This is a genomic window from Pseudomonas brassicacearum, from assembly GCF_000585995.1.
GTDB classification, from domain to species: domain Bacteria; phylum Pseudomonadota; class Gammaproteobacteria; order Pseudomonadales; family Pseudomonadaceae; genus Aquipseudomonas; species Aquipseudomonas brassicacearum_A.
Genome location: NZ_CP007410.1, coordinates 1,938,511 through 1,994,677 on the forward strand (window position 1 = coordinate 1,938,511; position 56,167 = coordinate 1,994,677).

Sequence of the window (56,167 nt, forward strand, 5' to 3'; positions counted from 1 at the left end):
CGAGGATGTTCAGGCCCGTGAACACGATATAAGCACCGACCGCCGCGTGTTTCGGGTCCAGGGCCGGGAACTGCACGTTCAGGTAGGCACCGATGGCCAGGGCGATGGCGGGCGGTGCGAAGACGAATTCGATCAGCGTCGCCAGCCCGGCGATCAACCCGCCTTTCTCGCCAAAGGCCCGTCGACTATAGGCAAACGGCCCGCCGGCATGGGGAATGGCGGTGGTCAGCTCGGTGAAGCTGAAGATGAAGCAGGTGTACATGGCCGCGACCATGAACGACGTCACCAGGAAGCCCAGTGTCCCGGCCACCCCCCAGCCGTAGCTCCAGCCAAAGTACTCGCCGGAAATCACCAGCCCGACGGCAATGCCCCATAGATGCAGGGTGCCCAGGGTGGGCTTGAGTTGTGTGTTCATCGGTGGCTCCCCTCGATCTTTAGCAAAAGCGCTGGCGAGGGGCAGTGCAGTGGGCGTGCCAGGGTGGCGAGGGCGGTCGTAATGGGTGAAATCGTGTCGTATCGGGGATGTTCCTTGCTCGTTGGGCTCCTGTTGTGCGCCAGTTGAGGGCATCAGAGTCTGTGATGCCGTCTTCGCGAGCAAGCCCGCTCCCACAGTAGGTCTGTGGTGATCCACTGATTTCACGTACACAACCAATCCATGTGGGAGCGGGCTTGCTCGCGAAGACGGCAGTCCAGGCACCGGAATAACAATGCCTTACCCCATTTTTTACACATTCTTTATCCCCCAAGCCCCCTCTCGATCTCGTTCCTTTACACCCTCCCTACCGACAATCACTCCACACACGGCACGACGCCGTACCACGGAGAAATCCCATGAGCGTTCTGGACGGGGTGTCGCTGCTGTTGGCAGTGGCGCTGTTCATTTATCTATTGGTTGCGCTGTTGCGCGCGGATCGGAACTAGGAGCGGTTATGCACGGTTATGACTACGGGCTGATCCTCGCCTTTTTCGCCCTGGTGCTGATTCCGGCACCGTTTCTGGGGCGTTTTTACTACCGGGTGATGGAAGGCCAGCGCACGTGGCTGTCCCCCATCCTCGGCCCGGTGGAGCGCGGTTGCTATCGCCTGGCCGGTGTCGATCCCGGCGCTGAGCAGAGCTGGCAGAAATACACCCTGGCCTTGCTCGCCTTCAACCTGGCGGGTTTTGTGTTGCTGTTCGCGATCCTCCTGCTGCAGGGACATCTACCCCTCAATACCGAGCAACTGCCCGACATGGAGTGGACCCAGGCCTTCAACACGGCCGTGAGTTTCATGACCAACACCAACTGGCAGTCCTACAGCGGTGAAGCCTCCCTGAGCTACCTGAGCCAGATGATCGGCCTGACGGTGCAGAACTTCGTCAGCGCCGCCACCGGCCTGGCCGTGCTGGTGGCGCTGTGTCGCGGGATCGGCCGTAAGTCCGCCGCGACGCTGGGTAATTTCTGGGTCGACATGACCCGCGCCACCCTCTACGGCCTGTTGCCGCTGTGCCTGTTGCTGGCGTTGTTCCTGGTGTGGCAGGGCGTGCCGCAGACCTTCGCGCACTATGTGCACGGGGTGACGATGCAGGGCGCCGACCAGGTGATTCCCCTGGGCCCGGCCGCCAGCCAGATCGCCATCAAGCAATTGGGTACCAACGGCGGTGGTTTCTTCGGCGTCAACTCGGCGCACCCGTTCGAGAATCCAACGGCCTGGAGCAATCTGTTTGAACTCGCTTCGATCATCCTGATTCCCGCCGCGCTGGTGTTCACCTTCGGCCATTACGTCAAGGACCTGCGCCAGAGCCGGGCGATCATCGCCTGCATGCTCGTGCTGTTTCTGATCGGTGGCGCCACGTCGTTGTGGGCCGAGTACCAGCCCAACCCAGCCCTGAATAACGTCGCGGTGGAACAGACCGCGCCGCTGGAAGGCAAGGAAACACGCTTTGGCACCACTGCCACGGTGCTGTGGTCGGTGACCACCACGGCAGCCTCCAACGGCTCGGTCAACGGCATGCACGACAGCCTCAATCCACTCAGCGGCATGGTTTCCCTGGTGAACATGATGGTTGGCGAAGTGATCTTCGGCGGCGTCGGGGCCGGGCTCTACGGAATGTTGTTGAACGTGCTGATCGCGGTGTTCCTGGCCGGATTGATGATCGGCCGCACTCCGGAATACCTGGGCAAGAAACTGGGCGCGAGGGAAGTGCAACTGCTGGTGGTGACCTTGCTGGTGATGCCCGTGAGCGTATTGGTACTGGGCGCCGTCGCCGCGAGCCTGCCCGGGCCGGTCGCAGCGGTCAGTAACCCCGGTGCCCACGGTTTCAGTCAGTTGCTCTACGCCTACACCTCGGCGGGGGCGAACAACGGCTCGGCCTTCGCCGGTTTCGGTGCCAACACACCGTTCCACAACCTGATGCTGGGCCTGGGCATGTTGATCGGTCGTTTCGGCTACATCCTGCCGGTGCTGGCGTTGGCCGGCAGCCTGGCGCTGAAGAAAACTGCGCCGATTGGCCAGAACAGTTTCCCCACCCACGGCCCGCTGTTCGTGACCTTGTTGACCGTGACCATCCTGCTGGTGGGCGGCCTGACCTTCCTGCCGACCCTGGCCCTGGGTCCGATCGCCGAACACCTGAGCCTGGGTTTCTGAGGGATATGAAGATGAATATGCCGATGAGCAAAACCGTCGTCGCCAAGGCGCCGGAACAACCGAAAACCGCCATCGCGGCCCTGTGGCGACCTGCGCTGGTGCAAGCCTTCGTCAAGCTCGACCCGCGCCAACTGCATCGCGCCCCGGTGATGCTGGTGGTGGAGCTGACCGCGATCCTCACCACCGTGCTGTGCTTCATTCCCGACAACGCCGTGCCGACGTTCGTCGCCGCGCAAATCGCCTTGTGGCTGTGGTTCACCGTGCTGTTCGCCAACTTCGCCGAGGCGTTGGCCGAAGGTCGTGGCAAGGCCCGGGCCGACAGTCTCAAGGCCGGCAGCGAAGGCCTGAACGCACGGCGCCAGACCGCCAACGGTTTTGAAGTGATAGCCGCCACCCGTTTGCGCAAAGGCGACGTGGTGCGCGTTGAGGCGGGGGACATGATTCCCGGTGACGGCGAAGTGATTGAAGGCATTGCCGCCGTCAACGAGGCGGCGATCACTGGCGAATCGGCACCGGTCATCCGCGAGTCCGGCGGGGATCGCTCGGCCGTCACCGGCAATACGCGGCTGGTCTCCGACTGGTTGCTGGTACGCATCACCAGCAACCCCGGCGAGTCCACCCTGGACCGCATGATCGCCCTGGTCGAAGGCGCCAAGCGCCAGAAAACCCCGAATGAAGTGGCGCTGGATATCCTGCTGATCGGCCTGACGCTGATCTTTCTGCTGGTGGTGGTGACGCTGCAACCGTTCGCCCATTTCGCCAATGGCAACCTGCCGCTGGTGTTTCTGGTGGCGCTGTTGGTCACGTTGATTCCCACCACCATCGGCGGGCTGCTGTCGGCCATCGGCATCGCCGGGATGGATCGGCTGGTGCGCCTGAATGTGATCGCCAAGTCCGGCCGCGCGGTGGAGGCGGCGGGGGATGTGCATGTGCTGATGCTGGACAAGACCGGCACCATCACCTTTGGTAATCGTCGCTGTGCAGCGGTCCATGCCGCCCCTGGCGTGAGTACTCAAGCGCTGGCCGAGGGCGCGCTGTTCGCTTCGTTGGCCGATGACACGGCGGAGGGCAAGTCCATCGTCGAGTACCTGCGCGCTTTGCATTCGCAGCCCGAGCCGGGTCTCGAATCGCTGACCGCCGTGCCATTCAGCGCCGAAACCCGTTTGTCCGGGGTGGATTATCAAGGGCGCGTTTACCGCAAGGGCGCCGTGGATTCGCTGTTGAGTTTTATTGGTCTGGCAAAAACCGAGTTGCCGTCCGCTCTGGCCCGGGAGGTCGACAAGATTGCCCAGAGCGGCGGCACGCCCTTGCTGGTGTGTGCCGATGGCAAACTGCTGGGGGCCATTCATCTGAAGGACGTGGTCAAGCCCGGTATCCGCGAGCGTTTCGCCGAGCTGCGCAAGCTGGGTATTCGCACCGTGATGGTCACTGGCGACAACCCGCTGACCGCCGCCGCGATTGCCGCCGAGGCGGGGGTCGATGACGTGCTGGCCGAGGCCACGCCGGAGAAAAAACTCGCGCGCATCCGTCATGAGCAGAATGACGGGCGGCTGGTGGCGATGTGCGGCGACGGCGCCAACGACGCCCCGGCCCTGGCCCAGGCCGACGTCGGCATGGCGATGAACGACGGCACCCAAGCCGCGCGGGAGGCGGCCAACATGGTCGACCTCGACAGCGACCCGACCAAGTTGCTGGACGTGGTGCAGATCGGCAAGGAATTGCTGGTGACCCGTGGGGCGCTGACGACGTTTTCCATCGCCAATGACATCGCCAAGTACTTTGCAATCCTGCCGGCGCTGTTCGCCTCGATTTATCCACAGCTCGGCGTGTTGAACGTCATGCACCTGAGCAGCCCGCAGAGCGCGATTCTCTCGGCCATCGTGTTCAACGCCTTGATCATCGTCGTGCTGATCCCCTTGGCCCTGCGTGGCGTGCGGGTGCAGGCGGCGAGCGCGGCGGCACTGCTGCGGCGCAATCTGTTGATCTATGGCTTGGGTGGGATCGTGGTGCCGTTCGTGGGGATCAAGGCGATTGATATGTTGCTGACGGCGTTGAGTCTGGTTTGAGCCAGCAATGGGCCTGACCACTGACATTGTGGCGAGGGGATTATTGTGGCGAGGGGATTTATCCCCGCTGGGCTGCGCAGCAGCCCCCAAGCCTGATACCTCAGTGTGTCAGGCAGAACGATGGCGACTGTTTTTGGGGCTGCTGCGCAGCCCAGCGGGGATAAATCCCCTCGCCACAAATGTGTTTTCAAATCGAGGGTTTTGAAATGTTCACTCTGATCCGCCCGGCCCTGAGCCTGTTGCTTCTGATGACCCTGGTCACCGGTGTCGCTTACCCACTGCTGGTCACGGGAATAGCGCAAGTCGCCTTTCCCGCCCAGGCCAACGGCAGCCTGATCGTCGATGCCGCGGGAAAGGTCCGTGGCTCGACGCTGATCGCCCAGGACTTCACCGGCGATGCCTGGTTCCATCCACGGCCCTCGGCCGGTGCCTTTGCCACGGTCGCCAGTGGTGCCAGCAACTTTTCCCCGAGCAACCCGGCCCTGGCTACTCGAGTGATCGACGATGCCCACAGACTGCAAGTGCCCGGTCAGGGACCGGTGCCGCTGGCCTTGCTGACCACCTCCGGCAGCGGGCTGGATCCGCACTTGTCACCGGCCGCGATTGCCTATCAACTGGCGCGTGTCGCCACGGCGCGCAACCTGCCGGTCTCGACGTTGCAGCAACTGCTGGACGCCCACATCGAGCAGCCCTTGGTGGGGCCGCCGGTGGTGAATGTGCTGGCGTTGAACCTGGCGCTGGAAAAACTGTAAGAACCTGTGGGAGCGAGCTTGCTCGCGATGACGGTACGTCAGCCAACATTGATGGTGACTGATTCACCTTCATCGCGAGCAAGCTCGCTCCCACAGGGTATTTGATCAACACCTGAAAAAGAGCCCCCTCGACATGAGCGACTCCGGCCGCGCCGATGCACTGTTAGCCAATCTGCCCCGCAACGACCGTGGCCGGCTCAAGGTTTTCCTTGGCGCGGCCCCGGGTGTCGGCAAGACCTACGCCATGCTGCAAGCGGCCCACACCCAGTTGCGTCAAGGCGTGAAAGTCGTTGCCGGTGTGGTGGAAACTCACGGTCGTGCCGAAACCGAAGCGTTGCTCGGTGGCCTGGCGCAGCAACCGTTGGTGCGCTCGGAGTATCGCGGCGTGATGCTCGAAGAAATGGACCTCGATGGCCTGCTCGCCGCCCGGCCGAGCCTGGTGTTGGTGGACGAACTGGCCCACAGCAACGCACCCGGCAGCCGTCACGCCAAACGCTGGCAAGACATCCAGGAGTTGCTCGCTGCCGGCATCGATGTCTACACCACCGTCAACGTCCAGCATCTGGAAAGCCTCAACGACCAAGTGCGTGGCATCACTGGCGTGCAGGTCCGAGAGACGTTGCCGGACTGGGTCCTGCAGGAGGCCGATGAGCTACTGCTGATCGATCTGCCACCGCGCGAACTGCTGGAGCGCCTGCGTGATGGCAAGGTCTATGTGCCGGAGCAGGCCCGGGCGGCGATCGATGCGTTTTTCACCCAGACCAACCTGACCGCGCTGCGTGAACTGGCCATGCAGACGGCTGCCGCGCAGGTCGACAACGACCTGACCCAGGGTTATCGACAACTGGGCCAGGCGGCTCCGGCGGTGCGAGGGCGATTGTTGGTGGGAGTGGACGGCGACGTCCAGGCTGAACGTCTGGTGCGCCATGCCAGCCGTGTCGCCCAGCGCCGACATCTGCCGTGGAGCCTGGTGCATGTGGATAACGGCAGTGCCCGGGACGAGTCATCGCGCCAGCGCCTGCAAAATGCCCAGCTCCTGGCTGAACGCCTCGGCGGGGAAGTGGTGCTGCTGCGGGCCGGCGAAGTCGCCAGAACCTTGATCCAGCACGCCACCGAACGACGCGCCACGCTGGTGTTGGTGGGCCAGTCCCGGCCGCGTTTGCGTCGGCGGCTGTTCGGCGGTGGTTTGGCCTCACGCTTGCTGCGCGATGCCCGCGGCCTGGAAATCAACGTACTGGACAGCGACGAGCAGCCGCGGCCCGCCCACGTGCGTTCGAGCACTGTTCAGACCGGTTTCGACTACGCGTTGGCGCTGCTGGCGACCGTGGCGGCCAGCGCCTTGGCCTGGGGGATTTCTGGGTTGTTGGCGCTGCCCAATATTTCCCTGGTGTTTCTGATGGCGGTGTTGCTGGTGGCGGTCCGCAGCAGCCTTGGCCCGGCGCTGGCCTGCGCGGCCATGTCATTCCTGGCCTATGACTTTCTGTTCATCCCACCGAATTTTTCCCTCACCATCCAGCGTGAAGAAGATGTGCTGACGCTGGTGTTTTTCCTGCTGATGGCGGCCCTGACCGGCAACCTGGCCGCCCGTCAGCGTCGACAGTTGCAAGCCTTGCGCGACACTCAGCAGGAAACCGGCGAATTGCTCGACCTGTCGCGCAAGCTCACCGCCGCCACCGACCGCCAGGCGGTGGTCAGCGCCGCCGCGCAGCACCTCAACGGTTTGCATGACTTGCAACTGTGCCTGCTCAATCGTGACGGCCAAGGCGATTGGAAGATCGAGACCGGTGAGCCGTTGACCTTCACCGAGGCCGAGCGCGCGGCGGCCGACTGGGCTTGGCAGCACGATCAACCGGCGGGCGCTGGCACCGGGACGCTGCCGTCCGGGCGTTGGTGGTGGTGGCCGCTGTCGGCGGAGGGTGGGCCGCTGGCGTTGCTGGGCGTGTGCCCGAAAGAAGGCAAGCCGCTGAGCGGCCAGCGTCGCCGTTTGCTGGCGGCCCTCAGTCAGCCGCTGGCCCAAGCGCTGGCGCGGGCGCAACTGGCCCAGGACCTGGAAGCGGCGCGCCTGCACGGCGAAACGGAGCAACTGCGCAGTGCCTTGCTGGCCTCGGTGTCCCATGATTTGCGCACGCCGCTGACGTCCATGCGCGGCAGCATCGACAGCCTGCTGGCGTTGGGGGAGGCGATTCCGCTGGCGGATCGGCGTGAACTGCTCGAAGGCACCCGCGATGAAGCCGAACGGTTGGATCGCTACATCCAGAACCTGCTGGACATGACTCGCCTCGGCCACGGCGCCCTGAAGCTGGCGCGCGACTGGGTGGCGCCGGCGGATATCGTCTGCAGCGCGCTGAACCGTCTGCGGGCAGTGCTGGCGCCCCTGGCGGTGGGCATCGAGGTGCCTGCCGACTTGCCTTTGCTGTATGTTCACGCGGCGCTGATCGAACAAGCCCTGATAAACGTGCTGGAGAACGCCGCACGCTTTTCACCGGTCAACGGACGGCTGCTGTTGAGTGCGGGTATGACGGGCAACGAAGTGTTTTTTGCCGTCGCCGATGAAGGTCCCGGGATCCCTCAGCAGGAGCGGGAGAAAATCTTCGACATGTTCTACACCGCCGCGCGCGGTGATCGCGGCGGGCAGGGCACGGGGTTGGGGTTGGCGATCTGCCAGGGCATGGTGGGTGCCCATGGTGGGCGCATCAGCGTGGCCGATGGCCTCGACGGGCACGGCACCTGTATCACCCTGCACTTGCCGTTGCAGGCGCAACCGGACATGGACGATGAAGCCTGAGCGGCGCTGCGTTACTCTCTTGTCAATTGATTGCATTGAATGAACCCCATGAGCCAGACCGCGACCCTTTTGGTCATCGATGACGAACCGCAGATCCGCAAATTCCTGCGCATCAGCCTGACCTCCCAGGGCTACAAGGTGCTGGAAGCCGGTACCGGTACGGAAGGCCTGGCCCTGGCAGCGCTGAACAAGCCCGACCTACTGGTGCTTGACCTGGGCCTGCCGGACATGGACGGCCAGCAGGTGTTGCGCGAGTTTCGTCAATGGTCGACGGTGCCGGTGCTGGTGCTTTCGGTGCGGGCCAGCGAAGCGCAGAAAGTCGAGGCGCTGGACAACGGCGCCAACGATTACGTGACCAAGCCGTTCGGCATCCAGGAATTTCTCGCCCGCATCCGCGCCCTGTTGCGCCAGGCCCCAGCGGGCGAAGCCCAGGAAGCGGCGCTGAGGTTCGGTCCGCTGACGGTGGACCTGGCCTACCGTCGAGTGCTGCTCGACGGCGCCGAAGTGGCCCTGACCCGCAAGGAGTACGCCGTGCTGGCGCAACTGGCGCGACACCCGGGGCGAGTCATCACCCAGCAGCAACTGCTCAAGGACATCTGGGGCCCGACCCACACCGAGGACACGCATTACCTGCGGATCGTGGTCGGCCATCTGCGCCAGAAACTGGCCGACGACCCGACCCGGCCCCGGTTCATTGCGACCGAGGCGGGGGTGGGGTATCGGTTGTTGGAGGAGGGCAGCGCCTAACTACCAAGTTTCAAGCCAGACACCGTTGTGGCGAGGGAGCTTGCTCCCGCTGGGCTGCGAAGCAGCCCCAAAAAAACTCCAGACATGATTTTTGCCTGACACAACGGGTGTTCAGGTTTTGGGGGCGCTTCGCAGCCCAGCGGGAGCAAGCTCCCTCGCCACAGAGCAGTCACATTCAATTCTTCTCACTCTCATACCGATCCAACGTATCCCGAGCAATCTCACGCCCCAACGCGATCAACTCCGGCGCCTTGTAGAACTCAAAGAACCGACACACCCGTTTCGGCACGTTGATCAGTACATCCGGCGGATAACCGGCGATTTTGTATTGGGCCAGCGACGTTTGCATCACCTCGAAGCTCTGGTTGATCAAGTCCAGTAACGAGGCCGGGCCGACGTTATCGATGATGAACGAGCCCGTGGCGGATTTCGGTGCGCCTTCGGCCTCTGGCGCGGCCGCCGGTTGCTGGCCTTCGGGCTCGGCCGATTCGAGCCACGGGTTGATTTCACCGGCCTCGGCCTTCAACGCTTCCTGTTCCAGCAGCAACAGCTGCTCGGCCTGCTTGCGGCGAAACGGTAGGCGCGAACCGAGTGAATTGACGAGGGTGTCGAAGCGACGCCTGAATGCGGCCGGGCGCTGGATCACCGGCAGTCTGTACTGTTTCTGATTCGTGGCATTGAGGTTGACCGCGATGATCAGATCGCAATGGCTCGACACCACCGGCACGATCGGCAGCGGATTGAGCAGGCCGCCATCCACCAGCATGCGGTTGCCTTGCATCACCGGCGTGAACAGGCTGGGAATCGCCGCCGAGGCGCGCATTGCCTGGTGCAGGCAACCTTCCTGGAACCAGATTTCCTGCTGATTGGTCAGGTCGGTGGCCACTGCGGTATAGGGGATGCGCAAGTCTTCAATATTGATGTCGCCGACGATCTTGTGGATTTGCCCGAAGACTTTCTCTCCGCGAATCGCCCCGAGGCGAAAACTGACGTCCACCAGTCGCAGGACATCCAGGTAATCGAGGCTTTCGATCCAGTTGCGGTAGTCCTTGAGCTTGCCCGCGGCATAGATCCCGCCCACGACCGCGCCCATGGAGCAACCGGCGATGCAGGCAATGTCGTAGCCGCGTCGTTCGATTTCTTCGATCACCCCGATATGGGCATAGCCCCGGGCGCCGCCCGAACCCAATACCAATGCGACACGTTTTGTCATGACCCGGCCTCTTGTCGAACAGACTTCAACAATGCACTGATCGACGTCTGGGCTCAATCGTTGTGGCGCAGGCGTCGTTTTTTGACACGCCATGACGGCATTTGCGTATGCTCGCTCACACTTGAATTTCCGCGGTCAAGCCAAGGCACTTTTCGCCTTTGCCACCGTCTTAACACCACGACTGTTTGACCTGACTTGAGGTGTAATCGATGAAAGCCCGGATCTGCCTGCCCCTGGTGGCGTCCTTGATGGTGTTGGCCCTGGCCGGTTGTGCAGGCAAAACCGCTTACCGCGACAATTGCGCCAGCCAACTCGACAGTGCCTGGCGTGAACTCGACCTGGCCAAGGCCGAAGGTTTTGCCGGCACCGTCAGCTACTCCAAGGCTTTGTCGCTGCTGACCGGCGCCAAGACCCAGCAACAATTCGAAGCGTTCGAAGGCTGCTCCAAGAAAGCCGAGAAGGCGCGTTTCTACATCCGCGAGTCCCGCGCAGGGCGATAAAAAAAGCAGCCGCAAGCTTCAAGCTACAAGCTGCAAGAGGGCGGTACCTACTGCTTCCACTTGCAGCTTGACGCTTGCCGCTCAAGGCTGCGTACGGAGTACGCCCCATGATCGATCGGTTGGTGGCCCGGATACTGGGCCTGGAAGTTCGCCTGCTGGCCTGCCAGGCTCGCCTGAATGCCCATACCGACAGCGAAGCACTGCATGATCTGCGCACCACGGTTCGCCGTTTGCGCAGCCTGCTTCGCCCGTTGCGTGGATTGCCCGGCGTCGAACAGCTGGAAACAGCCGCTTCGGCGGTCGGCACCCTGACCACACCTCTGCGCGACCGGGAAGTGTTGGCGGCTTACCTGGAGCAGCACGGCAAGGTCGAAGCGGCCAAGCGGCGCCAGGTGCAAATGGTTGCCGCGTATCCCGCCGTGGCCGGCAGCCCGGAGCTGGCGCAGTTGTTGATGATCGTCGATGCGTTTCCGCGCTTCGTTCGCGCCGCCCAGCGCCAGGGCCTGCTCAAAGGGTTGCGTAGACGCATCGAAAAACGCCTGGACAAGCAGTGGAAAAAACTCGGTGAAGCCTTGCGCGATCCGGCCCATGACCGCCATCGCTTGCGTCTGCTGATCAAGCGCGTGCGCTACGCCATCGAAGCCTACCCTGAACTCGACCGCCTGCCTGAAGCGACCATGCCACGGCTCAAATCCGCCCAAGGCACACTGGGCGACTGGCACGATTGCTGGCAATGGCTGGCCAGGGCCGAGGAGGAACCCGATCTGCAATCTTGCGTACCGACCTGGCAGGATACGATGGCAAAGGCCGAGGCCAAGTCCGATAAGGTGCTCGACAAGTTGGTGGCGAGTTGCTTCAAAAAATCCTGAGTCCTGCACATATCCCTGTGGGAGCGGGCTTGCTCGCGAATACGGTAGATCAGTCCATACAGTTGTGACTGACCCACCGTATTCGCGAGCAAGCCCGCTCCCACAATCGATGAAGGGTGGATTTAAAGGCTGCGGCCTATCTGTCAGCCTCTTTGGCCGGAATAAGCGCTGTGCCGCCGGCCCGGGCTGGTTAAGATCCCTTCATCTTTCTCCCCTGTTTTCGAGGTTGTCATGCGCTTTTCCGATTTGATCGATGCCGTGCGCCGTCAGCCAGGCGCCGTGACCATCGCGCCTGAATGGGGTCAAGGGCGCGCCTCTTTTGGCGGCCTGGTGGCGGCGCTGCAATACGAAGCGATGCGTGCGCAGGTGCCGGCGGATCGTCCGGTGCGCTCGCTGGCGATTACCTTTGTCGGCCCGGTCGAGGCCGACGTGCCCGTCAGTTTCGAAGTCGACGTATTGCGTGAAGGCAAGGCGGTCAGCCAGGTATTGGGGCGGGCCGTGCAGAACGGCCAGGTGGTGACCGTGGTGCAGGGCAGCTTCGGCGCATCGCGGTCCTCCGTAGTGGCGGTGCAGGCCGACCCCGCCCCGGAATTCAAAAGCGTGGAACAATGCCAGGAACTGCCCTACATCAAAGGTGGCACGCCGGAATTCATGCGTCACCTGGCGATGTGCTGGAGCGTCGGTGGCTTGCCGTTCTCGGGCAATAAATCCCGGAGCATGGGGGGCTGGGTACGTTTGCGTGGGGACGTGAAAGAGGAAGCGTTGAACGAAGGCCACATCCTGGCCCTGGTGGACGCCTGGCCGCCAGCGTTGTTGCCGCACCTCACGCAAATGGCGCCGGGCAGTACGCTCACCTGGACCATTGAGTTCGTCCAGCCGCTGCTGGAACTCACGACACTGGATTGGTGCAAATACCTGGCCGAGATCGACCACGCCCAGGACGGCTACGGCCACGTCGCCGCAAAATTCTGGAGTGCCGATGGCCGCTTGATCGCCATAAGCCGTCAGACGGTGACCATCTTCGGCTAAGGCTTTGCGTGACCGTGGCGCTGCAACCCGAGTGCCGCGACCACGCCGATGATGCCGATGGCGACGTCGGCCGGATTCAAGCTGAACACGCCTGACACCATTAACAGAAACGCAATGATGAACAGTGGCACCGCCATCAGGTGCAATACCTGATTGGTCGGGTGACGGTGGAGGGCAGGATCGGCGCGCCATTGCCAGGCCGGAAGATTGGGGTGACGTTTGCCCATGATGCGGATCCTTGAGTTCATGACACTGAATGACCCAAGAATAGGCTTGCCCGGGCGGGGCGGCGAATCGCGGTTGGCTATGGGCGCGATAGGTGGCCATAGCCTTTTCCCCTGTGCAGCGATGAGTTGCTTTTGTGGCGAGGGAGCTTGCTCCCGCTGGGCCGCGAAGCGGCCCCAAACGGTAACCCCGGTGTATCAGATTGATTGGGGGGCTTTTCTGGGGGGCGCTGCGCGCCCCAGCGGGAGCAAGCTCCCTCGCCACAGGACTTGAGCGGGTCGGTATTCTAAAGCTTGAGTTGCCCGATCGCCTTGCTCAGCTCGCCCGCCAACGTCGCCAATTCATGGCTGGTAGTGGCTGAGTCCACCGTCTGGCGTACGGTGTTTTCGGTCACGTCGCGAATACTCACCACTGCCCGATTCATCTCTTCGGCGACCTGGCTCTGCTGTTCGGCCGCGACCGCAATCTGGGTGTTGCTCTCACGCATCTGCGCCACCGCACCGGTGATCTGCTCCAGGGCCTCGCCGGCCTCGCGGGCCTGTTGCACGCAGTCGTCGGCCTTGTTCGAACTCTCCTGCATGAAATCCACCGCGTCCCGGGTTCCGGCTTGCAGGGCCGCGATCATGGTGGTGATTTCATCCGTGGAACTCTGTACTCGCTTGGCCAGGTTGCGTACCTCGTCAGCCACCACGGCAAAACCGCGGCCCATTTCCCCGGCCCGTGCTGCTTCGATGGCTGCGTTGAGGGCCAGCAGGTTGGTTTGCTCGGCAATGCTGTGGATCACGCTGACCACGCCATTGATTTTCTGGCTGTCTTCGGCCAAGCGCCCGATCATTTCGGCGGTCTGTTGTACGCCCGAGGACAGCCCGGTGATCGACTGTTGCACGCGGCTGACCACTTCGCGGCCGTTGCCGGCCAGGGTGTCGGCGGTTTTCGACAGGTCGCGGGTGGCGCCGGCATGCTGGGCGATGTGATAAACCGTGGCGGACATTTCGTTGATCGCCGTGGCCGCCTGATCAGTCTCGCTCTGCTGGCCGAGCATGCCGCGGCGAACATCGTTCATGCTCGATGCCAGGCGCGCCGCACCACTGTCCAGTTGCCGGGCAGTGGTGGCGACCGTGTCGACCACGCGCTGATAACCAGCCTGCATGGCGTTGAACGCGGCGGCCATCTGACCTACTTCGTCCCTGCAGGCCAGGGGCACGCGGGCGGACAAGTCACCGGTTTTTTCCACGTGCAGCATCACGTCCTTCAGGGTGTTCAGCTGGCTGAGCAGAAAACGGATCAACAGCTGCGAGGCCCCCAGCATTGCCAACATCAGCACGAACACCGCCATAGCGTATTGGCTGAAGCGCTCGCCAAACACTTGGCCCAGGCTCGCGCCATGGGCGAGTACCGCGAGCCGTTGGTCGTCGCCTCGCCGGATCACTTCAGCACCCAGCAGTGGATCGTCGCCGAGCAGCGGCTTGGCATTGAGCTCGACCCAGCCATCGGCGTGCGCCAGTGAGGGCAATGCTTGATTATTGAAAGCGGGGATCTGTTCGCGATGGAATCCCAGCAGATGATCGGCCTTGGGCAACGGTTGCCCGGCAGGCCACGCCTCGAGCAAGCGCGCCTGGGCCTGGGCGTTCGCCTGAGCAGCGTGGTTGCGTGCTTGTTGTTCGAGCTGCACGGCGAAGAGCACCAGCAACAAGGTGGTGACAAAGGCGACCGCATTGACCGCCCAGAATTTGTACTTCAGCGAGATATTGCTAAGCCAGGCACCCATGGAAGGTTTTCTCTGATAGCGGAAACAGCATTGGCAAGGTGCCAGTATTGTGCTGCTACTTCGGTGTCGGGGGGTTGATGTAGGTCAACAGACGACACGGCCCCATTGTGGGAGCGGGCTTGCTCGCGAATGCGGTGGGTCAGTCACCTCTGTATTTGCTGACAAACTGCATTCGCGAGCAAGCCCGCTCCCACAGGGGATATGGGTTTATTCGGAAAGACTGGGCAACCCAAAAAACGCCCGGGCGCACGCCGTGCTATGGGCCGCAAGATCTTCCTGGGTTTCGCCCCGGTGCAAGGCCACCTCGCGCAAAACCTCCGGCAAATAAGCCGGTTCGTTGCGACCATTCTTGGGCTTGGGCCGCAGCGTGCGGGGCAGCAGGTACGGCGCGTCGCTTTCGAGCATCAGCCGCCCGCGGGGAATTTCGCGCACCAAGGGATGCAGGTGTGTGCCCCGGCGTTCATCGCAGATCCAGCCGGTGATGCCGATGTGCAAGTCCAGGTCGAGGTAGCTGAACAGCGCTTTTTTTTCGCCGGTAAAACAGTGCACCACCGCGGCAGGCAGTTGGTCGCGAAAGTCCCGGAGGATTTCCAGCAGGCGTTGATCGGCGTCCCGTTCATGGAGGAAGACCGGCAGTTGCAGTTCCACCGCCAGGGCGAGGTGTTCTTCCAGGACTTTTTCCTGTTGCGGCCTTGGAGAGAAGTCCCGGTTGAAATCCAGCCCGCATTCACCCACCGCGCAAACGCGGCTTTGCCTGAGTAAATCCTTGAGGTGCCGGGCGCTATCGGCGGTCCAGTCGCTGGCGCTGTGGGGGTGGATACCGGCTGTGGAAAATAGCCGCTCCGCGCCGTCATCGAGGCGTTCGCACAGCGCCAAAGCCTGCTCGCTGCTCTCGATGCTGGTGCCGGTCAAGACCAGTTGGCAGACTCCGGCTTCATAGGCGCGCTCAAGCACCGCCTGGTGTTTGTCGGCGAAACTGGAGTTGGTCAGGTTGACGCCGATATCGATGAGTTGCATGGTGCTACCTCGGCCCAAAGGCCGGAAAGCATACCAGAGCTGTAGATTTATAAGAAAAGCCAAGAACTACAACGAGTTGAGGCTGTCTGTTGAGGCCGCGAGACAAGTCGGGTTGGTATAAATGCCATCACTGTGCCAGTCTTTCGCACTTTTCAGCGCCTCAGGCGCTCTGTTTCTGTCGATCCCAGCCTCGATTTTCAAGGCGGCGGTCCGCAGTGTCCTTCCGGAGAGTGGATGGCACGTCTTCAGGTGTTGCTACTGCTGTGTTGTTCGCTGTTGTTGCCGATGCCGGCCGAAGCGCGGCTGCCTGGGCCTGTGCAAGCGGTGGCGCCGGGCACGGTGCGCGATTTGGCACAAATCCGTAGTAGCCGGGTATTGAAGGTGCTGGTCAACCAGAGCCGCAACAGTTCCGGTGAAGTCCAGGGACAGCCCATTGGCGTCGAATACCATCGATTGCGCGCCTTCGAGCAGTACCTCAACGGCCACGCCCGGGACGGGCAGGAAATCACCCTCAAGATCATTCCCAAGGCCAAGGACCAGTTGCTTGGCGCCTTGCAGCGCGGGGAGGGCGACCTCGTGGCCCCCGGCGAATTACTCGATCTCCAGGCTGCTCATGCGATCAGCGCCAGTAATCCAATCCGTACCGACGTGCCGTTGCTGCTGGTGGGCATCAAGGGCGAGAAGCGCTACACACGTGTGGAACAGCTCTCCGGAAAGACCCTGGCCCTGCCCAACGGTAGTGCGGCAGGGGATGCGGTGAGCCAGATCAACCAGAAGCTCGCGTTGCTCAAGTTGCCACCGGTGAAGATCGAATGGGTCGACCCCAGTCTGGCGGTGGAAGATGTGCTGGAAATGGTCCAGGGCGGGATTTTCCACCTGACAATCGTCGAGCAGCCCATCGCCGAGCGCTGGGGCAAGATCCTCCCCAAGTTGCGCTTCGATCGTCAGGTGTTGATTGGTGAACCGAGTGACGAGTATTGGTTCGTGCGTCGCGACGCCGCCATGCTGCGGGCGAGCATCGACCAGTTCCTGGCGATCTACAAGGTACCGTCCAACCAGGATGCCGCGTTCCTGCGCATCTATCGCCGCTTGTACCAGGTGCACTATCCGCTGGCCCGGGCCGATCGCCAGCGCCTGGAGAAACTGCGCCCCGTGTTGCAAAAGCATGCTGAGGCCCAGGGCATGGACTGGCTCAACCTCGCGGCCCTGGCATTCAAGGAATCAGCTTTGCAACCCAACGCCCGCAGCGGCAGCGGCCCGACCGGTCTGATGCAGATTACCCCGGCGGCGGCGCAGCGAGTCGGGGTCAATAACATTCAGAACCTGGATGCCAACGTCCAGGCCGGTGCCAAGTACTTGGCCCTGATCCGCCGCAAGTTCTTTGCCAGCCCAAAGCTCAACGAGCGCGAGCGCATGGCCTTCGTTTTGGCTGCCTACAACATGGGGCCTGAGCGGGTGCAGGGGATGCGTGCCGAGGCTCGGCGCCGGGGGCTGAACCCCAATCAATGGTTTTTCCAGGTCGAGCGCATCGCCATGGAGCAGGTGGGAATGGGCGCCGTCAGCTATGTTAATAGCGTGAACAAATACTATTTGGCGTTTGATCGGGAACGGGAGTCGCTGGAGCCTGAGGAGCAGAAAGTCGCCCAGCGTAAATAATCGATTAAACTGATTGGTATGCCGAAATATTTGCGCTTTTAGAACAAGTTTTTTTGATTAATATGGCGACCAACAACCTCACATCTAGGGATGCCCCATGAGCTCATTGATCAATAAAGTCCTGTTTACCCGCGCCGGCTACGGTCTGACCGTCCTGCGCATCGCTGTCGGTATCATTTTCGCCGCTCACGGCTCGCAGAAACTCTTTGGCCTGTTCGGCGGCTACGGCCTGACCGGAACGGCGCAGTGGATGGAAAGCATCGGCCTGACTCCGGGTTACGTGATGGCGACACTGGCGGGCGGTACCGAGTTTTTCGCCGGGCTGGCGTTGATCATCGGTTTGCTGGCGCGTCCGGCGGCGTTGGGCCTGGCCTTCTTGTCGCTGGTGGCGATTTTCTCCGTGCACATCGGCAACGGTCTGTTCATGGCCAACAACGGTTATGAGTTTGCCCTGGCCTTGCTGGCTGGCAGTATTGCGGTGCTGATCGAAGGTGCCGGCAAGTTGTCAGTCGATCGTGCCATTGCTGATTGATTGCTTGGTTTGAGCCGCAAGACCCCGTTTGTATTCACTGCTGTTCACTAAGAAAAACGGTGCTTCTTCTTGAGAGGGGAGCGCCGTTTTTTTTGGGGCTCGTCTTTAGGGAGGGTATAGTTTGTGTGTATATCCGTTGCTGCGGTAACGGCTGCTTAGGGTTCCGCCCTTACGGCGGGTCACTTTCGAAAAGCGCGAAAGTAACCAAAGCGCTTTTGCCCCACCACTCGGTGCCTCGCCTAGGCTCGGCATGCCCTCACTCCGGCATTGCTCCGTGGGCCCGCCGCGAAGGACCATCCATGGTCCAGCGCGGCTACCTCGGCATCCATGCCGAGGTGCCCACTGCGCAATACCTGCGTTCGGCCATCGTGGTTAATGGGGCGCCGAGATCAACGTCCGCCGCGAGGCGGCCTGAGAGCCGACCTGGCTCTTTCGGTCGTACTCCGATCCAACTGTGGGAGCGAGCCTGCTCGCGAAGGCGGCCTGACAGCCGGCCTGTTTCTTGCGGCTGTACTCCGATCCCCTTGTGGGAGCGAGCCTGCTTGCGAAGGCGGCCTGACAGCCGACCTGTTTCTTGCGGCTGTACTCCGATCCTCTTGTGCGAGCTTGCTCGGGATGGCGATGGCTCAGTCAATGAAGATGTTGAATGCTCCGGCCTCTTCGCGAGCAAGCTCGCTCCCACAGGAGAAACGCGGTCCTACCCCAAACCAGGTCGGCTCTCAGGCCGCCTCGCTTTTGATTTTGATCTGGGGCGCCCCATTGACCACGATGGCCGAACGCAGGCATTGCGCAGTGGGCAACCCGGCATGGATGCCGGGTTAGCCGCGCTGGACCATGGATGGTCCTTCGCGGCGGCCCACGGAGCAATGCCGGAGAGAGGGCATGCCGAGCCTAGGCGAGGCACCGAGTGGTGGGGCAAGAGCGTTTTGCTTACTTTTGCGCTTCTCAAAAGTGAGCCGCCGTCAGGGCGGAACCCTAAGCAGCCGTTACCGAAGCAACGGATATACACACTAACTATAAAATCCCAACTCAGAAAGACAAGCCCAAAAAAACGCCCCCTCAGGAAAGGAACACCGTTTCTTAAGTGAACAGCATTGCCGTCATGTACGGGTCTTTTTAATGCGCGCCGATTCTTGACACTGCCCAGTCAGCTTCTCTAGGATGCCGCTCATGCGCCGATTTAAACAGCTACTTGCGGGGCGCCAGGTGACTCATCCAGTTGCCGACAGAAGCCGGAAAGCCAGGCTTCGAAATACCGCTAAAGCGCTGGTTCGGTGTTGCCTCTCACCTGCCATGCAGACTTTTGAGGCAGAGACACGACACGATGAACGCATCCAGCCCCCTTGTACGTCTTGCGCCGATCACGGCGAACCTTCTGCAGCGCAATCCAAAAATTCTCCTGGGTGGTACCCACCAGCCAACGCTGTTGCGTTATCTCGATGGCTGGCCGCGCCGCAGCCACGGGCCTGCGGCTTTCCTGATCCAGTTCGTTGAAGACGGTGAGTCGCTGGCGCGCTTTGCCAACGACAGTTTCGACCTGGCTGTTATCCAGTCCCCGAGTGCGGCAGACGCGCCTGAAATGATCCGGCAACTGACCCGGGTCGCGCGGCAGGGATTGATCACCCGTCGTTGAGATGCTCAGGTTGGCTGCCAGCTACGGGTAAACAATGTCCACGATGTAGACCCGTTTTTCTCCTGTCGGCGTCTGGACGCTGACTTCGGCGTCCAGGGCCTTGCCGATCAGTGCCCGTGCCAACGGTGAATCGATACTGATCAGGTTCTGTTTCAAATCCAGCTCATCCGGGCCGACGATGCGATAGCGCGCTTCTTTGCCATCCTCATCTTCGACTGTGACCCAGGCGCCGAAATAGACCTTGTTGGGATCGCTGGGTTTTTCGCTGACGACTTTGAGCGCTTCAAGGCGCTTGGTGAGGAAGCGCACGCGACTGTCGATTTCCCGCAGCATTTTCTTGCCATAGGTGTATTCGGCATTTTCCGAACGATCACCCTGGGCTGCCGCTTCGCTGACCGACTGGGTCACTTGAGGACGGCGCACATGCCACAGTTCATGGAACTCGGCGCGCATCCGCGCTTCACCCTCGGGGGTGATCAGCGCGGTGCCGGCGGTGCGGGGTGGACGATAACGGCTCATGGCTACTTCTTATCAGGGTGAAGCCGGAAGTCTATCAACCCTCGCGCAATACTGTCAGCGGACTGGCATTGAGCGCCCGACGGGTGCCAAACACGCCGGCTGTGCCGATCAACAAGGCGCCCACCAGCGGCAACACCAGCAGCCATGGATGCGGGTGCCAGGGCAGGTCGAAGGCATAACGGTAGAGCACCAGGCTCACCAGTTCCGAACCGAGGGCCGCGAGCAGGCCGCTGACCGCACCCAGCAAACCGAACTCAATGCGCCTGGCCTTGACCAGCAGTGGCCGCTCGGCGCCCAGCGCTCGCAGCAACGCGCCCTGGCGAATCCGTTCGTCGAGGGTGGCCTGCAGGCCAGAGAACAGCACGGCCATCCCGGCCGCGAGTACAAACAGCAGCACATACTCCACGGCCAGGGTCACCTGGGCCAGGATGCTGCGCAGTTGTTCAAGCAGGGCTTCGACCTGCAGGATCGTCACCGCCGGGAAGGAGCGAGACAGGTCGACAATCTGTTGGTCGTGGCCGGCTGCCAGATAAAAGCTGGTGAGATAGGTGGCTGGCAAGTCCTTCAGCGTCCCAGGCTGGAAGATCATGAAGAAGTTGGGCTGGAAGTTGTCCCAGTTGATCTCCCGCAGGCTGGTGACCTTGGCTTCACGGTTGACGCCGCCCACGCTGAAAATCAGGCGGTCGCCCAACTTGATCTTGAGGTTGTCGGCGACTTTGCCTTCTACCGACACCCCGGGAACATCGTCTGGTGGCTGCTGCGACCACCAGGTCCCGGCGGTGACGATGTTGCCCGCTGGCAGATCGGCGGCCCAGGTCAGGCTCAGGTCACGTTGCAGCGCTCGGTCGCCAGCCGAGTCCTTGGTGACAAACTCCGTGGCCGGTTCGCCGTTGATGCTGATCAGTCGCCCCGGCACCACCGGGTAGAGCGGTGCCGATTGCGCCGACAACGCCAACAGCTTGTCGGTAAAGGCCTGCTTGTCGTTGGGCAGGATGTTCAAGGCGAAATAATTCGGGGCGTTTTTCGGCAACTGGTTTTGCCAGGTGTCCAGCAATTCGCCGCGCAACAGCGCAATCAAGGCCATGGACAACAGGATCAGGCCGAATGCCAGTGCCTGGCCGGCCGCCGCCAGGGGGTGGCGCAGTAACTGGCCGAGGCCCAGTCGCCAGGGCAAGGAGGCGCGGGCCAACAGGCGGCGCAGGCTCTGAAGCAGCAACAACAGCAGGCCACCGAGCACCAGCGCGGCAACGACGCCGCCACCCAGCAGGGCGAAGGTCAGGACCAGGTCCAGGCTCAGGCGCCACATGATCAGGCCAAGGGCTCCCAGTGCGGCACCGTAGACCACCCAGGTGCTGGAGGGGATCGGCAGCATGTCCCGGCGCAGCACGCGCAACGGCGGTACCCGGCCCAGCGCGGCCAGCGGCGGCAGGGCGAACCCCGCCAACGCCACCAGTCCGGTACCGATCCCGGCAATCGCCGGCAGCAGGCCTCCCGGCGGTACGGTGGTGGGCAGCAGGTCATGCAGCAGCGCGAACAGCCCCAGTTGGGCGATCCAGCCAAGCAGGGCGCCGCTGATGCTGGCCAGCAGGCCCAGCACCGTCAATTGCAGGCTGAACAGCACCATGGTTTCCCGGCGTGACAGGCCCAGGCAGCGCAGCAGGGCGCTGGCATCGAAACGCCGGGTAGCAAAGCGATTGGCCGAGAGCGCGACGGCGACCCCGGACAGCAACACCGCCACCAGGCTGGCCATGTTCAGGTAGCGCTCGGCCTTGCCCAGGGCGCCCCCGATCTGCCGGTTGCCGTCGCGGGCATCCTGCAGGCGCTGGTTGGCTTCGAGGCCAGGCTTGATCAGGTCGCGGTAGGTTTGCAGGGCTGACGCCGGGCCGCGCCACAGGTCGCGATAGCTGACGCGACTGCCTGGCTGTACCACGCCCGTGGCATCCAGGTCCTTGAGGTTGATCAGGACCCGGGGCGTGAGGCTGTAGAAGTTGCCGGCGCGATCCGGCTCGTAGGTCAAGACACGACTCAGGCGCAGGGTCTTGTTGCCTACGTCGATGCTGTCGCCGATTTTCAGGTCCAGTGCTGTCAGCAGCCGGGCTTCGACCCAGGCCTCGCCAGGGTTCGGTCGTCCGCCGGTTTCTTCCGGCGCAAACGGGGCAGGGGCGCTTTTCAGCTCGCCGCGTAATGGATAGATGTCATCGGCTGCCTTGACGCTGGACAGCTGGATGCCATTGTCGGTGGCGACGACGCTGGAGAACTCCACCACCCGGGCATGTTCCAGGCCCAGCTCGGTGCCACTGCGGATTTGTTCGGGGCGGGCGGGCGAGCTGCCTTCGAGCAGCAGGTCGGCGCCGAGGAATTCGGTGGCGCGCATCATCATCGCGCCGTTGAGACGGGCGCCGAAGTAGCCGATGGCGGTACTCGCCGCTACCGCCACCAGGAGGGCGAAGAACAACACGCGCAACTCGCCGGCGCGGGCATCACGCAGTAACTGACGGACAGCGAGACTGAACAGGCGCAACAGCGGCAAACGTGCCATCAAGGCTCCAGTGGCGCGACCATCTGGCCGGCTTCAAGTCGGATCAGGCGCCGGCAGCGATGGGCCAGGCGTTCATCATGGGTGACCAGCACCAGGGTCGTGCCGCTTTCCTTGTTCAGCTCGAACAGAAGATCGCTGATGCGCTCGCCCGTGTGGCTGTCGAGGTTACCGGTGGGTTCGTCGGCAAACAGCACATCGGGCTCGGCGGCAAACGCCCGGGCAATTGCCACGCGTTGCTGCTCGCCGCCGGAGAGCTGGCGAGGCGAGTGGGTCAGGCGCTGGCCGAGGCCGACCCGCTGCAGCAATTCCGTGGCGCGTTCGCGGGCATCCTTGCGGCCGTCCAGCTCCAGCGGCAGCATGACGTTTTCCAGGGCGTTGAGGCTGTCGAGCAATTGGAACGATTGGAAAACAAAACCGACGTGCTCGGCGCGAATCCGCGCTCGCTGGTCTTCATCCAGCAAGCTGAGGGCTTGGCCGGCGAGCGTCACTTCGCCGCTGCTGGGCAGGTCGAGGCCCGCCAGCAAACCCAGGAGGGTGGATTTGCCGGAGCCGGACGCGCCGACGATGGCCAGGCTGTCGCCCTTGTTCAGTTCCAGGCTGAGTTCGTGCAGGATGGTCAGTTCACCTTCCGCGCTGGGAACCACTTTGCTAAGGTCCTTCGCGGTGAGAATGCTTGAGCCCATGGAGAATCCGATGCGTGTGTGGTTTTTGAGTGCCGGCCTGGCCTTGATGTGCATGGCCCAGAACGCAGCGGCGGGTACAGTCCTGATCGTTGGCGATAGTATCAGCGCGGCTTTCGGCCTGGATACCCGGCAAGGTTGGGTAGCGTTGCTCGAACAACGGCTCAAGGCCGAGGGTTTCGACGATAAAGTGATCAATGCTTCCATCAGCGGCGACACCAGCTCAGGAGGCCAGGCGCGCCTGCCGGCGCTGCTTGCAGCCCATAAACCGGACCTGGTAATCCTTGAGCTGGGTGGCAACGATGGCTTGCGCGGGCAGCCGCCAACGCAATTGCAACAAAACCTTGCAGTGATGATCGACAGCTCCCGCGCCAGCGGTGCCAAGGTGTTGTTGCTGGGCATGCAACTGCCGCCCAATTACGGGCGCCGCTACACCGATGCCTTCGCCCGGGTCTACAGCACCCTGGCCGAGGAGAAAAAAGTGCCGCTGGTGCCGTTTTTCCTCAAGGACATCGGGGGTGTTCCCGGGATGATGCAAGGTGACGGACTGCACCCGTCCGTCGCGGCCCAGGGCAAGTTGCTGGAAAATGTCTGGCCGACGCTAAAACCGCTGCTTTGACGCTTTTCTACAGGCGGGCTTTCGGCTAATGTGGCGCCCCCGATTTGGAGCCCCCGATGCCACGTCCCGCCTGGTCCCTGTTCGCCTACCAACTGATCGAGCCTGACGAGCAGCTGGACCTGTTCGCCTGCCAGGAAGTGCGGGTACACCTGGTGACTCGGCAGCTGGAGCTCGGCGGCTCGGCCGACCGCACCCTTTGCGGCAGCCTGCTGCCGGCCCAGCCGCGCTGGTCGGGGGTTGATCGCAAGATATTCCAGGATCATCGCCTGTGTTCACTCTGCCGGGCGATCCTGGAGTCCCAGAAGCGCGGCACTTCGCCGATCTGGCCTGAGCTGCGGTTCGAGTTGTAATCCTCGGGTTCCCGGCTGCCCTTGTGGAGCTTGCTCGCGATGACGGCGGCACATTCAACATCGGTGCCGGCCGACCCACTGCTATCGCGAGCAAGCTCGCTCCCACAAGGGGCTTGTAAAGTCCTCTAAGCTGCTGCACATCGGACGCTTGATTGCCGCTCTCCCCGGAATAACAGGAGGCGGTGTACAATCGCCGCTCTCAAACCCCTCTGTTCGATCTGCGAAGGATTTCTGGATGTTGCCGCGCTTGCCTGCCGTCACCCGCTGCTTGTCTCTTGCCGCCCTGTGTATGGCTGGCCCCGTTGCGGCACTGGAGCTGCCCCTGCCACCGCCGGGTGAAGACATCATTGGCCAGGTGCAGGTCATCAAGGCCAAGTACGAAGACACCTTCGCCGACCTGGGCACCACCTACGACCTGGGCTATACCGAGATGGTCGCCGCCAACCCGGGGGTCGATCCCTGGTTGCCGGGCGCTGGCACCGAGATCGTGCTGCCGACCCGTTTCATCCTGCCCCCGGGTCCGCGCGAGGGCATCGTGATCAACCTCGCTGAGTACCGTCTCTACTACTTTCCCAAAGGCCGCAACGTGGTCTACACCTTCCCTCTGGGCATTGGGCGGGAAGGCTGGGGATCGCCGATCGCCCACACCAGCATCATCGCCAAGACGCCGAACCCGACCTGGACTCCGCCGGCTTCGATCAAGGCCGAGCATGCCGCCGACGGTGACCCGCTGCCGAATGTGGTGCCGGCCGGTCCCGACAATCCGCTGGGCCCGTTCAAGTTCACCTTGGGTACCCCGGGCTACCTGATCCATGGTTCGAACAAAAAATTCGGCATCGGCATGCGCACCAGCCATGGTTGCTTCCGGATGTTCAATAACAACGTCCTGGAAATGGCCGGCATGGTGCCGGTGGGCACGTCGGTACGGATCATCAACGACCCGTACAAGCTGGGCCTGAGCGGCGGCAAGGTGTATCTGGAGGCCCATACACCGCTGGACGACAAGGGCAACCCGTCGGTGGTGGACAAGCACACTGCGGTGATCAACGCGATGCTCAAGCGTGAAGACATCACCAGCAACCAGCGCATGGACTGGAACGTGGTGCGCGACGTGGTGGCTGCCGAAGACGGGCTGCCGGTCGAGATCGCTGTTCCGAGCACGTCGGCACCGATGGTCTCGAGCGCGCCGATCGACCTGCAGCAGTAAAGGTTTAATTAGAACCCGCCGATGTTAAGCGACGTCGGCGGGTTTTTTATCGCCTGGAAAAATAGCGGGCAAAAAAAAGCCGACCCAAAAATGGATCGGCTCGATAACAATCCCGAAGGACTATTACTTGCGGCTAGCTTTGTCCAGCATGCGCAGAGCACGCTCGTTAGCTTCGTCAGCAGTCTGTTGTGCTTTTTGAGCAGCAGCCAGAGCTTCATCAGCTTTACGGTAAGCTTCGTCTGCACGAGCCTGGGAGCGAGCTGCTGCGTCTTCGGTAGCAGTCAGACGTGCTTCGGTTTCTTTCGATGCGCTGCTGCAACCGGTAGCCAGAACTGCGGCCAGGGCCAGAGCAGAGAATTTCAGAACGTTGTTCATCGTGTTCCCCTTCAAGGACTTTCTATTAGTGACTGTCTCCTCAGACTGAGGAGTTAGCCGGCGTACATACTACCCATTACTTGTAGTAAGTAAACTGACGTAGCGCAAGAAGCAAAAAAATTGTAGGCGGTGATTCTTTTTCGAGCAACTTTTCTGAGCATTGTTTAAAAAATATACAGCGTCGAGCCCAAGGCTGGAGCCCGCCGGAGAAGAAAAGTTCCGCTCGCAGGAGAACACTTCCAGCCCGCGCTAACGTCGTTGTTTATTGATTCACCTACACTTTTGTACAAATTTTGCTCAACGCCTCCGGCATCTTTATTGGTTATTGCGGTGACTTTAATAACGCGCGCTCGTCTCAAGACTCAACAACTGGCGATGTTCAGCTATTGCGCCTTGGCCGACTAGCGCGCGACGGTGGCGCTCAATCGATAAACCCGACAGGCTTTTCCCCTTCAATGACGGGCGTGCCTTGAGCATTTGCGTCATTGGTGCCTACTATTCACGACGTGCTCGGGTTTGAGCGGTTGGGTTTTGGCGCTCGGTGACCGGACAGGCACGGGGTGGCGTAGATGTTCCTTCGCCGGAAAAACATCGGTAAGGTAGGGGTCAGCATTCAGACCCGCGAGGAGTAGTGATGAGCGAGGCGTTGTCCATCCACCATGACCAGGCTGGTCATCAGTTCGAGACCAATGTGGACGGTCATCGTGCCTATCTGACCTATATGGACCTGGGTAAACAGACCCTGGATATCTATCGCACCTTCGTGCCCAACGCCTTGCGCGGCCGGGGCATTGCGGCGGCGTTGACCGAAAGGGCGCTGCAGTACGCCGAAGAAATGGGCTACACGGTGATCCCATCCTGCTCCTATGTGGAGCGTTACATGGAGCGTCACCAGCGGCACGCGGCGAAGCTCTGAGACAACGGATTCCCCAATAAAAAACGCCGGACTGAAAAGCCCGGCGTTTTTTTATGCGTTGCATTTTATGTGTTGAAGCAGGCCGATCAGCTGCGCTGGCGCTTTGGCAGCACATCCTTGAGTTTGGCGTGCATGCTGCGCAGGGTGTTCTCGGTTGCGCTCCAGTCGATGCAGGCATCGGTGATGGAAACGCCATACTGCAAGTCGGCGAGGTCTTTGGGGATTGCCTGGCAGCCCCAATTCAGGTGACTTTCGACCATCAGGCCGATAATCGACTGGTTGCCTTCCAGGATCTGGTTGGCCACGTTCTCCATGACCAATGGTTGCAACGCCGGATCCTTGTTGGAGTTGGCGTGGCTGCAGTCGACCATGATGTTCGGCTTGATCTTCGCTTTGTTCAGCGCCTGTTCACACAGCGCGACGCTCACCGAGTCATAGTTTGGCTTGCCGTTGCCACCGCGCAGCACCACGTGACCGTAGGCGTTGCCCTTGGTGGTGACGATCGACACGCCACCTTCCTGGTTGATACCCAGGAAGCGGTGAGGGCTGGAAACCGACTGCAGGGCATTGATCGCCACGGTGAGGCCGCCGTCGGTGCCGTTCTTGAAACCGACGGCCGAGGACAAACCGGAAGCCATCTCGCGGTGGGTCTGGGATTCGGTGGTGCGCGCGCCGATGGCCGACCAGCTGATCAGGTCCTGCAAGTATTGCGGGGAGATCGGGTCCAGGGCTTCGGTGGCGGTGGGCAGGCCCATTTCGGCCAGGTCCAGCAGCAGTTGACGGCCGATGTGCAAGCCATCCTGGATCTTGAAGGAGTCGTCCAGGTACGGATCGTTGATCAGGCCTTTCCAGCCGACGGTGGTCCGGGGCTTCTCGAAATACACCCGCATCACCAGGTACAAGGTATCGGAGACTTCCGCCGCCAGCACCTTCAGGCGCTCGGCATATTCGTGGGCGGCCTTGATGTCATGGATCGAGCAGGGCCCGATGACCACGAACAGGCGATGGTCGGTGCCGTCGAGAATGTTGCGGATGACTTCCCGGCCCTTGGTCACGGTGCGCAGGGCAGCGTCGCTCAGGGGGATATCGCGCTTGAGCTGGTCAGGCGTGATGAGGGTCTCGTTGGAGGCGACGTTAAGGTCATTGATCGGTAAATCAGCCATCGTGTTACTCGTCAGGTCACGGGTGCCGGCCGCCAGCGATCCCCGCGCGGCGGTGCACAGCGAATGTTAAGCGCGTCGGGGAGCCGAACCTTATCGCGTTACGAGGCTGCTCGACAATGGGTTGGGACCGGTTTAATGCCCTACTAGGCTGGGGAAAAGCCTGGAAGATAGGCCCGCAACAGATTCGTGACCCGGATGTAATGAAGATTGCACGCCGTACCGCTCACGCTGATAGTGTGCAGGGGCCGTTTACCAGAGGAGTTGTAAAGATGCAGGCAGGCGTTAAACCGCGGATCGGGATGATCGGCACCGGGGCGATTGGCGGGTTCTACGGGGTGATGCTGGCACGCGCCGGCTTTGACGTGCATTTCTTGTTGCGCAGCGAATTCGGCGCCGTGGCCGAAGGTGGTTTGCGAGTCGATAGCGCGGTTCATGGCCCGCTGACCCTCAACCCGGTACAGGCCTATCGCTCGGCGGCCGAGATGCCGCCTTGCGACTGGCTGCTGGTCGGCGCCAAGACCACCAGCAATGCCGACCTCGCCCCGGCCATCGCCCAGGCCGCCGCTGACGGTGCAAAAGTCCTGCTGTTGCAGAACGGCCTGGATGTCGAAGATGACCTTCGGCCGTTGCTGCCTGATTCGCTGCACCTGTTGGGCGGCCTGTGCCTGATCTGCGTGCACCGTGTCAGTCCCGGCGTCGTCGCTCACCAGGCCCTCGGTGCAGTCAATCTCGGCTACCACAGTGGTCCTTGCCGCGATCAGGCTGAACGCATGACGATTGTCGAGGCCGGGGCGCAATTGTTCCGTGCCGCCGGCCTTGAGTCCCAGGCCATGCCCGATCTGCAACAGGCCCGCTGGCAGAAGCTGGTGTGGAACGTGCCGTACAACGGCCTATCGGTGCTGTTGGGGGCCAGTACCACGCCGTTGATGGCTGATGGTCACAGCCGTGGATTGATCCAGGCGCTGATGGGGGAGGTGGTGCACGGCGCTCAGGCTTGCGGCCATCATGTTGCACCGGGCTACGCCGAGTATCTGTTCGCGATGACCGAAAAGATGCCCGACTACTGGCCGAGCATGTACCACGATTATTCCCACAAGCGCGCGCTGGAGCTGGAGGCGATCTACGGTCGGCCATTGGCGGCGGCGAAAGCGGCGGGGTGTGAGCTGCCGAAAATCGAAGCCTTGTATCAGGCGTTGGCGTTTATGGACCGACGCAACCGCTGATCGGGCGAAAGGGGGGAGTGACATGGCAAGTAACATCGACGACAAACTGGTGCTGGCGATTTCGTCGCGGGCGCTGTTCGACTTGCGTGAAAGTCACAAGGTGTATCTGTCGAGCGGCGTCGAGGCCTATCGGCAATACCAGATCGAGCATGAAGACGAAGTCCTCGAACCTGGAGACGCCTTCGCCCTCGTGCAAAAACTGCTGAGTCTCAACGAACATCTGGGGCGTGCCCGGGTCGAGGTGATCCTCGTCTCGCGCAACAGTGCCGACACCGGGCTTCGGGTGTTCAACTCGATTCATCATTATGGCCTGGCGATCTCCCGTGCAGCGTTCGTTGGCGGACGCAGTCCGTACCCTTATCTCAAGGCGTTCGGCTGCGATCTGTTTTTGTCCACTCATGCCGAAGACGTACGCAGCGCCCTGGATGCCGGATTTGCCGCGGCGACCATTCTGTCAGGCGGTGCCAGCCGCGCCGCCAGCGAGGAGCTGCGCATTGCCTTCGACGGTGATGCAGTGCTGTTTTCCGATGAGTCGGAGCGCGTCTATCAGACCGGTGGTCTGGAAGCGTTCCAGGCCAGTGAGCGTCAATCCGCCCGCGAGCCGCTGCGAGGCGGGCCGTTCAAGGGCTTCCTGGCGGCGCTCAACGCGTTGCAGCGTGAGTTTCCCGAGGATGCCTGTCCAATCCGCACGGCGCTGGTTACCGCCCGTTCGGCGCCGGCTCACGAGCGGGTCATTCGTACGTTGCGCGAGTGGGATATTCGTTTGGACGAGTCGTTATTTCTGGGCGGCCTGACCAAATCGGCGTTCCTTGAAGCCTTTGCCGCCGATGTATTTTTCGACGATCAGACCGGCCACTGCGAACTGGCTCGCGAAGTCGTCGCCACCGGGCACGTGCCCCACGGCATCAGTAACGAAGTGAAGCTTTAACTGCCCGTTGTTCAGGACGTTACACCGCACGTCGCGCTCTTCAAGGCACTGCTAAGCTGAATCAATCTCCGCCATCTTGGCACACGAGGAGGTCACATGATTCGTTCGATGCTGTACGCCACAGACTTGGGGCTCTATGCCCCCTATGTGATGCAGCATGCCTTGGCGCTGGCACGGACGTTCGAAGCCGAGTTGTATGTGGTGCATGCGGTAGAACCGATGGGGCTGTTCGCTGAATCGGTGTTGCAAAGCTATCTCGACGAGCAGGCGCTGAACGAATTTCACCGCCAGGGTCTGAATACGGTAATGGCCAATATCGAGCACCGGGTGCTCGACAGCTTTCGAGAGGAGTTGGGGGAGGGGCAGCAGGACTTGAAGCTGATCAAGTCGGTCAGGGTGTACCAGGGCGATCCGTCCCAGGTCATTCTCGAACAGGCTGCGAAACTCTCCGTCGATTTGCTGATCGTTGGCAGTCATTGCCAGGGAGCCAGCGGTGAAACCCCTTTGGGTAGGACCGCCGCACGGGTATTGCAGTTATCCCGCGTGCCGGTCTACCTGGTCCCGTTGGTGCAGCGCCGACGGCAGGGAGAGGCTTGAGGCTAAATGATGGCTTTTTATAAAAAGTTCTAGATTTATTGAGCTGACCATTCATATAGTTATATACCGTCGCTGATGCCCGTGGCGTCCAACTGCTTTGAGGGATACATATGAAGCTTCAACAACTGCGCTACATCTGGGAAGTGGCGCACCACGACCTCAACGTTTCCGCTACTGCCCAAAGCCTTTACACCTCACAGCCTGGCATCAGTAAGCAGATCCGCCTGCTGGAAGACGAATTGGGGGTCGAAGTCTTCGCCCGCAGCGGCAAGCACCTGACCCGCGTGACCCCGGCCGGTGAGCGCATCATCACCACGGCTGGCGAGATTCTGCGCAAGGTCGAAAGCATCAAGCAGATCGCCCAGGAATTCTCCAACGAGAAAAAAGGCACCCTGTCGATTGCCACCACCCACACCCAGGCCCGCTATGCGCTGCCGCCAGTGATCAGTAACTTCATCAAGCAATACCCGGACGTGGCGCTGCACATGCACCAGGGCTCGCCGATGCAGATCGCCGAAATGGCCGCCGACGGCACCGTGGACTTCGCCATTGCCACCGAGGCCCTGGAGTTGTTCGGTGATTTGGTGATGATGCCGTGCTATCGCTGGAACCGTTGCGTGGTCGTGCCCCAGGGCCATCCGTTGACCAAGTTGCCGAAACTGACCCTCGAAGCGTTGGCCGAATACCCGATCGTCACCTACGTATTTGGCTTCACTGGCCGTTCGAAACTCGACGAAGCCTTCAGTCATCGTGGCCTGACCCCGAAAGTGGTGTTCACCGCCGCTGACGCCGACGTGATCAAGACTTACGTTCGACTCGGCCTGGGCGTGGGCATCGTGGCGAAAATGGCCGTCGATACCAAGCTCGACAGTGATTTGGTGGTGCTGGATGCCAGCGAATTGTTCGAGTCCAGCGTGACCAAGATCGGCTTCCGTCGTGGCACCTTCCTGCGGGGATTCATGTGCGACTTCATCGAGAAGTTCGCTCCGCACCTGACCCGGGAAGTGATGGCCAAGGCCATCCAATGCCACAACAAGCAGGAACTCGAAGAGCTTTTCGACGGTGTCGAACTGCCGGTGCACTAAGACCCAGCCTGTTAGATCGCCTCGGTGACAGCGAACTGTTGCCGGGCGCCCGCCACGACGATTTCCACTTCATCCCCTTCGAATTTGCCCAGCAGGCCTCGGCCCAGCGGCGAGCGAGGGGTGATGACCGTGATCGGCTGCCCCACCAGCGACACCTTCAACCCCGCTGCATCCGGCCCCAGGAACAGCCATTGCTGGCGGCCGTCTTCATCCTCGAGCCCGATCAAGGTGCCCACCTGAATGCCGCGCTGTTCATCGTATGGCCTTAGTGTCAGGTTCTGGCAGAGGGCGAGGGCCTGGCGTATCTCTTCCACGCGCCTGGCTTGCCCGGCGGCGAGGTAAGAGGCCTCAAGCCCCAGGGTGTCGTATTTGTTCTCGGCGATGTTTTCTTCGTGGGTCGCGGTTTCGTAGGCGGTCTGCGCGGCGCGCTCGGCAATGTCGAGATCAATCTTGAGCTTGTCGAGAATCAACTGGTGGACGGTCTGTTTGTTCATGATCAATCGCAGAATTGCAAAACGTTGGCGCGGCTTTTTTCACTGGGCGCATTCTGGTCCTGTTGCAACCAGAACTGGCACTTGGGGTTGGACTGGTTACGCGGGTTGCTTCGGGCCTGATCGAGGGCCTGGCGCTGCTCATTCCTTTGCAGGTTTTGCTGGTACTGCTCGAACATGGGGGTTGGCGGTTCGGGGGCGGTTGCACCGCCGGTGGTTGCGCCAGTTGATGGACGGCGGCGGCCACCGGAGCCAGTTGTTCGTTGAACAGGAATCTGGACAGCAGCCAGCCCGTCAACACGATGGCGAGAAACCCCAGCCACAGGCCCAGGGCTATGCTGACGGTCAATTGCAAAGCGGTAAGGCGCGAGGGTGTCGAGTGATCGGGCATGGCTGCTTCCTGGCAGGGCACGGATAGGCGGTGATTGTCGCATGAAGATTAATCGCCGTCGGCTCTTCTGCATCATCGCTCTAATGCGGGACAATCGGGCCTTTGCCACAGGGAGTCGGGAATGACCGTGCGCTGGGATATTTTTTGCACCGTCGTCGATAACTTTGGCGACATTGGCGTCACTTGGCGCCTGGCTCGGCAATTGGTGGCCGAGCATCGATGCGCGGTGCGGCTGTGGGTCGATGACTTGCGTGCTTTCGAACGGCTGTGTCCGGAAATCGACATCACCCTTTGCGAACAATGGCAGCAGGGCGTGCAGGTGTGCCACTGGCCCAAGGCGTGGCTGCCTACCGAAGCGGCTGATGTGGTGATCGCTGCGTTCGCCTGCCAGTTGCCGAGCGCCTATATGGATGCAATGACCGAACGCCAGGCAACGCCCTTGTGGATGAACCTTGATTACCTGAGCGCCGAGGACTGGGTGATCGGTTGCCACGGCTTGCCATCGGTCAAGTACAAGCATGTGCAGAAGTATTTCTTTTTTCCGGGGTTTCAGGAGGGGACAGGTGGCCTGTTGCGCGAGGCGGGTCTTCTGGAGCGTCGTCGGCAATTTCAGCAGGACGTCGAGGCGCAACGAGTATTCCTGCAGGGATTGGGCGTCGATCGGACACCGGAGGCACGGTTGATCTCGCTGTTTGCTTACGAAAACGCCGGGCTGGCGAGTTGGTTTGACGCAATGGCCAGCGATGCCCAGGCGTTTCATGTGCTGGTTCCAGAAGGACGGGTGCTGGGCGATGTCGAGCGTTGGCTCGGGGTCGACGGTCTGACGGTCGGTGCGGTGCATCGACGGGGGGCGTTGACGGTGCAGGTGCTGCCGTTCATCCGGCAGGACCAATACGATCAGTTGCTATGGTGCTGTGATCTCAATGCCGTGCGGGGCGAAGACTCTTTCGTACGCGCCCAGTGGGCCGGTCGACCGCTCCTTTGGCACATCTACCAGCAGGAAGAAGACGTTCATCTGGAGAAACTCGAGGCGTTCCTCAGGCTTTACACCCAAGGGCTTTCGCCGGCGACGGAAAAAGCGATCAGCGGTCTTTGGCGAGCCTGGAATGCCGGCCAGGACATGACCGAGCACTGGAAAGCCACCTGCCAACAGCAGCAGGAACAGGCCGAACACGCCCAGGCGTGGTGTCTGGAACAGGCCTCGCGACCCGATCTTGCCACGGCGCTGGTGAAGTTTTATGGAAATTGGCTATGATACGCGGCCTAGATTTTTGTAAATCCCATCCAAATTCGGATATTCGCAATGAAAACTGGTAAAGAACTGAAACCCGGGACCGTGATCCGTCTCGAAAACGATCCTTGGCTGGTTCAGAAAGCTGAGTTCACCAAGTCGGGTCGTAACAGCGCGATCATGAAGACCAAGCTGAAGAACCTGCTGACCGGTTACAAGACCGAGATCGTCTACAGCGCCGATGACAAACTGGACGACGTGATCCTCGACCGCAAAGAAGCGACCCTGTCCTTCATCAGCGGTGACACCTACACGTTCATGGACACCACTGACTACACCATGTACGAACTGAACGCCGAAGACCTCGAAAGCGTTCTGCCATTCATCGAAGAAGGCATGACCGACGTCTGCGAAGCCGTTTTCTTTGAAGAGCGCCTGGTTTCCGTAGAACTGCCGACCACCATCGTGCGTCAGGTTGACTACACCGAAGGTTCCGCTCGCGGCGACACTTCCGGCAAGGTGATGAAGCCTGCCAAACTGAAGAACGGTACCGAGCTGTCGGTTGCTGACTTCATCGAAATCGGCGACATGATCGAGATCGATACCCGCGAAGGCGGTTCCTACAAAGGCCGCGCTAAATAAGCGAAGTCTTGTGTATGAAAAAGCCCGACCATTGAGTCGGGCTTTTTTATTTCACCAAAAAGGTTGTGTCTGGCTTGGTGGTGCTCAGTCACTTCAAGTGTTGCTTGAGCTCTTCGGAGACCTGCAACATCGCCGAACGTACCGCCGGCACCTGGCTCACCACGTTGAGCAAGCCATAGTCGTGGATCATGCCGTTGTAGCGCACGGCCGTGACGGGCACGCCGGCCGCGTCCAGTTTGCGCGCGTAGGCTTCACCCTCATCACGCAATACATCGGCCTCGGCGGTCTGCACCAACGCGGGCGGCAGGCCCTTGAGTTGTGCGGTGGTGGCGCGCAACGGCGAGGCATAGATCTCGTTACGCTGCCCGGCATCGGTGGTGTAGTTATCCCAGAACCACTTCATCATGTTTTTGCTGAGAAAGTGTCCTTCGGCGAATTGGTTGTAGGACACGGTCTCGAAACTGGCATCCGTCACTGGCCATAACAGTGCCTGGAAGCGCAGCGCCGGCGTGCCTTTGTCCTTGGCCATCAACGCCACGACGGCCGCCATGTTGCCACCGACGCTATTGCCTGCCACGGCCAGGCGCTTGCCATCGACATTGATTTGCTTGCCATGCTCGGCCACCCATTTCGTGGCGGCGTAAGCCTGGTTGATGGCCACTGGGTAATGCGCCTCGGGGGAGGGCGTGTAGTTGACGAACACCGCGACGGCGCCCGAGCCCGCCACCAGATCCCGGACCAGGCGTTCGTGGGTCGGGAAGTCGCCCAGGACCCAGCCACCGCCGTGGAAGAACATGAACGCGGGCAACTCACCCTTGACCCCGGCCGGACGAACGATGGTCAGGCTGATCGACTGGCCATCGACCTGGATGGTCTTCTGGCTGATGTCGGCCTTGGGCAGGGTCAGTTTAACCCCCGCCTGGGCGCCCACCAGTACGGCGCGGGCGTCCTTGGGTGATAGCTGCTCCAGTGGCTTGCCGGTGCCGGCATTCAGTGCATCGAGAAACGCCTGGGTGTTGTGTTCCACGATGCCGTCGGCGAAGGCGCTGCCGACGCTGAGTGCGAGAAGGGTACCGGTCAAGGCTTTGCTGAGCGTGTTCATGTGTCTCTCCTTAGGTTCGGGTCCGGGGTCGGTGGGTTAGACGGTTACGTGCAGGCGCACATCAACATTGCCGCGAGTGGCGTTGGAGTAGGGGCAGACCTGATGAGCCGCGTCCACCAGGCTTTGCGCATCGGCTTGGTCCAGGCCCGGGAGGCTGATGTGCAGGTCGATGTCCAAGCCGAAACCGCCGGGGATCTGGCCGATACCGACATGGGCGGTAATCGAGGCGTCGTCCGGGATTTTGCGTTTGCTTTGGCCGGCAACGAATTTCAGGGCGCCGATGAAGCAGGCCGAGTAACCGGCGGCGAACAGTTGCTCGGGATTGGTCGCTGCACCGCCAGCACCGCCGAGTTCCTTGGGCGTGGCCAGTTTGACGTCGAGGACGTTGTCGCTGGAGATCGCACGACCGTCACGGCCGCCGGTGGAGGTTGCGATTGCGGTGTAGAGCGTTTGCATGATGAGAGCCTCGTTTCAGGTTGATTTTTTGCGCTAAAATTTAGCGCGCTAAGTAGGTGTGAGGCGAATGTATAGCGCTAATATTTTGCGCGCAAGATAAATTTTTGAAGCGAGGTGACTTTTTCAAGCTGAAAAGGCGTGTAACCCTTGAACTAGAGCTGTTTCTGAGAATTTAGTTTTTTTAAGCGACGCTAGGCTGAACGCAAAATTCAAGCTCGCCACCATGCTCTCTGTGGGAGCGGGCTTGCTCGCGAAAGCGGTGGGTCAGTTAAAGATGATTCAAGATGTGCCACCGCCTTCGCGAGCAAGCCCGCTCCCACATTGGATCTGTGGCGTTCACAGCATCCAAGTCTGACTCTGGGCCTGCGGGAACGGCGGTGTACTTGGAATTGGCCTCAGAGGCTGTCTTGCAGGTGGCTGCGCAATTGTTGCAGGTCCTGTTGCAGCTTTTTCAAATGCTCCAGGGTCTGGCCGCTGGCGGCGAGGATGCATTGGGGGATGTCGCGGGCCTTTTCATGCAGGGCACGGCCCTGTTCGGTGAGTTCGACAATCACCACGCGTTCGTCTTCACGGCTGCGGGTGCGGCTCAAGAGGCCTTCGACCTCAAGCCGTTTGAGCAGCGGGGTCAGCGAGCCGGGGTCGGTGAGCAGGCGGGTGCTGATTTCCCCGACGGTCAAACCGTCTTTCTCCCACAGCACCATCATCGCCAGGTACTGCGGATAAGTCAGACCCAAGGCTTGCAGCAATGGCTTATAGACTTTAGTCATCATCAGCGACGTGGAGTGCAGGGCGAAGCAGACCTGGTTGTCGAGCAGCAGGGCTTCGCAGGGTTCGGGGATGTTACGCGGGGTGCTCATGGCAAAACCTTCAGATCAATGATCGTTACGAATTTAGCGGGCGAGCCTTTAATGCGCCAGATAATTCTGACGATCTGTCAGATGTTGCGTTTCCTCGCTGGCGCCGACTGCGTAGGATAAGCGCCCTGGAGAGGGGAGTCGTCTGTGATCGAATTTGTGATGTTTCTGGTGTTCGGTGCCGTGTTGGGCACCTTGGGGGGATTGTTCGGGATCGGCGGTGGGCTGATTGCAATTCCGGTGCTGGGTGTATGGTTCGGTCTCGACCAGCAACTGGCTCAAGGTACGGCCCTGGTCATGGTGGTGCCCAACGTGATGCTCGCGTTGTGGCGCTATCATCAGCGCAATCGCATCGAATTGCGCCATGTCCTGCCGCTGGCTTCCATGGGTTTTTGCTTTGCCTGGCTTGGCTCGATCTGGGCCGTCGGCATCGATGCAGAAAGCATGCGGATCGGCTTCGTGGCGTTCCTGATTGCGCTGACAGTCTACAACCTTGTCCGGATGTTCGCCGCCACCACGCCAGCCTCGGCGCAAATGCGCTATGGCTGGCCATGGCTCGGCGTGCTGGGGGCGGCGTCGGGGACCATGGGCGGTCTGTTCGGTGTCGGCGGGGCCGTTGTCGCGACGCCGATCCTGACCAGCGTGTTCGGCACCACCCAGGTGGTGGCCCAAGGGTTGTCCCTGGCGTTGGCCTTGCCCAGTACCGGCGTGACCCTCGCCACCTATGCGTTTCACCATGAGGTGGACTGGGGGATCGGCCTGCCGCTGGCCGTCGGTGGCCTGCTGAGCATCAGTTGGGGGGTGAAAGTCGCCCACGCCTTGCCGGAGCGACTGCTGCGCGGGCTGTTCTGCGGTTTCCTGGTGCTGTGCGCGGTGCTGCTCGCCCTTAAAGTTTGAAACCTTCGACGATGTGCTCGGCCAGGCATTCGGTAATCGGCGACGGGTTGTGCAGGTTGCGGATCAGCATGATGCTGGCCTCGGGCAGTTCCGGCAGGTCCTCGGCCTCGCCCAGTACACGCATGTCCGGGGGCAGCAGGCTCTCCAGCTGCGCGGTGATCGCCAGGCCCGCGCCAACCACCGCCATGAGCGCCGACAGGCTGGAGCTGTTATACGCCACGCGATAATCGCGGCCCATGGCATCCAGCGCGTTGCAGGCCCATTGCCGGCAGAAACAGTCACTATTGAACATCGCCAGCGGCAGCGGTGTTTTTTCGTGGACGTTGAAGCACGCGGCCTCGGCCCAGACAAAACGTTCCTTGCGCAGCAATTGGCCGATTTCGTCTCCCGGCTTGCGGGTGACGATGGACAGGTCCAGGTCCTGGCGCTGCAGCAACTGCTTGGATGATTCGCAGTGCACTTCAATTTCGATCAGGGGATAGAACTGGGCGAAGCGCTGCAGGATCCCCGGCAGGAACCGCATCACATAATCGTCTGGCGTGCCGATGCGCACTGTGCCGACCATGTGTGGTTCGCGCAGGGTATTGAAGACTTCGCTGTGGAGCTTGAGGATCCGCCGAGCGTAACCCAGCAATACCTGGCCTTCGGCGGTGAGCTTGACCTGGCGCCCGTCACGCTCGAACAAGCGCCGCTGCAATACATCCTCTTCCAGCCGCTTCATCTGCATGCTGACGGCGGACTGCGTGCGATTGACCAACTCACCGGCCCGAGTGAAACCGCCCTGGTCAGCGATGGCGACAAAGGTGCGCAGCACTTCGGTATCGATGCTCGGGTAACTCGACAATTGATCAATCTCCGAGATGTATTGCATAAGAAACATTCGTTGGATTGATCTTAGCGTTAGCGCGAGACTTGAGCCATCCCCAACGGAGGACATCACGATGAAAGGTCAAAAAGGTTATCTACTGATAGACAAACTCTCCCATGGCTTCTCGATCAGCGCCGTGTTGCACAAGTTTAGCCGCTGGTACGAATTGCACCATGAACGTGAATTGCTCGCCGGAATGAGCGACGAGGCGCTCAAGGACATCGGCGTCAGTCGTGCCGACGTGGAACAGGAAGTGGTTCGGCCATTCTGGGATGACCCAATGCACAAATGAGCCATCCTTCCCTACACAAACCCCTTATTGGTGAGGTAGGTTGCGAGCAGACAAGGAGATCTCCATGCCCGCGACTGTGTCCTTTACCCTCAAACAGGCCCGGCGTCTGGCGTTGGCCGCCCAAGGATTCGATGGGCGTTCACCGCCAGCTTCGGTGCAACCCTCGCGCCTCAACCGCCTGATCGAACGCCTCGGCGTCCTGCAGATCGACTCAGTCAATGCCTTGGTGCGTTCGCATTATCTCCCGCTGTTCTCCCGTCTCGGTCACTACAGTCCCGATTTGCTCGATCAAGCGGCCTGGAGCCAAGGACGACGTCGCACGTTGTTCGAATATTGGGGCCATGAAGCGTCGCTGCTGCCGATGTCCATGTATCCGCTGATGCGCTGGCGCATGGTCCGGGCGTCCCGTGGCGAAGGTATTTATCAGCAGTTGGCGCGTTTCGGTCATGAACGCCAGGATGTCATTCGCCGTGTCCTGGCTTCGGTCCGGGAGCAGGGCGCCCTCGGTGCGGGCAGCTTGTCCACGCGCCAGGAGAAGGCCGGGCCTTGGTGGGATTGGAGCGCCGAAAAGCATGCGCTGGAATGGCTGTTCGCCGCCGGCGAAGTCACCGTGGCGGGGCGGCGCGGGTTCGAGCGGCTCTACGACTTGCCGGAGCGGGTGTTCCCGGCCTCGGTCCTGCAACAGCCCCTGCCAGACGAGGCCCAGGCCCAGCGCGCCTTATTGCTGCATGCCGCCGAGGCCTTGGGCGTCGCGACCGAGAAGGACCTGCGCGACTACTTTCGTCTGGGGCCGGCCGACAGCCGTGGGCGACTGGCCGAGTTGGAAGAGACCGGCGAACTGTTGCGCTGTGAGGTGCAAGGCTGGAAGCAACCGGCCTGGTGCCGACCTACGGCGAAGATCCCTCGTAAGGTCGCGGCCAGCGCCTTGTTGTCGCCGTTCGATTCGCTGGTCTGGGAGCGCAGCCGCACCGAGCGGCTATTCGATTTCCGCTATCGGCTGGAGATCTACACCCCTGTCCACAAGCGGGTGTATGGCTATTACGTATTGCCTTTTTTGCACAATGAACGCATCGCCGCTCGGGTGGACCTGCGGGCGGAGCGGGCCCTGAGTCGATTGGCGGTGCACGCGGTGCACGAGGAAGAGCCAGGGCTGGACGAGGAGGGCGTGCAGGCCTTGGCGATTAATCTGCGGCGCATGGCCGACTGGCTGGGCTTGGAGCGGGTTCAGCTGAATTGTCAGCGGGTGGGTGGGGTTCGGTTGGCGGTGGCGTTGGCTCAGATCGGTGGTGACTGAGCTGGCCTCTTCGCGAGCAAGCCCGCTCCCACATTGGACTGGGTCGAACACAAAAATCATGTTCGCCGCCGGCTACTGTGGGAGCGGGCTTGCTCGCGAAGGCGATAAGTCAGTCGCTATAAAACCGACTGACTCACCGCCGAACCTGCTTCAACGTCTCGGCAATCAAGAACGCCAGCTCCAGCGACTGGTCGGCATTCATCCGCGGGTCGCAGTGGGTGTGATAACGGTCCGACAGGCCATCCTCGGTGATCGGTCGCGCGCCGCCGATGCATTCGGTGACGTTTTGCCCGGTCATTTCGATGTGGATCCCGCCGGCATAGGTGCCTTCGGCTTCGTGGACCTGGAAGAACTGCTTCACTTCGCCGAGGATCTGCGCGAAGTCCCGGGTCTTGTAGCCGCTGCTGGCCTTGATGGTGTTGCCGTGCATCGGGTCGGAGCTCCACAGCACCTGCTTGCCTTCACGCTGCACGGCGCGCAACAGCGGCGGCAGGTGATCGCCGACCTTGTTCGCGCCCATCCGCGCGATCAGGTTCAGCCGGCCCGGGTCGTTGTTTGGGTTGAGCACGTCGATCAAGCGGATCAGGTCGTCAGGGTCCATGCTTGGACCCACCTTGACCCCGATCGGGTTGTTCACACCGCGCAGGAATTCGACATGGGCACCGTCCAGCTGACGGGTACGGTCGCCGATCCACAGCATGTGGGCCGAGCAGTCGTAGTAGTCGTTGGTCAGGCTGTCACGGCGCACGAAGGCTTCTTCGTAATTGAGCAATAGCGCTTCGTGGGCGGTGAAGAAACTGGTCTCGCGCAACTGCGGCGAGCTGTCCATGCCGCAGGCGCGCATGAACGCCAGGGTTTCGTCGATGCGGTTGGCCAGGTGGCTGTACTTTTCCGCCAGGGCTGAGTTGGCGATGAAGTCCAGGTTCCACTGGTGCACCTGGTGCAGGTCGGCGAATCCGCCCTGGGCGAAAGCGCGCAGCAGGTTCAAGGTGGCGGTGGACTGGTGATAGGACTGCAACAGCCGCTCAGGGTCCGGTACACGGTTTTTTTCGTCGAAGCCGATGCCGTTGACGATGTCGCCCCGGTAAGCCGGCAGGGTCACGCCATCAATGGTCTCATCGTTGGCCGAACGCGGCTTGGCGAACTGCCCGGCCATACGCCCGACCTTGACCACTGGGCAGCCAGCGGCAAAGGTCATGACGATGGCCATTTGCAGCAACACCTTGAACGTGTCGCGGATCTTCGCCGCGGAGAACTCGGCAAAGCTTTCGGCGCAGTCGCCGCCCTGGAGCAAGAAGGCCCGGCCCTGGGTGACCTCGGCGAACTGACGGCGCAACTCCCGGGCTTCACCGGCAAACACCAGGGGCGGATAGCTGGCCAGGGTCTGCTCTACCCGCAACAGGTGCGCCGCGTCGGGGTATTGGGGTTGTTGCTGGATCGGCAGGGCACGCCAGCTGTCAGGGCTCCAGGGTTGGCTCATCATGATCTCTAGGTGGTTTACGCTCGGACGGCCATGTTATCAGCAAATTAGTGCGTGACCTGTTTGCGTCGCTTCGCGGACAATCACGCCTTTGCCCCGCTTGCGCACAGGCTCAGCGCGCTGCCGCAGCGGTCCGGTGACCATCAGGAGATGAAATGACAGAGGAGCGCGTCGAGCATCTGCTCGCCGAGGTGCACGACGAGTTCGGCATGATCCGAGTGTTCGAAGTGGCCGACTACCGGTTTCTTGAGTTCGGCGATGCCATTGAGCAGAGCTGCGTGTTCACGGCCGATCCGAGCTGGCTCGAATACGATTACACCCGCGCCATGCTGATCGGTGCGTTGTGCCATGAGCAGCCGGAGAGCGCGCTGTTCCTGGGATTGGGAGCCGGTACGTTGACCCAGGCCTGCCTCAAGTTCCTGCCGCTGGAAGACGTCGAGGCTATCGAACTGCGTCCCGACGTGCCGCGCCTGGCCATCGAATACCTGGGGCTGGACGACGATCCGCGACTGTACATCCGCGTTGGCGATGCTTTGGAATTGCTTGAAACGGCGGAGCCGGCGGACCTGATTTTCGTCGACCTCTATACCGATGTGGGCCCTGGCGTCGGGCACCTGGCCTGGGGCTTCCTGGAAAACTGCCAGAAGCGCCTCAACCCGGGCGGCTGGCTGGTGATCAACCAATGGGCCACCGATGACGGCAAACCGTTGGGCGCGGCGCTGTTGCGCGGCTTGTACCACCGGCATTATTGGGAGCTGCCGGTGAAGGAGGGCAATGTGATCCTGATTGTGCCGGCGGACCTGGACCAGGAGCTGGACATGCAAGGACTGGTCGCCAGGGCCGAAGGGCTGGCGCCGCGCTTGGGGTATTCGTTGCAGTCACTGATCAAGGCGATCCGGCCGGCGACCTGATCAAAGGCCCCCAAAACCTTTTTACAAGTGAGTTCCCCTGTGGCGAGGGAGCTTGCTCCCGCTGGGTCGCGAAGCGGCCCCCTTCGATTTCAGATATCAACCCAGGCGTCTGCTTCGCAGCCGAGCGGGAGCAAGCTCCCTCGCCACAAGGGCAAAGTCGTCTGGAGATGAATCGTTTTAGCTGACTGCCCCAAGGCCTTCTGACAGCGAGCCCTGAACTGGGGCTCTGCGATAAAAAAAGCTCCCTTTTCGGGCGAATTCCGGTATAGTGCGCGCCGGCCTTTAGCCGGGCCGCGTCAAGGTAGCGCAATTCTCCGAAGTCAGCTTCGGTTGCATGTCCGCACAACGGATGCTTCCACGACGTTCTTTTTCATTCATTCGTTTTCGCAAATCCCCGCCGACAAAGCAGCCAGGGCGACTCTTGAGTCTCAACACGGCACGCGCAGCTTTGGAGCATGGGTCTTTGCGGATGCACTTAGAGGCAGACCCATGACCCAGGAAACCGGCGGCTTCGCCGCTTTTAATCTCAATCCGAACATTCTTGCAGCCGTCATTGCGACCGGCTACGAAGAACCTTCGGCTATTCAGCAGCAATCGATCCCGATCATCATGGCCGGCCACGACATGATTGGTCAGGCGCAAACCGGTACGGGTAAAACCGCCGCGTTCGCCCTGCCTATCCTGCATCGCATCGATCCTGCCAAGCGCGAGCCGCAAGCCCTGATCCTGGCGCCAACCCGTGAGTTGGCGCTGCAAGTAGCCACCGCTTTCGAAACCTACGCCAAGCAAATGCCCGGCGTTACCGTTGTGGCCGTTTACGGCGGCGCCCCGATGGGCCCACAACTGAAAGCCATCCGTAACGGCGCACAGATCGTTGTCGCCACTCCGGGTCGTCTGTGCGACCACCTGCGTCGTGACGAGAAAGTCCTGGCTACCGTGAACCACCTGGTTCTCGACGAAGCCGACGAAATGCTCAAGCTCGGCTTCATGGATGACCTGGAAGTCATCTTCAAGGCCCTGCCAGCCACCCGTCAGACTGTATTGTTCTCGGCCACCCTGCCGCAGTCGATCCGAGCCATTGCCGAACGCCACCTGCGCGATCCGCAACACGTGAAGATCCAGACCAAGACCCAGACCGTCACCGCGATCGAGCAGGCTCACCTGCTGGTTCACGCTGACCAGAAGACCTCGGCTGTATTGAGCCTGCTGGAAGTCGAGGATTTCGACGCCCTGATCATGTTCGTGCGCACCAAGCAAGCGACCCTGGACCTGGCCAGTGCCCTGGAAGCCAAAGGCTACAAGGCCGCTGCGCTGAACGGTGACATTGCTCAGAACCAACGTGAGCGCGTCATCGAATCCCTCAAGGATGGCCGCCTGGACATCGTTGTGGCAACCGACGTCGCCGCCCGTGGCCTGGACGTTCCGCGCATCACCCACGTATTCAACGTGGACATGCCGTACGATCCAGAATCCTACGTTCACCGTATCGGCCGTACTGGCCGTGCCGGTCGCGAAGGTCGTGCCCTGCTGCTGGTCACCCCGCGTGAGCGCCGCATGCTGCAAGTGATCGAGCGTGTGACGGGTCAGAAGGTGGCTGAAGTTCGCCTGCCGGACGCCCAGGCCGTTCTCGATGCCCGCATCAAGAAACTGACCAACAGCTTGTCGCCGCTGGTGGCTGACGCCGAATCGACCCACGGTGATCTGCTGGATCGCCTGACCGCCGACATCGGTTGCACCCCGCGTGCCCTGGCCGCTGCTCTGCTGCGCAAGGCCACCAATGGCCAGGCGCTGACCTTGGCTGCGATCGAGAAGGAACGTCCACTCGTGCCGAACAGCGCACCACGTGGTGACCGTCCTGAGCGTACCGGTGATCGTCCGGACCGTGGTGATCGCGAGCGTCGTGCGCCGATCCCGCTGGCCGAAGGCCGTGCTCGCTGCCGTACCGCGCTGGGTGCCCGTGACGGCATCGCCGCCAAGAACCTGCTGGGGGCCATCCTCAACGAAGGCGGCCTGGCGCGTGAAGCCATCGGTCGCATCCAGGTGCGTGACAGCTTCAGCCTGGTGGAACTGCCGGAAGATGGTCTGGAGAAGTTGCTGACCAAGCTGAAGGACACCCGCGTAGCCGGCAAGCAGCTCAAGCTGCGTCGCTATCGCGAAGATTGATCGGCCTCGGGCTGATTGATCGAACATAAAAAATCCCCGACTGGTTCGGGGATTTTTTTTGCCTGTTGGTGAGTGTTCCGTCAGGTTGGCCGGGGTTGTCCCATTCGCGAGCAAGCCCGCTCCCACATTGGCCTATGGCGTCCACTGATGCTGTGTTCACCGCAATCCCCTGTGGGAGCGAGCTTGCTCGCGATTGGAGCGACTCGGTCCATCGGTCAATCGAACCGATAAATGTCCATCCCCAGCGTCCCCATCGAGAACCCCGTATGGGCAACACTGAATGTCCCACCGGCACCCCGGGCAAAATACAGCGGCAACAGGTGTTCGTCGCTGGGGTGGGCGCGCACGGCGTTCGGCGCCTGGTGACGGTAATCATGCAGGGCAGCTTCATCGTTGGCCGCCAGCTTCTCAACGATCCAGTCGCGAAAGGCCTTGGCCCAGGGCTCGATGCTTTCAGGTCCGGCGTTCCAGTCCAGGTCGCGCAGGTTATGGGTGATGCTGCCAGAGCCAATCAGCAAGACTCCTTGATGGCGCAGGCTCGCCAGGGCCTGGCCAACCTGCGTCTGCAACACGGGTCCCTGGCGGCTGGGCAAGGAGACCTGCACCACCGGGATGTCCGCCTCGGGGTACATCAAGGACAGCGGTACCCAGACGCCGTGATCGGAGGGTCGTTGATTGTCGAGGCGTGCCGGCAGGTGTGCGGCATTGAGCATGCCTGCTACTTGCGCGGCCAGCTGCGGATCGCCCGGCGCGGGGTACTGCACCTCATACAGTGCCGGCGGAAAGCCGCCGAAATCGTGCCAGGTGCGTGGCTGCGGATTGGCGCTGACCACCAGTTCATTGCTTTCCCAGTGGGCGGACACGATGACGATGGCTTTGGGCCGGGGCAGTTGGGCGGCGAGACTGGCCAGTGCCGGGCCACTGTCGCCGGGTTCCAGGGCCAGCATCGGTGAGCCATGGGAGATAAACAGGCTGGGCAGCATGAACGGACTCCTGAGCGTTAAGATGGTGTCATCTTCCGCCAGGTCAATGATCTAAATCTAATATAAGTTTTAGCCCGTTTTGATCGATTTTTTGGAGCGAATCATGGAGCCGGAGTTTTGGCATAAGCGGTGGTCATCGAATCAGATCGGCTTTCACTTGCCGGAAGTGAACCCCTATCTGCAACGTTTCTGGCCGCAACTGGGATTGGCGCAGGGCAGTCGAGTACTGGTGCCCCTGTGCGGGAAAACCCTGGATCTGTTGTGGCTCGCCCATCAGGGGTATTCGGTGCTGGGCGTGGAGCTGTCGGAAAAAGCCACTGTCGATTTTTTCCTCGAGCATCAGCTTGAGCCTAGCGTGGATGAAGAGGGCGCTTTCAAGGTGTTCCGTGCCGGTAATATTGAGATCCGCTGCGGTGATTTCTTTGCCTTGGGTGCGCAGGAGGTGGCCGGTTGCACTGCGTTGTACGACCGTGCGGCATTGATCGCCTTGCCTGTGTCGATGCGGGAACGGTATGCGGCCCATCTGCAGAACATCCTGCCGGAGTGCGTGGGGCTGTTGATTACCCTGGATTACGATCAGGCACAAATGCCCGGGCCACCGTTTTCCGTCGGGGATGACGAAGTGCAGCGGCTGCTGGGAGACGCCTGGCGGCTGGAGGTCTTGCAGGAGCAGGATGTGCTGGGTGAAAGCTGGAAGTTCTTGCAGGCTGGCGTGACGCGGCTGGATGAGCGGGCGTATCGGATTTCCAAGGGGTAAAGGGGACTAGCACTTTACTGAGGGGGACGTGTGTCAAAATCTAAGGCAAAGCAAGAGCGGGGGTAGATCCAGCATCTATGTGGCTGATCCATCGCCATCGCGAGCAAGCTCGCTCCCACAGGAGGAACGCGTTCATCCCGAACCAGGTCGGCTATAAGGCCGCCTCGCTTCGGCTTTTGATCTTAGGCGCCCCGTTAAACCACGCTGGCCGAACGCAGGCATTGCGTAGTGGGCAACCCGGCATGGATGCCGGGTTAGCCGCGCTGGGCCATGGATGGGCCTTCGCGGCGGCCCACGGAGCAATGCCTGCGTTCGGGCATGCCGAGCCTAGGCGAGGCACCGAGTGGTGGGGCATGAGCGTTTTGCTTACTTTTCGCCGGGCCGCGCAGGCTTCTCAAAAGTGAGCCGCTGTAAGAGCGGAACCGCCAGCAGCCGTTACCGAAGAAACGGATATACACACGAACTATAACCATAAAGACGTGCCCCCTCCAAAAAAACGGCGCTTCCCCCCTCAGGAAGAAGCACCGTTTTTTCTTAGAGTGAACCGCTTTGCTGCAGGTCTAAAAAGCCTGAACGATTAGCCGCGACGACGCAGTGCGTCGATACGCTCTTCCAGCGGCGGGTGGCTCATGAACATGCGCGCCAGGCCCTGTTTGATGCCGCCGTTGATGCCAAAGGCGTTCAGGGTGTCGGGCATGTGGACGGGCAAGCCTTGCTCGGCGCGAAGGCGTTGCAGCGCGCCGATCATGGCGCTGGTGCCCGCCAGGCGTGCACCGGCGTCGTCGGCGCGGAACTCGCGTTTGCGCGAGAACCACATGACGATGGCGCTGGCGAGGATGCCCAGTACCAGCTCGGCAAAGATGGTTGCCACGTAGTAGGCGATACCCTGGCCTTCTTCATTCTTGAAGATCACCTTGTCAACGAAATTGCCGATGATGCGGGCAAAGAACATCACGAAGGTGTTCACCACGCCCTGGATCAACGCCAGGGTCACCATATCGCCGTTGGCGACGTGGCCGATCTCGTGGGCCAGCACGGCCTTGACTTCGTCGGGTGAAAACCGCTCGAGCAGACCCTGGCTGACCGCGACCAGTGCGTCGTTCTTGTTCCAGCCGGTGGCGAAGGCGTTGGCCTCGTAGGCCGGGAAAATCCCGACTTCCGGCATTTTGATACCGGCTTCGCGAGACAACTGCTCGACGGTTTGCAGCAGCCATTGTTCATGGCGAGTGCGCGGCTGGCTGATGATCTGGGTGCTGGTGCTCATCTTCGCCATCCACTTGGAGATGAACAGCGAGAACAGGGAACCGGCGAAACCGAACACCGCACAGAAGATCAGCAGCTGATTGAGGTTGAGGTCAACCCCATTGGCCGCCATGAACCCGTTGAAGCCAAAAAGGCTCAGGGTGATGCTGGCAATCAGCACGACCGCCAGGTTAGTGGCCAAAAACAGCAGGATGCGCATCATGGTTGTAGAAATCTCCTCATGCTAAAAATGTAGCGTCATGCGGGGTATATAAGGTGCTGCCGCAGGCTATTCAACTCACTGACTATTTCAAACTGTGTCCTACAGGCGTCCTAAATGATTGAAAGACTTTTCTGAAAGTGACCGCGAAAAAGAAATGTGCTGCCTGTACCCCGTGAACGTTGAGCCCGGGTGTCCGTCGGCTGGTCAGCCCCTAGTGTAGAAGGCCGGCCGAAACCAGTGGCATGGATATGTTGCTGAATCAAACAGCGTGCGAGGCGAGGACTCCTCGCACGCTGTGAGGCTTATTGGCGGTAGGACTTGAGGAAGTTGCCGATCCGACCGATGGCCTGGTCGAGGTCATCGACCCGCGGCAGGGTCACAACGCGGAAGTGATCCGGCCACGGCCAGTTGAACGCCGTGCCCTGGACCACCAGCAGCTTCTCGGACAGCAGCAGGTCGAGTACGAATTTTTCATCGTTGTGGATCGGGCAAACCTTGGGGTCGATACGCGGGAAGGCATACAGCGCGCCCATCGGTTTGACGCAACTGACGCCGGGAATGTCGTTGAGCAGTTCCCAGGTACGGTTGCGTTGTTCCAGCAGGCGGCCCTGGGGCAGGACCAGGTCGTTGATGCTCTGGTAGCCGCCCAGCGCCGTCTGGATCGCGTGTTGGCTCGGGACGTTGGCACACAGGCGCATGTTGGCCAGCATGTCGATGCCTTCGATATAGCTCTGGGCGTGGTGCTTGGGCCCGGTAATGACGATCCAGCCGGAGCGGAAACCGGCGACCCGATAGGATTTGGACAGGCCATTGAAAGTCAGGCACAGCAGGTCCGGCGCCAGGGAGGCGGTGCAGATGTGCACGGCATCGTCGTAGAGGATCTTGTCGTAGATCTCGTCGGAAAACACCACCAGGTTGTGCTGGCGGGCCAGTTCCAGCATGCCCAGCAGCACTTCCCTGGAGTACACCGCGCCGGTCGGGTTGTTCGGGTTGATGATCACCAGCGCCTTGGTATTGGGCGTGATCTTGGCCTTGATATCCGCCAGGTCGGGGAACCAGTTGGCCTGCTCGTCGCACAGGTAATGCACGGGGTTGCCGCCGGACAGGCTGACGGCGGCGGTCCACAATGGGTAGTCCGGCGCCGGCACCAGCACTTCATCGCCGTTGTTGAGCAGGGCCTGCATCGACATCACGATCAGCTCGGAGACGCCGTTACCCAGGTAGATGTCTTCGATGCCGACACCTTCGACCTGCTTCTGCTGGTAGTACTGCATCACGGCCTTGCGGGCGCTGAACAGGCCCTTGGAGTCGCTGTAGCCCTGGGCGGTTGGCAGGTTGCGGATGACGTCCTGGAGAATTTCATCGGGCGCTTCGAAACCAAAGGGTGCCGGGTTGCCGATGTTCAGCTTGAGGATGCGATGGCCTTCCTCTTCCAGGCGTTTGGCGTGCTTGAGCACCGGGCCGCGAATGTCGTAGCAGACGTTGGCGAGCTTGTTCGATTTGCTGACCTGCATGGCGATGTGTTCCCGAAAATGAACGATCCAGGCGGCGTATGAACTACCGTACTGGGGATCCTGCGTCTGTGCCCAGGCCTGACGCGGTACATGCGTGACAATCCGTTTGAATGCGCATGACGTGACTGCCAGACTGGCGCCTGACGAGGCGCAATCATACGTGCCGCCCGATCTGCTTAAAAGCGTCGGATCGGGCTTTTTCAATTGCCGAGGTAGGACGATGGAAAAGTTGGAAAAAACCCTTGAAGAATGGCGCGCCATGCTCGACCCGGAACAGTACAACGTCTGTCGGTTGAAGGGCACCGAACGGCCTTTCTCCGGTAAATACAACGCCACCAAGACCGACGGTGTGTACCACTGCATCTGCTGCAACGAACCGCTGTTCGATTCGCAGACCAAATTCGATTCCGGCTGTGGCTGGCCGAGTTTCTATGCGCCGCTCGAAGGCAGCGCGGTGGTGGAGGTGCGGGATGTCAGCCACGGCATGATCCGCACCGAAGTGGTCTGCGCCAAATGCGACGCCCACCTGGGCCACGTCTTCCCCGATGGCCCGCCACCCACGGGCCTGCGTTACTGCATCAACTCGGTGTGCCTGGATCTGGTGCCCCGCTAGGTACTGTTTGGATCGGGAACAGGCTCACCTGTGGCGAGGGAGCTTGCTCCCGCTGGGCGGCGCAGCCGCCCCCAATAAGGGTTGACGCGGTCTTCCAGGGCAATCGCGTCAGCCCGGTTTACGACGGCTGCGCCGCCGAGCGGGAGCAAGCTCCCTCGCCACATGAGCGCCTGCATTGTTCCTTCTGCATGAATAAGACTCCAATAATTAAATTGCACACAATTGAATCGCTCGCTATCGTTGCCGCCTGTCCCATACCTTCGGAGCCTTGCCATGAGCGACAACCTGCTGAGCATCCCGTGCACCACCATCAAGGGTGAGCAAAAGACCCTCGCCGATTTCGCTGGCAAGGCGGTGCTCGTGGTCAATACCGCCAGCCAGTGCGGGTTCACCCCGCAATACAAGGGCCTTGAGGCGCTGTGGCAGACCTATAAGGACCAAGGTCTGGTGGTGCTGGGCTTTCCCTGCAATCAGTTCGGCAAGCAGGAGCCGGGCAATGAAGGGGCGATCACCGAGTTCTGCGAACTGAACTTCGGCGTGAGCTTTCCGCTGTTCAAGAAAATCGAAGTCAACGGCGCCAACGCCCATCCGCTGTTCGTCCAGCTTAAACAGCGTGCACCCGGCGTGCTGGGGTCCAAAGGGATCAAGTGGAATTTCACCAAGTTCCTGATCGGCAAGGACGGCCAGGTGGTCAAGCGTTTTGCCCCAACCACCAAACCCCAGGACCTGACCGGCGAGATTGAAGCGCTGCTCAAATGAATGACCTGTCAGTCGATTCGCTGAAGCTCGACAGCCAGCTGTGCTTCAAGCTGTACGCCGCGTCCCGGGCGGTGATCCGTGGCTACAAGCCGATGTTGGATCAGCTCGGCCTGACCTACCCGCAATACCTGGCGATGCTGGTGCTGTGGGAGTGGCAGGAGACCGCGCCGGAACAACCCACGGTCAAGGCCCTGGGCGAACGGCTGCTGCTGGATTCGGGCACTCTGACGCCGCTGCTCAAGCGCCTGGAACAACTGGACCTGGTCCAGCGCCAGCGTTCGGCCCGCGACGAGCGGGAGGTGCACTTGAGTCTGTCGGCGACAGGTCGGGCTTTGCGTGAGCAGGTCGGCCCGCTCAAGGCCCGCCTGTTGTGCGACAGCGGGATTGACCTGGACCGCCTGGCGAGTTTGCGCGACGGTCTCGATCATCTGCTGGGGCAGATCAAAGCGCTGACGTAGTGGGTACCCACTGATCCAGCAGCGCTGCCAGCTCTTCGCGGCGGAACGGCTTGGACAAGTAATCGCTCATGCCGGCGACCCGGCAGCGCTCGCGCTCCTCGGGCATGGCGTTGGCCGTCAGCGCGACAATCGGCAGATCCGGCCAGCGCCCGCTTCGGCGGATCTGCCGGCTGGCTTCGTACCCGTCCATCACCGGCATGTTGCAGTCCATCAGCACCAGGTCGAAAACCTGTTGTTCAAGTTGATCCAGGGCCTCGGCGCCATGGCCCGCGACGATGACTTCGCAGCCCAGCTTGACCAGCATGCCCTTGGCCACCAGTTGGTTGACCGGATTATCCTCCACCAGCAACACCCGCCCGCGCTTGGACGGCGCCCGGGTTTCGATCTGCGCATCATTAATGGTGGTTGCCTCGCTTTGCAGGGCGCGTCGCAGGATCTGGTACAGCGCATGGCGTGCCAGCGGCCGAGCCTGCTGTAACAGGGGCGCGAGGGCAGCGGCCTCTTCGCTGGGCATGAAGCTGCCATAGGCGGTCACCAGCAGGATCGGAGCGTCGAAGGTTGGTCGCAGGGTGAATAGGCATTCCGGGCAATCAGTGATCAGAATATCCGGCTTGAGCCCCAGCAGCCTGTCATCCACGGAGCGCCTCACGTAGTCGAGCCCCCAGCCCGGTAGCAACATTTCCAGCAACTCGGCCAGGCCGCTGCTGGCGGAGGTAATGGCGACGACGTTGCCGCGCAGGAGTTCGACAGGCGCCGCAGGGGTATGGCAGGGCAGGGGCAGGTCGGCGCAGAACTGGCTGCCGAAGCCGGCTTCGGAACTGATGGTCAATCGACCCTGCATGGCTTCGCAGAGGTTGTAGGTCAGCGCCAGGCCCAGCCCGGTGCCACCAAACTGGCGGGTAATACCCGCGCCTGCCTGGGTGAACGGCTGCAAAATTCTCGCTTGGGCCTCTTGGGGGATGCCAATGCCCGTGTCGCAGACCTCGATCCGTACACCGCCGTCGTAGTGGCTCAATTTCACATCGACCCGGCCGAAGCGCGTGAACTTCAGTGCGTTGGACAGCAGGTTGCTGACGATCTGCCGCACCCGGGTCGGGTCGCCAAGGATCTGCGCCGGGAACTGCGGGTCGATCAGGCAGGCGAGCTCGACGCTGGGGGCGGCGTTCTGGGACAGCAGGTTGGCGGTATCCTCGACGAGGGAGCCGAGGTCGAACGGGATGCGCTCGAGTTCCAATTGACCGGCGTCGAATTTCGACAGGTCGAGAATGTCGTTGAGCAACTCGACCAGGACCTTGCCCGAGTCATGGGCAATCGACAGCTGCTGTTGTTGCTCGGCCGTCAGGGGACCGTCCAGGGACAGCGCGATCATCCCCAGCAGGCCGTTGAGTGGCGTGCGGATCTCATGGCTCATGTTGGCCAGGAAGGCAGAGCGGGCTTCGGCCATGTCCAGCGCCGTGCGCCGGGCAACCTCCAGCTCTTCGTTGGATTGGCTGAGGCGGGCGTTGATGGCCTTGAGTTCGGCAGTGCGTGCCGAGACGATGTTTTCCAGTTGCGCCAGGTATTCGGTGAGACGGTTTTCGGCCGTGCGCCGCTGCTGGATTTCGGTGGAGATATTGTCGAACTGTTGGTTGGCGACCGACACCAGTACACCGATTTCATCGGACTGGTGGCCGGCAGGGCATTCCAGGCGGTTCTGTTCGTGGTTGCTCGGGTCGCGACTGCTCAGCTCGCGAATGACCCGGACCAGGGGCTTGGTCAGCATCACATAGAACAACGCCAGCAGCAGGCCGGTCAGGATCAGGCTGCGGGCAAAACCGTTGAGCAGCGTGACTTCGGCGCGGCGCAGGAAGCGGCTGCCGAACGCGTAGGTGTCGACGTCCAGCCGCAGCATGCCCAGGGATTCGCCGGGCAGGTGATCCAGGTAGAGTCGGTCTTCGAATTGGCGCTGGGCGCCGAACAGGAAGTCGCTGATGAACCGGTAACTGCTTTGCAACTCTGGCCGTTTGACGCTGGCCAGCACGGTATTGTTATTGTCGATCAGCTCGGCACCGATGATGGCCGGTGAACGCAACAGGCCCATGGACAGCTCCTGGGCGAGTTCGGAGTCGATGTTGTAGGCGATGCGCGAGGCCGGGTTGTGGCTGATTTCCAGCAACGACAGGATTTCACGGTTGATCGAGGCGTCTTCGCTGGCATAATCGATGCCTATCTGCATCAGGCTGAGCAAAGTGCCCAGTACGAAGCCCACCAGGACGGTCAGTCGGGCCTGTTTATAGGACAACCGTTGGGTGAATCTGATGTCCATGGAGTGATGAACCACTTACGTTTCCCTTCGCCCGTCAAGCATAGCTGATCATCTCTGAATACCGGTGCTGCCGGTGTGTGTTGTGTGGGATAGACCCGCCATTGGATACGACGTTTCGTCGCGTTGGCGCCATCATTACTGTGAACCTGTCCGAGGAGAAGACGTGGATTCCCGATTGAATGCTTTTCTTGAGCGCGCCGATGCCGTGCTGGCGCGTATCGAACCCTTGTTGCCCGCGCCCCGGCTGGCGATCGATTGGACCCAGACCCTGGCCGCGCGCTGGCAGCGGGACGGGCGTAGCGGTTACCTGCTGCCGCTTCAAGTCAGCCTCGACATGCGCCTGTCGGACCTGATTGGCGTGGATCGCCAGGTCGAACAATTGGGTCGCAACACCCGGCAGTTCATCGACGGCATGCCCGCCAACCATGCGTTGCTCTGGGGTTCGCGGGGTACCGGCAAATCGTCCCTGGTGCGTGCGTTGCTGGCCGAGCACGCCCCGCATGGCCTGCGGCTGATCGAGATCGAGCGCGATCACCTGGCCGATCTGCCCCGGGTGGTCGAGCAGATCGCGAAACTGCCACAGCGCTTCGTGGTGTTCTGCGATGACTTGTCGTTCGAGTCCGGTGAAGGCGATTACCGCGTGCTTAAAAGCGTGTTGGATGGTTCGCTCGAGCAGGCGCCGGATAACGTGCTGTTGTACGCCACCTCCAACCGCCGCCATCTGGTGCCGGAGAAGGAAAGTGACAACGAAAACTGGAAACGGGTCGACGGCGAGCTTCACCCCAGCGAAGCCGTGGAGGACAAAATCGCCTTGTCCGACCGTTTCGGGCTGTGGCTGTCGTTTTATCCGTTTACCCAGGAGCATTTCCTCAACGTGGTAGAGCACTGGATCGGCGAACTGGCGGCCAAGGCCGGGCTGGCCTGGCAACGCGACGAGGCGCTGGACATCCAGGCGGTGCGCTGGGCCACCGGACGCGGCAACCGCAACGGGCGTTGCGCTTATCAGTTTGCCCGTTATTGGGTGGGCCTGAAACTGTTGGAGCACAAGGCATGATCGATTTGCAGAATACGGGAGCAGGCCTCGACGGCTACGGGTTGTTATCGGCACAGCTGGAATCCTTGCTGGCCGATGAGCGTGATTTCATTGCCAACGCCGCGCAGTTCTCGGCGTTTCTGTTCAGTCAGCTGGACGACTTGAACTGGGCCGGTTTTTACCTCAATCGCAATGAAGAACTGGTGTTGGGGCCGTTCCAGGGCCAGATCGCCTGTGTGCGGATTCCTTTCGGTCGCGGTGTGTGCGGTACCGCTGCGGCGACTCGCCAGACCCAGCGTGTCGAAGATGTCCATGCCTTCGCCGGCCACATCGCCTGCGACAGCGCCTCGAACAGCGAGCTGGTGGTGCCGCTGGTCAAGGACGGGCGCCTGATTGGCGTGCTCGACCTGGACAGCCCGAAACTGGCGCGCTTTACCGAGCATGACCAGGCCGGCATTGAACAGTTGGCAGCGATCTTCCTGCGCCTGACGGATTGCTGATCATGCCTTCAGCCCTGCCTTGACCCGCAGGCTGTCCGGGTCGACGTCGTCGATCTGCTGCGGGTCGAGAAACTGGCTGGCGTAATCGAGGTAGATCCGCGCATCGATGAACAACCCGAACAGTTCGGGATCGATGTGCGCGTCTCGGCACATGGTGGCCATGATGCCCAGGGCTTCGCTCAGTTTCTTCGCTTTCTTGTAGGGGCGGTCGGCCGCCGTCAGCGCTTCGAAAATGTCGGCAATCGCCATCATGCGGGCCGGCAGGCTCATCTCCTCGCGCTTGAGCCGCTTGGGGTAGCCGCTGCCATCCATCTTCTCGTGATGACCGCCGGCGATCTCTGCCACAGAGTCCAGGTGGCTGGGGAAGGGCAACTGGCTGAGCATCAGGATCGTCTGCACCATGTGATGATTGATGACATAGCGTTCCTCACGGGTCAGCGTGCCTCGGGTAATGCTGAGGTTGTAGAGTTCGCCGCGGTTGTATTTCCACGGCGGCACGTCGAGCTGGAAGCCCCACGGGTTGTCCGCCGGGATCAGCTCGGCGGCGTGCCGTTCCAGCAGGTGCTCGGGCTTGTCCGCCAACAAGGGTTCGGTGACCGGGAGGGTTGGCCTCGGCGTGCGCGCCTGGCGCCGATTCTCTTCCCAGGACACCCCGAGGCGATCATCGAGGGTCCGGGTCCACGGGCGCTGGGCGATGTGCTGCAAGCGTTGCAGATCGGCGTCGGCCATGGCTTCGGAGCCCAGATTGCAGCGGGCGACAAAGGCAAAATCGTCATCGAGGCTGGCCAACGCCGCGTCGCGCCGCTGGGCCAGGGTTGACGGCTCACCCCCCGTCGCCACGGCCTGCCAGTAATCGACCCAGGCATCGCGCTTGAGCACCTCGAAGCGGGTACGAATTTCGTGAATCCGATCGTTCAGGGTTTCCAGCTTGGTGGCTTTATCCACCACGTATTCGGGCGTGGTGACCTTGCCACAATCGTGCAGCCAGGCCGCAATGTGCAGCGCTTCCCACTCATCTTCCGTCGGTCGGTAGGCCTGGAACGCCGGCGCCTGGCTGGCGGCGGCAGCCTGGGCGAGCATCAGCGTCAGGG

Annotated in this window: 53 protein-coding genes and 2 pseudogenes (2 of these 55 running past the window's edge); 33 read left to right on the plus strand and 22 right to left on the minus strand. The window is 61.4% G+C overall.

The genetic code is table 11. From position 1 onward, the window contains the following. Positions 1-415 carry the 5' end (the start) of an ethanolamine permease gene (gene eat, locus CD58_RS08440; protein ID WP_025212590.1) on the minus strand. The gene continues 950 nt to the left of window position 1, outside the view, so 415 of the gene's 1,365 nt are visible here — the first part of the coding sequence; it begins with the start codon at positions 413-415; the stop codon falls past the left edge of the window. A 416-nt stretch (positions 416-831) separates the two neighbouring features. Here eat and kdpF point away from each other — a divergent pair, with 416 nt between their 5' ends. From kdpF to CD58_RS08470, 6 genes are all read left to right on the plus strand, one after another. Next, a complete protein-coding gene (gene kdpF / locus CD58_RS08445) occupies positions 832-921 on the plus strand; it encodes a K(+)-transporting ATPase subunit F (RefSeq protein WP_003218754.1) in 90 nt (29 codons plus the stop codon). Positions 922-929: 8 nt separating this feature from the next. Next, positions 930-2,624: a potassium-transporting ATPase subunit KdpA gene (kdpA, locus tag CD58_RS08450; RefSeq protein WP_025212591.1), complete on the plus strand. Its 1,695-nt coding sequence runs from the start codon at positions 930-932 to the stop codon at positions 2,622-2,624. An 11-nt stretch (positions 2,625-2,635) separates the two neighbouring features. Further along, the gene (kdpB, locus tag CD58_RS08455; protein ID WP_025212592.1) at positions 2,636-4,690 is read left to right on the plus strand and encodes a potassium-transporting ATPase subunit KdpB; all 2,055 of its coding nucleotides are present in this window, start codon (positions 2,636-2,638) and stop codon (positions 4,688-4,690) included. Between the two features lie 206 nt (positions 4,691-4,896). Then, the gene (gene kdpC / locus CD58_RS08460; protein WP_025212593.1) at positions 4,897-5,442 is read left to right on the plus strand and encodes a potassium-transporting ATPase subunit KdpC; all 546 of its coding nucleotides are present in this window, start codon (positions 4,897-4,899) and stop codon (positions 5,440-5,442) included. Positions 5,443-5,575: 133 nt separating this feature from the next. After that, positions 5,576-8,227, plus strand: coding sequence for a sensor histidine kinase (locus CD58_RS08465; protein WP_025212594.1), 2,652 nt, complete (start codon positions 5,576-5,578; stop codon positions 8,225-8,227). Between the two features lie 48 nt (positions 8,228-8,275). Further along, positions 8,276-8,974 (plus strand): response regulator, encoded by a 699-nt coding sequence (locus CD58_RS08470; protein WP_025212595.1) that lies wholly within the window; start codon positions 8,276-8,278, stop codon positions 8,972-8,974. A gap of 175 nt (positions 8,975-9,149) precedes the next feature. Here CD58_RS08470 and CD58_RS08475 read toward each other — a convergent pair whose 3' ends face one another. Further along, on the minus strand, positions 9,150-10,187 hold the full coding sequence (locus CD58_RS08475) for a patatin-like phospholipase family protein (RefSeq protein WP_025212596.1): 1,038 nt from the start codon (positions 10,185-10,187) through the stop codon (positions 9,150-9,152). A 209-nt stretch (positions 10,188-10,396) separates the two neighbouring features. Here CD58_RS08475 and CD58_RS08480 point away from each other — a divergent pair, with 209 nt between their 5' ends. From CD58_RS08480 to CD58_RS08490, 3 genes are all read left to right on the plus strand, one after another. Further along, a complete protein-coding gene (locus CD58_RS08480) occupies positions 10,397-10,687 on the plus strand; it encodes a hypothetical protein (protein WP_025212597.1) in 291 nt (96 codons plus the stop codon). 107 nt (positions 10,688-10,794) lie between these two features. After that, complete coding sequence (locus CD58_RS08485) at positions 10,795-11,556, plus strand: CHAD domain-containing protein (protein WP_025212598.1); 762 nt, start codon at positions 10,795-10,797, stop codon at positions 11,554-11,556. 231 nt (positions 11,557-11,787) lie between these two features. After that, complete coding sequence (locus CD58_RS08490; RefSeq protein ID WP_025212599.1) at positions 11,788-12,585, plus strand: acyl-CoA thioesterase; 798 nt, start codon at positions 11,788-11,790, stop codon at positions 12,583-12,585. A gap of 5 nt (positions 12,586-12,590) precedes the next feature. Here the strand turns inward: CD58_RS08490 and CD58_RS08495 are convergent. From CD58_RS08495 to CD58_RS08505, 3 genes and pseudogenes are all read right to left on the minus strand, one after another. Next, positions 12,591-12,812, minus strand: a pseudogene (locus tag CD58_RS08495) (terminase); the annotation flags it as partial. A 284-nt stretch (positions 12,813-13,096) separates the two neighbouring features. Next, positions 13,097-14,578 carry a methyl-accepting chemotaxis protein gene (locus CD58_RS08500; protein ID WP_025212601.1) on the minus strand — a complete coding sequence of 494 codons (1,482 nt, stop codon included), beginning with the start codon at positions 14,576-14,578 and terminating at the stop codon, positions 13,097-13,099. A 207-nt stretch (positions 14,579-14,785) separates the two neighbouring features. Continuing rightward, complete coding sequence (locus CD58_RS08505) at positions 14,786-15,595, minus strand: TatD family hydrolase (RefSeq protein ID WP_025212602.1); 810 nt, start codon at positions 15,593-15,595, stop codon at positions 14,786-14,788. A gap of 234 nt (positions 15,596-15,829) precedes the next feature. Between CD58_RS08505 and CD58_RS08510 the strand changes: the two genes are divergently transcribed. The 3 genes from CD58_RS08510 (at position 15,830) to CD58_RS08520 (ending at position 19,416) form a co-directional block, all read left to right on the plus strand. Beyond that, on the plus strand, positions 15,830-17,251 hold the full coding sequence (locus tag CD58_RS08510) for a transglycosylase SLT domain-containing protein (RefSeq protein ID WP_025212603.1): 1,422 nt from the start codon (positions 15,830-15,832) through the stop codon (positions 17,249-17,251). Positions 17,252-17,348: 97 nt separating this feature from the next. After that, the gene (locus CD58_RS08515; protein WP_025212604.1) at positions 17,349-17,783 is read left to right on the plus strand and encodes a DoxX family protein; all 435 of its coding nucleotides are present in this window, start codon (positions 17,349-17,351) and stop codon (positions 17,781-17,783) included. Positions 17,784-19,107: 1,324 nt separating this feature from the next. Beyond that, positions 19,108-19,416, plus strand: a complete 309-nt coding sequence (locus CD58_RS08520) for a hypothetical protein (protein WP_025212605.1) — start codon at positions 19,108-19,110, stop codon at positions 19,414-19,416. A gap of 21 nt (positions 19,417-19,437) precedes the next feature. Here CD58_RS08520 and greB read toward each other — a convergent pair whose 3' ends face one another. From greB to CD58_RS08535, 3 genes are read right to left on the minus strand one after another with little or no spacing between them, the layout of a single operon-like run. Further along, positions 19,438-19,935, minus strand: a complete 498-nt coding sequence (gene greB, locus CD58_RS08525) for a transcription elongation factor GreB (protein ID WP_025212606.1) — start codon at positions 19,933-19,935, stop codon at positions 19,438-19,440. A 34-nt stretch (positions 19,936-19,969) separates the two neighbouring features. Beyond that, positions 19,970-22,474 carry an ABC transporter permease gene (locus tag CD58_RS08530; protein WP_025212607.1) on the minus strand — a complete coding sequence of 835 codons (2,505 nt, stop codon included), beginning with the start codon at positions 22,472-22,474 and terminating at the stop codon, positions 19,970-19,972. Further along, positions 22,474-23,157, minus strand: a complete 684-nt coding sequence (locus CD58_RS08535) for an ABC transporter ATP-binding protein (protein ID WP_025212608.1) — start codon at positions 23,155-23,157, stop codon at positions 22,474-22,476. Before CD58_RS08535 ends, CD58_RS08530 begins: the two co-directional genes overlap by 1 nt. 10 nt (positions 23,158-23,167) lie before the next feature. Here CD58_RS08535 and CD58_RS08540 point away from each other — a divergent pair, with 10 nt between their 5' ends. The 3 genes from CD58_RS08540 (at position 23,168) to CD58_RS08550 (ending at position 25,330) form a co-directional block, all read left to right on the plus strand. Next, the gene (locus CD58_RS08540; protein ID WP_025212609.1) at positions 23,168-23,773 is read left to right on the plus strand and encodes an arylesterase; all 606 of its coding nucleotides are present in this window, start codon (positions 23,168-23,170) and stop codon (positions 23,771-23,773) included. Positions 23,774-23,829: 56 nt separating this feature from the next. Then, complete coding sequence (locus CD58_RS08545) at positions 23,830-24,123, plus strand: hypothetical protein (RefSeq protein WP_003183788.1); 294 nt, start codon at positions 23,830-23,832, stop codon at positions 24,121-24,123. 235 nt (positions 24,124-24,358) lie between these two features. Continuing rightward, entirely contained in the window at positions 24,359-25,330 is a 972-nt protein-coding gene (locus CD58_RS08550; protein ID WP_025212610.1) for a L,D-transpeptidase family protein, read from the plus strand. Positions 25,331-25,453: 123 nt separating this feature from the next. Here CD58_RS08550 and oprI read toward each other — a convergent pair whose 3' ends face one another. After that, on the minus strand, positions 25,454-25,705 hold the full coding sequence (oprI, locus tag CD58_RS08555; protein ID WP_003199355.1) for an outer membrane lipoprotei OprI: 252 nt from the start codon (positions 25,703-25,705) through the stop codon (positions 25,454-25,456). A gap of 634 nt (positions 25,706-26,339) precedes the next feature. On the opposite strand from oprI, the gene CD58_RS08560 reads away from it, so the two are divergent. Continuing rightward, the gene (locus CD58_RS08560) at positions 26,340-26,621 is read left to right on the plus strand and encodes a GNAT family N-acetyltransferase (protein ID WP_003183779.1); all 282 of its coding nucleotides are present in this window, start codon (positions 26,340-26,342) and stop codon (positions 26,619-26,621) included. 86 nt (positions 26,622-26,707) lie between these two features. On the opposite strand, the gene CD58_RS08565 is transcribed toward CD58_RS08560, so the two are convergent. Then, entirely contained in the window at positions 26,708-27,784 is a 1,077-nt protein-coding gene (locus CD58_RS08565; protein ID WP_003183777.1) for a 3-deoxy-7-phosphoheptulonate synthase, read from the minus strand. Positions 27,785-28,053: 269 nt separating this feature from the next. Here CD58_RS08565 and CD58_RS08570 point away from each other — a divergent pair, with 269 nt between their 5' ends. The 4 genes from CD58_RS08570 (at position 28,054) to cysB (ending at position 31,617) form a co-directional block, all read left to right on the plus strand. Next, positions 28,054-29,007 carry a putative 2-dehydropantoate 2-reductase gene (locus CD58_RS08570; protein ID WP_025212611.1) on the plus strand — a complete coding sequence of 318 codons (954 nt, stop codon included), beginning with the start codon at positions 28,054-28,056 and terminating at the stop codon, positions 29,005-29,007. Between the two features lie 22 nt (positions 29,008-29,029). Continuing rightward, the gene (locus tag CD58_RS08575; protein ID WP_025212612.1) at positions 29,030-29,935 is read left to right on the plus strand and encodes a 5'-nucleotidase; all 906 of its coding nucleotides are present in this window, start codon (positions 29,030-29,032) and stop codon (positions 29,933-29,935) included. A gap of 96 nt (positions 29,936-30,031) precedes the next feature. Then, positions 30,032-30,532: a universal stress protein gene (locus CD58_RS08580; RefSeq protein WP_025212613.1), complete on the plus strand. Its 501-nt coding sequence runs from the start codon at positions 30,032-30,034 to the stop codon at positions 30,530-30,532. Between the two features lie 110 nt (positions 30,533-30,642). Further along, complete coding sequence (gene cysB, locus CD58_RS08585) at positions 30,643-31,617, plus strand: HTH-type transcriptional regulator CysB (protein ID WP_003199376.1); 975 nt, start codon at positions 30,643-30,645, stop codon at positions 31,615-31,617. 11 nt (positions 31,618-31,628) lie between these two features. On the opposite strand, the gene CD58_RS08590 is transcribed toward cysB, so the two are convergent. After that, a complete protein-coding gene (locus CD58_RS08590) occupies positions 31,629-32,111 on the minus strand; it encodes a GreA/GreB family elongation factor (RefSeq protein WP_025212614.1) in 483 nt (160 codons plus the stop codon). A gap of 2 nt (positions 32,112-32,113) precedes the next feature. Next, positions 32,114-32,499: pseudogene (locus CD58_RS08595) on the minus strand (hypothetical protein). A 121-nt stretch (positions 32,500-32,620) separates the two neighbouring features. Here CD58_RS08595 and earP point away from each other — a divergent pair. Further along, positions 32,621-33,754, plus strand: a complete 1,134-nt coding sequence (gene earP, locus CD58_RS08600) for an elongation factor P maturation arginine rhamnosyltransferase EarP (RefSeq protein ID WP_025212615.1) — start codon at positions 32,621-32,623, stop codon at positions 33,752-33,754. 48 nt (positions 33,755-33,802) lie between these two features. Next, entirely contained in the window at positions 33,803-34,372 is a 570-nt protein-coding gene (locus CD58_RS08605) for an elongation factor P (RefSeq protein WP_025212616.1), read from the plus strand. An 88-nt stretch (positions 34,373-34,460) separates the two neighbouring features. Here the strand turns inward: CD58_RS08605 and CD58_RS08610 are convergent, their stop codons facing one another. The 3 genes from CD58_RS08610 to CD58_RS08620 all read right to left on the minus strand — a co-directional run bounded on the left by CD58_RS08610 (position 34,461) and on the right by CD58_RS08620 (position 36,787). Next, entirely contained in the window at positions 34,461-35,474 is a 1,014-nt protein-coding gene (locus CD58_RS08610) for an alpha/beta hydrolase (RefSeq protein ID WP_025212617.1), read from the minus strand. Positions 35,475-35,510: 36 nt separating this feature from the next. Further along, complete coding sequence (locus tag CD58_RS08615; protein ID WP_025212618.1) at positions 35,511-35,930, minus strand: organic hydroperoxide resistance protein; 420 nt, start codon at positions 35,928-35,930, stop codon at positions 35,511-35,513. 395 nt (positions 35,931-36,325) lie between these two features. Beyond that, positions 36,326-36,787, minus strand: a complete 462-nt coding sequence (locus CD58_RS08620; RefSeq protein WP_025212619.1) for a MarR family winged helix-turn-helix transcriptional regulator — start codon at positions 36,785-36,787, stop codon at positions 36,326-36,328. Between the two features lie 144 nt (positions 36,788-36,931). Here CD58_RS08620 and CD58_RS08625 point away from each other — a divergent pair, with 144 nt between their 5' ends. Next, positions 36,932-37,681 carry a sulfite exporter TauE/SafE family protein gene (locus CD58_RS08625; protein ID WP_025212620.1) on the plus strand — a complete coding sequence of 250 codons (750 nt, stop codon included), beginning with the start codon at positions 36,932-36,934 and terminating at the stop codon, positions 37,679-37,681. On the opposite strand, the gene CD58_RS08630 is transcribed toward CD58_RS08625, so the two are convergent. Next, a complete protein-coding gene (locus CD58_RS08630) occupies positions 37,671-38,525 on the minus strand; it encodes a LysR substrate-binding domain-containing protein (RefSeq protein WP_025212621.1) in 855 nt (284 codons plus the stop codon). The genes CD58_RS08625 and CD58_RS08630 overlap by 11 nt on opposite strands. 97 nt (positions 38,526-38,622) lie before the next feature. Between CD58_RS08630 and CD58_RS08635 the strand changes: the two genes are divergently transcribed. Further along, on the plus strand, positions 38,623-38,841 hold the full coding sequence (locus CD58_RS08635) for a DUF1127 domain-containing protein (RefSeq protein ID WP_025212622.1): 219 nt from the start codon (positions 38,623-38,625) through the stop codon (positions 38,839-38,841). A 64-nt stretch (positions 38,842-38,905) separates the two neighbouring features. Then, positions 38,906-40,135, plus strand: a complete 1,230-nt coding sequence (locus CD58_RS08640) for a winged helix-turn-helix domain-containing protein (protein ID WP_025212623.1) — start codon at positions 38,906-38,908, stop codon at positions 40,133-40,135. 133 nt (positions 40,136-40,268) lie between these two features. Here the strand turns inward: CD58_RS08640 and CD58_RS08645 are convergent, their stop codons facing one another. Further along, a complete protein-coding gene (locus CD58_RS08645) occupies positions 40,269-41,615 on the minus strand; it encodes a class II 3-deoxy-7-phosphoheptulonate synthase (protein WP_025212624.1) in 1,347 nt (448 codons plus the stop codon). Between the two features lie 155 nt (positions 41,616-41,770). Here CD58_RS08645 and CD58_RS08650 point away from each other — a divergent pair, with 155 nt between their 5' ends. Both CD58_RS08650 and CD58_RS08655 read left to right on the plus strand, forming a co-directional pair. Beyond that, positions 41,771-42,526, plus strand: coding sequence for a spermidine synthase (locus tag CD58_RS08650; protein ID WP_025212625.1), 756 nt, complete (start codon positions 41,771-41,773; stop codon positions 42,524-42,526). Between the two features lie 489 nt (positions 42,527-43,015). Continuing rightward, entirely contained in the window at positions 43,016-44,689 is a 1,674-nt protein-coding gene (locus CD58_RS08655; RefSeq protein WP_025212626.1) for a DEAD/DEAH box helicase, read from the plus strand. A gap of 215 nt (positions 44,690-44,904) precedes the next feature. On the opposite strand, the gene CD58_RS08660 is transcribed toward CD58_RS08655, so the two are convergent. Then, positions 44,905-45,672, minus strand: coding sequence for a DODA-type extradiol aromatic ring-opening family dioxygenase (locus CD58_RS08660; RefSeq protein ID WP_025212627.1), 768 nt, complete (start codon positions 45,670-45,672; stop codon positions 44,905-44,907). 103 nt (positions 45,673-45,775) lie between these two features. On the opposite strand from CD58_RS08660, the gene CD58_RS08665 reads away from it, so the two are divergent. Next, positions 45,776-46,429 carry a thiopurine S-methyltransferase gene (locus CD58_RS08665; RefSeq protein ID WP_025212628.1) on the plus strand — a complete coding sequence of 218 codons (654 nt, stop codon included), beginning with the start codon at positions 45,776-45,778 and terminating at the stop codon, positions 46,427-46,429. Positions 46,430-47,006: 577 nt separating this feature from the next. On the opposite strand, the gene htpX is transcribed toward CD58_RS08665, so the two are convergent. Then, complete coding sequence (gene htpX, locus CD58_RS08675) at positions 47,007-47,894, minus strand: protease HtpX (RefSeq protein ID WP_003199411.1); 888 nt, start codon at positions 47,892-47,894, stop codon at positions 47,007-47,009. Between the two features lie 302 nt (positions 47,895-48,196). After that, entirely contained in the window at positions 48,197-49,408 is a 1,212-nt protein-coding gene (locus CD58_RS08680) for a pyridoxal phosphate-dependent aminotransferase (RefSeq protein ID WP_025212629.1), read from the minus strand. 220 nt (positions 49,409-49,628) lie between these two features. Between CD58_RS08680 and msrB the strand changes: the two genes are divergently transcribed. The 3 genes from msrB (at position 49,629) to CD58_RS08695 (ending at position 51,238) form a co-directional block, all read left to right on the plus strand. After that, positions 49,629-50,021, plus strand: coding sequence for a peptide-methionine (R)-S-oxide reductase MsrB (msrB, locus tag CD58_RS08685; RefSeq protein WP_025212630.1), 393 nt, complete (start codon positions 49,629-49,631; stop codon positions 50,019-50,021). A 273-nt stretch (positions 50,022-50,294) separates the two neighbouring features. After that, on the plus strand, positions 50,295-50,780 hold the full coding sequence (locus CD58_RS08690) for a glutathione peroxidase (protein ID WP_003199416.1): 486 nt from the start codon (positions 50,295-50,297) through the stop codon (positions 50,778-50,780). Then, the gene (locus CD58_RS08695) at positions 50,777-51,238 is read left to right on the plus strand and encodes a MarR family winged helix-turn-helix transcriptional regulator (RefSeq protein ID WP_025212631.1); all 462 of its coding nucleotides are present in this window, start codon (positions 50,777-50,779) and stop codon (positions 51,236-51,238) included. Before CD58_RS08690 ends, CD58_RS08695 begins: the two co-directional genes overlap by 4 nt. Here CD58_RS08695 and CD58_RS08700 read toward each other — a convergent pair. Beyond that, entirely contained in the window at positions 51,222-53,543 is a 2,322-nt protein-coding gene (locus CD58_RS08700) for a hybrid sensor histidine kinase/response regulator (protein ID WP_025212632.1), read from the minus strand. The two genes, CD58_RS08695 and CD58_RS08700, sit on opposite strands and share 17 nt — an antisense overlap. 163 nt (positions 53,544-53,706) lie before the next feature. Between CD58_RS08700 and CD58_RS08705 the strand changes: the two genes are divergently transcribed. Then, positions 53,707-54,597, plus strand: coding sequence for an ATP-binding protein (locus tag CD58_RS08705; protein WP_025212633.1), 891 nt, complete (start codon positions 53,707-53,709; stop codon positions 54,595-54,597). Next, complete coding sequence (locus CD58_RS08710) at positions 54,594-55,076, plus strand: GAF domain-containing protein (protein ID WP_025212634.1); 483 nt, start codon at positions 54,594-54,596, stop codon at positions 55,074-55,076. Before CD58_RS08705 ends, CD58_RS08710 begins: the two co-directional genes overlap by 4 nt. Here the strand turns inward: CD58_RS08710 and CD58_RS08715 are convergent, their stop codons facing one another. Continuing rightward, a protein-coding gene (locus CD58_RS08715) for an HD domain-containing phosphohydrolase (protein ID WP_025212635.1) crosses the window boundary here: on the minus strand, positions 55,077-56,167 show its final stretch. 1,858 nt of this gene lie beyond the right edge of the window; the window shows 1,091 of its 2,949 coding nt (coding positions 1,859-2,949); its start codon lies off the right edge, out of view; it ends in the stop codon at positions 55,077-55,079. It lies immediately after the preceding gene.

Coding starts and splice junctions, on each gene's coding strand:
- kdpF (WP_003218754.1), top strand. CDS start 832: ATGAGCGTTCTGGACGGGGTGTCGCTGCTGTTGGCAGTGGCGCTGTTC.
- kdpA (WP_025212591.1), top strand. CDS start 930: ATGCACGGTTATGACTACGGGCTGATCCTCGCCTTTTTCGCCCTGGTG.
- kdpB (WP_025212592.1), top strand. CDS start 2,636: ATGAATATGCCGATGAGCAAAACCGTCGTCGCCAAGGCGCCGGAACAA.
- kdpC (WP_025212593.1), top strand. CDS start 4,897: ATGTTCACTCTGATCCGCCCGGCCCTGAGCCTGTTGCTTCTGATGACC.
- CD58_RS08465 (WP_025212594.1), top strand. CDS start 5,576: ATGAGCGACTCCGGCCGCGCCGATGCACTGTTAGCCAATCTGCCCCGC.
- CD58_RS08470 (WP_025212595.1), top strand. CDS start 8,276: ATGAGCCAGACCGCGACCCTTTTGGTCATCGATGACGAACCGCAGATC.
- CD58_RS08475 (WP_025212596.1), bottom strand. CDS start 10,187: ATGACAAAACGTGTCGCATTGGTATTGGGTTCGGGCGGCGCCCGGGGC.
- CD58_RS08480 (WP_025212597.1), top strand. CDS start 10,397: ATGAAAGCCCGGATCTGCCTGCCCCTGGTGGCGTCCTTGATGGTGTTG.
- CD58_RS08485 (WP_025212598.1), top strand. CDS start 10,795: ATGATCGATCGGTTGGTGGCCCGGATACTGGGCCTGGAAGTTCGCCTG.
- CD58_RS08490 (WP_025212599.1), top strand. CDS start 11,788: ATGCGCTTTTCCGATTTGATCGATGCCGTGCGCCGTCAGCCAGGCGCC.
- CD58_RS08500 (WP_025212601.1), bottom strand. CDS start 14,578: ATGGGTGCCTGGCTTAGCAATATCTCGCTGAAGTACAAATTCTGGGCG.
- CD58_RS08505 (WP_025212602.1), bottom strand. CDS start 15,595: ATGCAACTCATCGATATCGGCGTCAACCTGACCAACTCCAGTTTCGCC.
- CD58_RS08510 (WP_025212603.1), top strand. CDS start 15,830: ATGGCACGTCTTCAGGTGTTGCTACTGCTGTGTTGTTCGCTGTTGTTG.
- CD58_RS08515 (WP_025212604.1), top strand. CDS start 17,349: ATGAGCTCATTGATCAATAAAGTCCTGTTTACCCGCGCCGGCTACGGT.
- CD58_RS08520 (WP_025212605.1), top strand. CDS start 19,108: ATGAACGCATCCAGCCCCCTTGTACGTCTTGCGCCGATCACGGCGAAC.
- greB (WP_025212606.1), bottom strand. CDS start 19,935: ATGAGCCGTTATCGTCCACCCCGCACCGCCGGCACCGCGCTGATCACC.
- CD58_RS08530 (WP_025212607.1), bottom strand. CDS start 22,474: ATGGCACGTTTGCCGCTGTTGCGCCTGTTCAGTCTCGCTGTCCGTCAG.
- CD58_RS08535 (WP_025212608.1), bottom strand. CDS start 23,157: ATGGGCTCAAGCATTCTCACCGCGAAGGACCTTAGCAAAGTGGTTCCC.
- CD58_RS08540 (WP_025212609.1), top strand. CDS start 23,168: ATGCGTGTGTGGTTTTTGAGTGCCGGCCTGGCCTTGATGTGCATGGCC.
- CD58_RS08545 (WP_003183788.1), top strand. CDS start 23,830: ATGCCACGTCCCGCCTGGTCCCTGTTCGCCTACCAACTGATCGAGCCT.
- CD58_RS08550 (WP_025212610.1), top strand. CDS start 24,359: ATGTTGCCGCGCTTGCCTGCCGTCACCCGCTGCTTGTCTCTTGCCGCC.
- oprI (WP_003199355.1), bottom strand. CDS start 25,705: ATGAACAACGTTCTGAAATTCTCTGCTCTGGCCCTGGCCGCAGTTCTG.
- CD58_RS08560 (WP_003183779.1), top strand. CDS start 26,340: ATGAGCGAGGCGTTGTCCATCCACCATGACCAGGCTGGTCATCAGTTC.
- CD58_RS08565 (WP_003183777.1), bottom strand. CDS start 27,784: ATGGCTGATTTACCGATCAATGACCTTAACGTCGCCTCCAACGAGACC.
- CD58_RS08570 (WP_025212611.1), top strand. CDS start 28,054: ATGCAGGCAGGCGTTAAACCGCGGATCGGGATGATCGGCACCGGGGCG.
- CD58_RS08575 (WP_025212612.1), top strand. CDS start 29,030: ATGGCAAGTAACATCGACGACAAACTGGTGCTGGCGATTTCGTCGCGG.
- CD58_RS08580 (WP_025212613.1), top strand. CDS start 30,032: ATGATTCGTTCGATGCTGTACGCCACAGACTTGGGGCTCTATGCCCCC.
- cysB (WP_003199376.1), top strand. CDS start 30,643: ATGAAGCTTCAACAACTGCGCTACATCTGGGAAGTGGCGCACCACGAC.
- CD58_RS08590 (WP_025212614.1), bottom strand. CDS start 32,111: ATGAACAAACAGACCGTCCACCAGTTGATTCTCGACAAGCTCAAGATT.
- earP (WP_025212615.1), top strand. CDS start 32,621: ATGACCGTGCGCTGGGATATTTTTTGCACCGTCGTCGATAACTTTGGC.
- CD58_RS08605 (WP_025212616.1), top strand. CDS start 33,803: ATGAAAACTGGTAAAGAACTGAAACCCGGGACCGTGATCCGTCTCGAA.
- CD58_RS08610 (WP_025212617.1), bottom strand. CDS start 35,474: ATGAACACGCTCAGCAAAGCCTTGACCGGTACCCTTCTCGCACTCAGC.
- CD58_RS08615 (WP_025212618.1), bottom strand. CDS start 35,930: ATGCAAACGCTCTACACCGCAATCGCAACCTCCACCGGCGGCCGTGAC.
- CD58_RS08620 (WP_025212619.1), bottom strand. CDS start 36,787: ATGAGCACCCCGCGTAACATCCCCGAACCCTGCGAAGCCCTGCTGCTC.
- CD58_RS08635 (WP_025212622.1), top strand. CDS start 38,623: ATGAAAGGTCAAAAAGGTTATCTACTGATAGACAAACTCTCCCATGGC.
- CD58_RS08640 (WP_025212623.1), top strand. CDS start 38,906: ATGCCCGCGACTGTGTCCTTTACCCTCAAACAGGCCCGGCGTCTGGCG.
- CD58_RS08645 (WP_025212624.1), bottom strand. CDS start 41,615: ATGAGCCAACCCTGGAGCCCTGACAGCTGGCGTGCCCTGCCGATCCAG.
- CD58_RS08650 (WP_025212625.1), top strand. CDS start 41,771: ATGACAGAGGAGCGCGTCGAGCATCTGCTCGCCGAGGTGCACGACGAG.
- CD58_RS08655 (WP_025212626.1), top strand. CDS start 43,016: ATGACCCAGGAAACCGGCGGCTTCGCCGCTTTTAATCTCAATCCGAAC.
- CD58_RS08660 (WP_025212627.1), bottom strand. CDS start 45,672: ATGCTGCCCAGCCTGTTTATCTCCCATGGCTCACCGATGCTGGCCCTG.
- CD58_RS08665 (WP_025212628.1), top strand. CDS start 45,776: ATGGAGCCGGAGTTTTGGCATAAGCGGTGGTCATCGAATCAGATCGGC.
- htpX (WP_003199411.1), bottom strand. CDS start 47,894: ATGATGCGCATCCTGCTGTTTTTGGCCACTAACCTGGCGGTCGTGCTG.
- CD58_RS08680 (WP_025212629.1), bottom strand. CDS start 49,408: ATGCAGGTCAGCAAATCGAACAAGCTCGCCAACGTCTGCTACGACATT.
- msrB (WP_025212630.1), top strand. CDS start 49,629: ATGGAAAAGTTGGAAAAAACCCTTGAAGAATGGCGCGCCATGCTCGAC.
- CD58_RS08690 (WP_003199416.1), top strand. CDS start 50,295: ATGAGCGACAACCTGCTGAGCATCCCGTGCACCACCATCAAGGGTGAG.
- CD58_RS08695 (WP_025212631.1), top strand. CDS start 50,777: ATGAATGACCTGTCAGTCGATTCGCTGAAGCTCGACAGCCAGCTGTGC.
- CD58_RS08700 (WP_025212632.1), bottom strand. CDS start 53,543: ATGGACATCAGATTCACCCAACGGTTGTCCTATAAACAGGCCCGACTG.
- CD58_RS08710 (WP_025212634.1), top strand. CDS start 54,594: ATGATCGATTTGCAGAATACGGGAGCAGGCCTCGACGGCTACGGGTTG.